General features: G+C 72.3%; 56 protein-coding genes, 1 tRNA gene and 1 pseudogene (1 of these 58 only partly in view). 20 read left to right on the top strand and 38 right to left on the bottom strand.

Annotation, left to right across the window (positions count from 1 at the left end; translation table 11 throughout):
- Positions 1–870: 870 nt before the first annotated feature.
- The 3 genes from BM051_RS09390 to BM051_RS09400 all read right to left on the bottom strand — a co-directional run bounded on the left by BM051_RS09390 (position 871) and on the right by BM051_RS09400 (position 4475).
- Positions 871–944, bottom strand: a tRNA-Pro gene (locus BM051_RS09390).
- A 29-nt stretch (positions 945–973) separates the two neighbouring features.
- Positions 974–1915: a metallophosphoesterase gene (locus BM051_RS09395; protein ID WP_092530327.1), complete on the bottom strand. Its 942-nt coding sequence runs from the start codon at positions 1913–1915 to the stop codon at positions 974–976.
- Between the two features lie 400 nt (positions 1916–2315).
- Positions 2316–4475 (bottom strand): transglycosylase domain-containing protein, encoded by a 2160-nt coding sequence (locus BM051_RS09400; RefSeq protein WP_092529714.1) that lies wholly within the window; start codon positions 4473–4475, stop codon positions 2316–2318.
- Positions 4476–4778: 303 nt separating this feature from the next.
- Between BM051_RS09400 and BM051_RS09405 the strand changes: the two genes are divergently transcribed.
- The gene (locus tag BM051_RS09405; protein WP_092529715.1) at positions 4779–5090 is read left to right on the top strand and encodes a WhiB family transcriptional regulator; all 312 of its coding nucleotides are present in this window, start codon (positions 4779–4781) and stop codon (positions 5088–5090) included.
- 21 nt (positions 5091–5111) lie between these two features.
- On the opposite strand, the gene bagB is transcribed toward BM051_RS09405, so the two are convergent.
- From bagB to BM051_RS09430, 5 genes are all read right to left on the bottom strand, one after another.
- On the bottom strand, positions 5112–6251 hold the full coding sequence (gene bagB / locus BM051_RS09410; protein ID WP_092529716.1) for an ATPase BagB: 1140 nt from the start codon (positions 6249–6251) through the stop codon (positions 5112–5114).
- A 4-nt stretch (positions 6252–6255) separates the two neighbouring features.
- Positions 6256–7260 (bottom strand): ATPase BagA, encoded by a 1005-nt coding sequence (gene bagA, locus BM051_RS09415; RefSeq protein WP_092529717.1) that lies wholly within the window; start codon positions 7258–7260, stop codon positions 6256–6258.
- A 22-nt stretch (positions 7261–7282) separates the two neighbouring features.
- Positions 7283–7531 (bottom strand): hypothetical protein, encoded by a 249-nt coding sequence (locus BM051_RS09420; RefSeq protein ID WP_092529718.1) that lies wholly within the window; start codon positions 7529–7531, stop codon positions 7283–7285.
- A gap of 9 nt (positions 7532–7540) precedes the next feature.
- Positions 7541–8500, bottom strand: coding sequence for an esterase/lipase family protein (locus BM051_RS09425; protein WP_092529719.1), 960 nt, complete (start codon positions 8498–8500; stop codon positions 7541–7543).
- Positions 8501–8563: 63 nt separating this feature from the next.
- Positions 8564–9493 carry an esterase/lipase family protein gene (locus tag BM051_RS09430; RefSeq protein WP_092529720.1) on the bottom strand — a complete coding sequence of 310 codons (930 nt, stop codon included), beginning with the start codon at positions 9491–9493 and terminating at the stop codon, positions 8564–8566.
- A 172-nt stretch (positions 9494–9665) separates the two neighbouring features.
- Between BM051_RS09430 and sp36 the strand changes: the two genes are divergently transcribed.
- From sp36 to BM051_RS09465, 7 genes are all read left to right on the top strand, one after another.
- Positions 9666–9827 (top strand): Sp36 family protein, encoded by a 162-nt coding sequence (gene sp36 / locus BM051_RS09435; RefSeq protein WP_003068074.1) that lies wholly within the window; start codon positions 9666–9668, stop codon positions 9825–9827.
- A 3-nt stretch (positions 9828–9830) separates the two neighbouring features.
- Positions 9831–10286 (top strand): RidA family protein, encoded by a 456-nt coding sequence (locus tag BM051_RS09440; RefSeq protein WP_092529721.1) that lies wholly within the window; start codon positions 9831–9833, stop codon positions 10284–10286.
- Positions 10286–10915 carry a hypothetical protein gene (locus BM051_RS09445; RefSeq protein WP_092530328.1) on the top strand — a complete coding sequence of 210 codons (630 nt, stop codon included), beginning with the start codon at positions 10286–10288 and terminating at the stop codon, positions 10913–10915. The genes BM051_RS09440 and BM051_RS09445 overlap by 1 nt, the downstream gene beginning before the upstream one ends.
- Positions 10916–10955: 40 nt before the next feature.
- Complete coding sequence (locus BM051_RS09450; protein ID WP_092529722.1) at positions 10956–12197, top strand: hypothetical protein; 1242 nt, start codon at positions 10956–10958, stop codon at positions 12195–12197.
- Positions 12198–12291: 94 nt separating this feature from the next.
- Positions 12292–13065, top strand: coding sequence for an NUDIX hydrolase (locus tag BM051_RS09455; protein WP_092529723.1), 774 nt, complete (start codon positions 12292–12294; stop codon positions 13063–13065).
- Positions 13062–13859 (top strand): MBL fold metallo-hydrolase, encoded by a 798-nt coding sequence (locus tag BM051_RS09460; protein WP_092529724.1) that lies wholly within the window; start codon positions 13062–13064, stop codon positions 13857–13859. Before BM051_RS09455 ends, BM051_RS09460 begins: the two co-directional genes overlap by 4 nt.
- A 99-nt stretch (positions 13860–13958) precedes the next feature.
- On the top strand, positions 13959–14234 hold the full coding sequence (locus BM051_RS09465) for a glutaredoxin domain-containing protein (RefSeq protein ID WP_092529725.1): 276 nt from the start codon (positions 13959–13961) through the stop codon (positions 14232–14234).
- Between the two features lie 6 nt (positions 14235–14240).
- On the opposite strand, the gene BM051_RS09470 is transcribed toward BM051_RS09465, so the two are convergent.
- The 3 genes from BM051_RS09470 to BM051_RS09480 all read right to left on the bottom strand — a co-directional run bounded on the left by BM051_RS09470 (position 14241) and on the right by BM051_RS09480 (position 17069).
- The gene (locus BM051_RS09470; protein WP_092529726.1) at positions 14241–15506 is read right to left on the bottom strand and encodes an MFS transporter; all 1266 of its coding nucleotides are present in this window, start codon (positions 15504–15506) and stop codon (positions 14241–14243) included.
- 419 nt (positions 15507–15925) lie between these two features.
- Positions 15926–16600: a Crp/Fnr family transcriptional regulator gene (locus BM051_RS09475; RefSeq protein ID WP_092529727.1), complete on the bottom strand. Its 675-nt coding sequence runs from the start codon at positions 16598–16600 to the stop codon at positions 15926–15928.
- 223 nt (positions 16601–16823) lie between these two features.
- Positions 16824–17069: a hypothetical protein gene (locus tag BM051_RS09480; RefSeq protein WP_092529728.1), complete on the bottom strand. Its 246-nt coding sequence runs from the start codon at positions 17067–17069 to the stop codon at positions 16824–16826.
- 385 nt (positions 17070–17454) lie between these two features.
- On the opposite strand from BM051_RS09480, the gene nth reads away from it, so the two are divergent.
- Genes nth through BM051_RS09500 form a run of 4 tightly spaced genes read left to right on the top strand, consistent with a single transcriptional unit; the run spans position 17455 to position 20625 of the window.
- Positions 17455–18135, top strand: coding sequence for an endonuclease III (gene nth / locus BM051_RS09485; RefSeq protein ID WP_092529729.1), 681 nt, complete (start codon positions 17455–17457; stop codon positions 18133–18135).
- Complete coding sequence (locus BM051_RS09490; RefSeq protein ID WP_092529730.1) at positions 18132–18746, top strand: TlpA family protein disulfide reductase; 615 nt, start codon at positions 18132–18134, stop codon at positions 18744–18746. The genes nth and BM051_RS09490 overlap by 4 nt, the downstream gene beginning before the upstream one ends.
- A complete protein-coding gene (locus BM051_RS09495) occupies positions 18743–19444 on the top strand; it encodes an NUDIX hydrolase (RefSeq protein ID WP_092529731.1) in 702 nt (233 codons plus the stop codon). Before BM051_RS09490 ends, BM051_RS09495 begins: the two co-directional genes overlap by 4 nt.
- Positions 19441–20625 (top strand): MarP family serine protease, encoded by a 1185-nt coding sequence (locus BM051_RS09500; RefSeq protein ID WP_092529732.1) that lies wholly within the window; start codon positions 19441–19443, stop codon positions 20623–20625. The genes BM051_RS09495 and BM051_RS09500 overlap by 4 nt, the downstream gene beginning before the upstream one ends.
- A 660-nt stretch (positions 20626–21285) precedes the next feature.
- Here the strand turns inward: BM051_RS09500 and BM051_RS09505 are convergent.
- From BM051_RS09505 to BM051_RS09520, 4 genes are all read right to left on the bottom strand, one after another.
- Complete coding sequence (locus BM051_RS09505) at positions 21286–21714, bottom strand: acyl-CoA thioesterase (RefSeq protein WP_166677882.1); 429 nt, start codon at positions 21712–21714, stop codon at positions 21286–21288.
- Positions 21707–22033 carry a hypothetical protein gene (locus BM051_RS09510; protein ID WP_134046419.1) on the bottom strand — a complete coding sequence of 109 codons (327 nt, stop codon included), beginning with the start codon at positions 22031–22033 and terminating at the stop codon, positions 21707–21709. Before BM051_RS09510 ends, BM051_RS09505 begins: the two co-directional genes overlap by 8 nt.
- Positions 22034–22088: 55 nt before the next feature.
- Entirely contained in the window at positions 22089–22613 is a 525-nt protein-coding gene (locus BM051_RS09515; RefSeq protein ID WP_092529734.1) for a hypothetical protein, read from the bottom strand.
- A gap of 111 nt (positions 22614–22724) precedes the next feature.
- Positions 22725–23450 (bottom strand): class I SAM-dependent methyltransferase, encoded by a 726-nt coding sequence (locus BM051_RS09520; RefSeq protein WP_243859907.1) that lies wholly within the window; start codon positions 23448–23450, stop codon positions 22725–22727.
- A 34-nt stretch (positions 23451–23484) separates the two neighbouring features.
- Here BM051_RS09520 and BM051_RS09525 point away from each other — a divergent pair, with 34 nt between their 5' ends.
- On the top strand, positions 23485–25347 hold the full coding sequence (locus tag BM051_RS09525; RefSeq protein WP_092529735.1) for a prolyl oligopeptidase family serine peptidase: 1863 nt from the start codon (positions 23485–23487) through the stop codon (positions 25345–25347).
- A gap of 200 nt (positions 25348–25547) precedes the next feature.
- On the opposite strand, the gene BM051_RS09530 is transcribed toward BM051_RS09525, so the two are convergent.
- The 3 genes from BM051_RS09530 to BM051_RS09540 form a co-directional block, all read right to left on the bottom strand.
- The gene (locus tag BM051_RS09530; RefSeq protein ID WP_092529736.1) at positions 25548–26021 is read right to left on the bottom strand and encodes a Dps family protein; all 474 of its coding nucleotides are present in this window, start codon (positions 26019–26021) and stop codon (positions 25548–25550) included.
- A 24-nt stretch (positions 26022–26045) separates the two neighbouring features.
- Entirely contained in the window at positions 26046–26471 is a 426-nt protein-coding gene (locus tag BM051_RS09535) for an organic hydroperoxide resistance protein (RefSeq protein ID WP_092529737.1), read from the bottom strand.
- Positions 26472–26551: 80 nt separating this feature from the next.
- On the bottom strand, positions 26552–27124 hold the full coding sequence (locus BM051_RS09540) for an NADPH-dependent FMN reductase (RefSeq protein ID WP_092529738.1): 573 nt from the start codon (positions 27122–27124) through the stop codon (positions 26552–26554).
- A gap of 124 nt (positions 27125–27248) precedes the next feature.
- Here BM051_RS09540 and BM051_RS09545 point away from each other — a divergent pair, with 124 nt between their 5' ends.
- Complete coding sequence (locus BM051_RS09545) at positions 27249–28301, top strand: alpha/beta hydrolase (RefSeq protein ID WP_092529739.1); 1053 nt, start codon at positions 27249–27251, stop codon at positions 28299–28301.
- Positions 28302–28416: 115 nt separating this feature from the next.
- On the opposite strand, the gene BM051_RS09550 is transcribed toward BM051_RS09545, so the two are convergent.
- On the bottom strand, positions 28417–29019 hold the full coding sequence (locus tag BM051_RS09550; protein WP_092529740.1) for an acyl-CoA-like ligand-binding transcription factor: 603 nt from the start codon (positions 29017–29019) through the stop codon (positions 28417–28419).
- Positions 29000–30520, bottom strand: coding sequence for a DHA2 family efflux MFS transporter permease subunit (locus BM051_RS09555; RefSeq protein ID WP_092529741.1), 1521 nt, complete (start codon positions 30518–30520; stop codon positions 29000–29002). Before BM051_RS09555 ends, BM051_RS09550 begins: the two co-directional genes overlap by 20 nt.
- Positions 30521–30641: 121 nt before the next feature.
- Here BM051_RS09555 and BM051_RS09560 point away from each other — a divergent pair, with 121 nt between their 5' ends.
- Positions 30642–31850, top strand: coding sequence for an MFS transporter (locus BM051_RS09560; RefSeq protein ID WP_092529742.1), 1209 nt, complete (start codon positions 30642–30644; stop codon positions 31848–31850).
- On the opposite strand, the gene BM051_RS09565 is transcribed toward BM051_RS09560, so the two are convergent.
- The 4 genes from BM051_RS09565 to BM051_RS09580 all read right to left on the bottom strand — a co-directional run bounded on the left by BM051_RS09565 (position 31847) and on the right by BM051_RS09580 (position 35994).
- Positions 31847–32245 (bottom strand): hypothetical protein, encoded by a 399-nt coding sequence (locus BM051_RS09565; RefSeq protein WP_092529743.1) that lies wholly within the window; start codon positions 32243–32245, stop codon positions 31847–31849. The genes BM051_RS09560 and BM051_RS09565 overlap by 4 nt on opposite strands.
- A gap of 130 nt (positions 32246–32375) precedes the next feature.
- A complete protein-coding gene (locus BM051_RS09570) occupies positions 32376–33566 on the bottom strand; it encodes an RtcB family protein (RefSeq protein ID WP_092529744.1) in 1191 nt (396 codons plus the stop codon).
- 86 nt (positions 33567–33652) lie between these two features.
- Positions 33653–34729, bottom strand: coding sequence for an aspartate-semialdehyde dehydrogenase (locus tag BM051_RS09575; protein WP_092529745.1), 1077 nt, complete (start codon positions 34727–34729; stop codon positions 33653–33655).
- Positions 34729–35994, bottom strand: coding sequence for an aspartate kinase (locus BM051_RS09580; RefSeq protein ID WP_092529746.1), 1266 nt, complete (start codon positions 35992–35994; stop codon positions 34729–34731). The genes BM051_RS09575 and BM051_RS09580 overlap by 1 nt, the downstream gene beginning before the upstream one ends.
- A gap of 161 nt (positions 35995–36155) precedes the next feature.
- On the opposite strand from BM051_RS09580, the gene BM051_RS09585 reads away from it, so the two are divergent.
- Entirely contained in the window at positions 36156–36749 is a 594-nt protein-coding gene (locus BM051_RS09585; protein ID WP_092529747.1) for a nitroreductase family protein, read from the top strand.
- Between the two features lie 75 nt (positions 36750–36824).
- Here BM051_RS09585 and BM051_RS09590 read toward each other — a convergent pair whose 3' ends face one another.
- Positions 36825–37139: a hypothetical protein gene (locus BM051_RS09590; protein WP_092530331.1), complete on the bottom strand. Its 315-nt coding sequence runs from the start codon at positions 37137–37139 to the stop codon at positions 36825–36827.
- 415 nt (positions 37140–37554) lie between these two features.
- On the opposite strand from BM051_RS09590, the gene leuA reads away from it, so the two are divergent.
- Positions 37555–39339, top strand: coding sequence for a 2-isopropylmalate synthase (gene leuA / locus BM051_RS09595; protein WP_092529748.1), 1785 nt, complete (start codon positions 37555–37557; stop codon positions 39337–39339).
- A 75-nt stretch (positions 39340–39414) separates the two neighbouring features.
- Positions 39415–40401: a helix-turn-helix transcriptional regulator gene (locus BM051_RS09600; RefSeq protein WP_092529749.1), complete on the top strand. Its 987-nt coding sequence runs from the start codon at positions 39415–39417 to the stop codon at positions 40399–40401.
- 568 nt (positions 40402–40969) lie between these two features.
- Here the strand turns inward: BM051_RS09600 and BM051_RS09605 are convergent.
- Complete coding sequence (locus BM051_RS09605; RefSeq protein ID WP_092529750.1) at positions 40970–41887, bottom strand: SDR family oxidoreductase; 918 nt, start codon at positions 41885–41887, stop codon at positions 40970–40972.
- Positions 41888–41985: 98 nt separating this feature from the next.
- On the opposite strand from BM051_RS09605, the gene BM051_RS09610 reads away from it, so the two are divergent.
- Positions 41986–43455, top strand: a complete 1470-nt coding sequence (locus BM051_RS09610; RefSeq protein WP_092529751.1) for a hypothetical protein — start codon at positions 41986–41988, stop codon at positions 43453–43455.
- 32 nt (positions 43456–43487) lie between these two features.
- Here the strand turns inward: BM051_RS09610 and BM051_RS09615 are convergent, their stop codons facing one another.
- From BM051_RS09615 to BM051_RS09625, 3 genes are all read right to left on the bottom strand, one after another.
- Entirely contained in the window at positions 43488–44762 is a 1275-nt protein-coding gene (locus BM051_RS09615; protein ID WP_243859908.1) for a GGDEF domain-containing protein, read from the bottom strand.
- A 295-nt stretch (positions 44763–45057) separates the two neighbouring features.
- Entirely contained in the window at positions 45058–45279 is a 222-nt protein-coding gene (locus tag BM051_RS09620) for a hypothetical protein (protein WP_092529753.1), read from the bottom strand.
- 823 nt (positions 45280–46102) lie between these two features.
- Positions 46103–47008: a LysR family transcriptional regulator gene (locus BM051_RS09625; protein WP_092529754.1), complete on the bottom strand. Its 906-nt coding sequence runs from the start codon at positions 47006–47008 to the stop codon at positions 46103–46105.
- A gap of 111 nt (positions 47009–47119) precedes the next feature.
- Between BM051_RS09625 and BM051_RS09630 the strand changes: the two genes are divergently transcribed.
- Entirely contained in the window at positions 47120–48151 is a 1032-nt protein-coding gene (locus tag BM051_RS09630) for an EamA family transporter (protein WP_092530332.1), read from the top strand.
- An 11-nt stretch (positions 48152–48162) separates the two neighbouring features.
- Here BM051_RS09630 and BM051_RS29745 read toward each other — a convergent pair.
- From BM051_RS29745 to BM051_RS09670, 9 genes and pseudogenes are all read right to left on the bottom strand, one after another.
- Positions 48163–48582: pseudogene (locus BM051_RS29745) on the bottom strand (DedA family protein); the annotation flags it as partial.
- On the bottom strand, positions 48480–49040 hold the full coding sequence (locus BM051_RS30800; protein WP_481725521.1) for a VapC50 family PIN domain-containing toxin: 561 nt from the start codon (positions 49038–49040) through the stop codon (positions 48480–48482). The pseudogene BM051_RS29745 and the gene BM051_RS30800, both read right to left, overlap by 103 nt.
- Before the next feature lie 38 nt (positions 49041–49078).
- The gene (locus tag BM051_RS09640) at positions 49079–49720 is read right to left on the bottom strand and encodes an NAD(P)H-binding protein (RefSeq protein WP_092529756.1); all 642 of its coding nucleotides are present in this window, start codon (positions 49718–49720) and stop codon (positions 49079–49081) included.
- 60 nt (positions 49721–49780) lie between these two features.
- On the bottom strand, positions 49781–50947 hold the full coding sequence (locus BM051_RS09645) for an ABC transporter ATP-binding protein (protein ID WP_092529757.1): 1167 nt from the start codon (positions 50945–50947) through the stop codon (positions 49781–49783).
- On the bottom strand, positions 50944–51939 hold the full coding sequence (locus BM051_RS09650; RefSeq protein ID WP_092529758.1) for an ABC transporter ATP-binding protein: 996 nt from the start codon (positions 51937–51939) through the stop codon (positions 50944–50946). Before BM051_RS09650 ends, BM051_RS09645 begins: the two co-directional genes overlap by 4 nt.
- Before the next feature lie 6 nt (positions 51940–51945).
- The gene (locus BM051_RS09655) at positions 51946–52875 is read right to left on the bottom strand and encodes an ABC transporter permease (RefSeq protein WP_424923320.1); all 930 of its coding nucleotides are present in this window, start codon (positions 52873–52875) and stop codon (positions 51946–51948) included.
- Complete coding sequence (locus BM051_RS09660; RefSeq protein WP_092529759.1) at positions 52872–53876, bottom strand: ABC transporter permease; 1005 nt, start codon at positions 53874–53876, stop codon at positions 52872–52874. The genes BM051_RS09655 and BM051_RS09660 overlap by 4 nt, the downstream gene beginning before the upstream one ends.
- Before the next feature lie 81 nt (positions 53877–53957).
- Positions 53958–55637, bottom strand: a complete 1680-nt coding sequence (locus BM051_RS09665) for an ABC transporter substrate-binding protein (RefSeq protein WP_092529760.1) — start codon at positions 55635–55637, stop codon at positions 53958–53960.
- Positions 55638–55834: 197 nt separating this feature from the next.
- Positions 55835–55989, bottom strand: the end of a protein-coding gene (locus tag BM051_RS09670; protein WP_243859909.1) for a uridine kinase family protein. Its footprint extends 421 nt past the window's final position; the window shows 155 of its 576 coding nt (coding positions 422–576); the start codon falls outside the window, past its right edge; its stop codon occupies positions 55835–55837.

Consider the following 55989-nt stretch of genomic DNA (forward strand, 5'->3'; position numbering starts at 1 on the left):
CCGGGAAGTTGGGACGGTGCGCGCGAAATCTGTGGATCCCTTTCGGGGGATGGGAACAACTCGACGGGTGCACGGCGCCGGGTGTCGCGCCGCGGGCACATCTCGCATCCCCGCTGCGGGTGCATCCCGTGCCGGGGTTACCGCGTCATCGGGTGTTGCGGTCCGCACCTCGTCCCAGGTGTGGTCCCCACCCCGAAGCCTGATTGTGTTGACGGTCGTCGGCACCGTGTCAAGGCGGGAAAGCGTGCCTTGACACGGCACCGCCGACCGCACAGCGGCTTCGGATCGGGGTGGGGAGGGGGAATGGCTGCAGCCTGCAACCCGTGGGGTGGGGGCGTGCCCCGCGCTGGGTGAGGCGTGCCTCGACCCGGGGTGGGAACGACGGGTGCTCCTGCCTGTAATGAGGCGTACCCGCTCGGGGGTGTGTTGCCTGGGGCGGCCTCGCGTCTGGCGGGGCTCTCGGCAGGACGCGAGCCGAAGGTGGCGAGCACACATGCGGTACCCAAGGCCGCCCTGAGCTCACAGGCAGCCAGCGCCCGAAACCAGAACTCGGCATCCCACCGTGAAACTCGCGCGCCAAATCAAACTCGCGCTCCAAACGAAATCCCGCGCTCCCGAACGAAGATCTCACCGTCCCGAACGTGAGAACTCGCACCCACGCGCGCCCACCAACCCCACGCGTGGCACCAGCGAGCGAGCCCAGCGAGCGAAGCGCCCAAGCACATTGCTAGTTCACGACCAACGCCACCAGCGCTCGCCCAGGGTGAGGAGCTCGCACCGTGGGGGGTGTGGGGGGCTCGGCCCCCCACTGCGAACAAAGGAAGATCCCCGTCTGCGCACTGTGCAGACAGGGATCTCCCAGATCTTCCGTCGGGGTGGCGGGATTTGAACCCACGACCTCCTCGACCCGAACGAGGCACGCTACCAAGCTGCGCCACACCCCGAGGACCTTGTTTTCGGGTCGGGGAAGAGTCTAGCGGACGTCGCTGGGGGCTTTGAACGGGGTTTGTTTGCGGAGGGGGAGCCCCGCGGTCGGCCGGGCGACCAGGGTCAACAGGCTGGCCTCGGGTGGGCAGGCGAAGCGGACGGGTGCGTAGGGCGAGGTGCCCAGGCCGGCGGACACGTGGAGCCACATGTGCGCGCCCCAGCGGGAGACGCCGCGGGCACGGGATCGGTCGAGCTCGCAGTTGGTGACCAGTGCGCCGACGCCGGGTACGCGGAGCTGGCCGCCGTGGGTGTGGCCGGCGAGGACGAGGTCGTAGCCGTCGGCGGCGAAGGCGTCCAGGATGCGTGGCTCCGGGGAGTGGGTGAGCCCGAGCCGCAGGGCGGCGGCGCGGTCGGGCGTGCCGGAGATGTCGGTGTACCGGTCGCGGTGCAGGTGCGGGTCGTCGACGCCGGCGACGAACACCCGCTGCCCGTCGAGCGTGACGGTGCGGCGCACGTGGGTGAGGTCCTGCCAGCCGTGCTCGATGAGGGCGGCGCGCAGGTCCCGCCAGGGCAGCCGGCGGCCATGGATGCGCTTGCGACGGCCGCGCGGCATGAGGTACCGGGCCGGGTTCTTCGGTTTCGGGGCGTAGTAGTCGTTGCTCCCGAACACGAACACGCCGGGCCGGTCGAGCAGGGGCCCGAGGGCGCGCAGCACCGCGGGGACCGCCTGGGGGTGGGCGAGGTTGTCGCCGGTGTTGACCACGAGGTCGGGCTCGAACCGGTCGAGCGCGGCCACCCACCGCTGCTTCGACGTCTGGCCGGGAAGCATGTGGAGGTCGGAGATGTGCAGGATCGTGAGCGGGCGGGCGCCGCGGGCGAGGACGGGCAGCTCGGACGTGCGCAGCGTCCAGTGTCGGCGCTCGATGCCGGATGCGTAGCCGAGCGTCGCCGCGCCGAGTGCAAGGGTACCCACGGCCAGGTGTTTCAACGGCACCCCTGCCCTGCCTGTGTTACTGAGCGTGCCCACATCATCCAGGATACGTGCACAAGGAGCCACTCCGGCGAGGGAAGATCACGACGACATAACAAGCAGTATGCACTTCGCTGACGATTCACCCAAAAGGAGCAAGGGTAACAAACCAACTGGTCCGAGAATCGGCAACCCGGGCGCCCGTCCGGCGAGGTGAGCCTACCCTGACCGGCGCAGTCCGACCGGTGCTCACCCCGCTCCGGTAGCCAGTTCCTCGGGCCCGGCCACCGGCGCGACCGTCAGCCGGAGTGTCGCGCGGAGCCGTGGCTCGTGGCCCCCACGGGCCGCCGCGGCCACCTCCGCCGAACCCTTCACCTTCACGCCGCGTGGCCGGCCCGGAGCGCGAATCCGTCGGGGGTCAGCGGCGACCCCGCATGCGTTCGTACTTCGGATCGCTGGGTGGGAGCTGCCGGACCTCCTGGCCCTCCATGATCTTGGTCATGGCGCCGAACCAGGTCTGGGCCGGAGTGACGCCACCCCACATGCTGCCCTCGCGGCCACAGGCGGTCACGTTGCCCACGCCGTTGTAACACAGACCACCGGCGCCACCCTGCGGCCGGAACACCATCGCGACCCCGGCGAGCTGCGGGGTGGCACCGACGAAGGTCGCCGACCCGTTCGCCTGCGTCGTCCCGGTCTTGCCGATCATCGGCCGGTCCCAGCCGACCGCCTGCGCGGCACGGGTGGCGGTGCCGCCCTCGTGGTCCTTGCTCATCCCCACGGCGAGCGAGTTGGCCAGCCCCTCTTCCACCACTTGCTCGCAGGGCTGTTCCTTGATCGGGATCACCTTGCCGTTGCGGTCCCGGATCTCCGCGATCGGCGTCGGGGGGCACCACACGCCGCCACTCATGATCGTCGCCGCGACGTTGGCCATCTCCAGGCCGCTGACCGGCCAGGGACCGAGGGTGAACGACCCCTCTCCCGGCGAGTTCTCCTTCGGGCCGAAGTACTCCTTCTGGCTCATCCGCAGCTCGGGCTTCTGCGCGTTCGGGTCGGGCTCCCGCCCCACACCATTGGCCGCCATGGTCTTCCGCAGCCCGAGCTTGCTGGCCATCTCCACCACGGGCCCCATCCCGGCCTGCTCCTCCATGATCACAAAGGGGGTGTTGGGCGAGGTCTCCAGCGCCCGCTGCAAGGTCATGGACGTCGGGTAGTCGGAACCCTCGTTGTTGATGACGCAGTAGGCCCGGGTGCCCTGCGCGACCACCGGGCACCGCGACCCGCCGCCGACGAAGACCTTCGAGACGTGGAAGCCCGGGCTCGGGACGTTGTCGTAGATGCCGGCGACGCCCTGCTCCATGGCCGCCGCGGCGGTGAAGATCTTGAAGCTCGACCCGGCGCCGCCGGTGTTGTAGACCCCGGCGGGCAGCGTGTAGAGCGTCTGCCCCTCGTCGGGGGACGTTCCGTAGTCCCGGTTGGCCGCCAGCGCCACCACCTCGTGCCGGTCCTTGCCCGGCCGCACCAGCGACAACGTGTTGGCGACGTTCTTCTGCGTCTTCCTGACCTGCGTCTCCGCGGAGACCTTGGCCTCGTGGTTGGCCCGCTGGTCCATGGTGGTCCGGATGGTCCACCCGCCGATGTTGATCCGCTCCTCGGTGAAGCCGTGCTCCTTGAGGTAGTCCACCACGTACTGGCAGAAGAACCCGTTCTCCGGCCCGGCGCCGACGCAGTTCGACGCCGGCTTGTTCGGCCCCTCCGGCGGCACCCCGAGCGGCTCCTCCTTGAGCCGCTCGGCGTCCTCGGGGGCGAGCTTGAGGTTCTCGACCATCTTGTCGAGCACCCAGTTCCGCCGCTCGGTCGCGCGGTCCGGATGATTCCACGGGTCGAAGTACGTCGGGTTGTTCACGATCCCGGCGAGCAGTGCGCTCTGTGTCACGTTCAGCTTGTCGGGTGTGGTGCCGAAGTATGCGCGGGCGGCCGCGCCGACCCCGTACACGCGCTGGGAGAACTCGATGACGTTGAGGTACCCGGTGAGGATCTGGTCCTTCGACATCTTCGTCTCGAGCTGGATGGCGATCCGCGCCTCCTTCAGCTTGCGCGCGATCGACACCTCCTGCGCCTTCCGCTGGCCGGCCTCGTTGCCGCGGTGCACGACGTTGATCAGGTAGTTCTTCACGTACTGCTGGGTGAGGGTCGACGCGCCCTGCGTGTTGCCCGTGCTGGTGCTGATCGCGGCGCGCAGCGTGCCCTTCCAGTCGACCCCGTGGTGGTCGTAGAACCGCCGGTCCTCCACCGAGATCATGGCCCATTTCATGGCCTCGGAGATCTCGTTGCTCGCGGCCGGGATGCGGTACTGGTCGTACAGCGAGGCGATGGGGTTGCCGTCCTTGTCGGTCACGGTGGTGACCAGCGGCGGCGGCACGTCGGCCAGCTCCGCGGACATCTCGTCCACGGTCTGGCTGGCCTGGTTCGACACCAGTCCCGCGGCGCCGACGACCGGGAACAACACCCCCGCGACCAGCACCCCCGCGAGGACGCAGAGGCCGAGCAGCTTCAGCACACCATCCCTCTTCCGCACGGTGAACAGCGTACGCGCCCCGGCCGGTCGGGCACCGCGCCAGGAAGCCGGACGGCGAGCGCCAGGTAACAAATGCAACGGGAGGCTTGGCGGGTGGAACCGTTGACCCTTACAGTCCGTCAACGTCTCACGAAAAATGCCGACGGATGGACGAGTGCGAGGGGGCTCGCGTTCGAGTACGGAGGCGCCGGCGCCAGGGGAGGCACCGGTGAACGGCGTGAGCACAGGAAGACCTGCTCGCGGGGGCGAGGCGTGCGGCCATGACCCTGCCTGCCGGTCGTTACAGGTTAGGGAGCTGGGGGTATGACAACCACCAACGAGTCGGACTGGCGGATCAGCGCGTCCTGCCGGGACACCGATCCCGACGGGCTGTTCGTGCGGGGGGCCGAGCAGAACCGGGCCAAGCTGGTGTGCATGGGCTGCCCGGTGCGCACGGAGTGCCTCGCCGAAGCACTCGACAACCGCATCGACTTCGGGGTGTGGGGCGGGATGACCGAGCGCGAGCGGCGGGCCCTGCTGCGTCGGCGGCCGGACGTCACCAACTGGCGGGAGCTGCTCGAGTCGGCCAAGCGCCGGTTCGCCGACGCCGACCAGCCGGCCGCGCGGGTCTCCTGACCCCGGGGAGTGTGTCCGAAATCACATCTGTTCGCGGTCGTCGGCCAGCCGGTCCCCGATGTCCCGCAGACCCTCGAGGTCGTGCACGTCGGTCGGCAACGCCGGCACCCGCACCACCGGCACCGCGGGATGCGCCCGGGTGAACCGGGCCAGCAGGCGGTCCTCCCTCCTGGCGAGGGCGACCCGGTCCGCGTGCAGTCGCAACACCGCGGTGGCCAGCGGAGCCTGCTGACCACCGCGGTCCAGCGCGTCGGCCGCGGCCAGTGCCTCGGTGTCGGACAGCTCGGCCAGCACGGGGTGCGTGCGATTGGCGATCAGCCCGGCCAGCGGCATCGACTCCGTGGCCAGCCGCTCGACGAAGTAGCTGGCCTCGCGCAGCGCGTCCGGTTCCGGCGCGGCCACGACGAGGAACGCCGTGCCCTGCGAGCGCAGCAGCTCGGCGGTCCGGCGGGCCCGTTCCCGGAACCCGCCGAACATGGTGTCGAACGCCTGCATGAACGCCGACGCGTCGGCGAGCAGCTGACCACCGAGGATGGTCGACACCGCCTTCGCGAACATCGAGAACCCGGCGCTGACCACCTTGCGCAGCCCCCACCCTCCGGCCTTCGCCGGCGCGGTGAGCAGCCGGATCATCCGCCCGTCCAGCGCGCTGGACAGCCGCGACGGCGCGTCCAGGAAGTCCAGCGCCGACCGGCTCGGCGGGGTGTCGACCACGATCAGGTCCCAGTCCCCGGTCGCGGCGAGCTGGCCGAGCTTCTCCATCGCCATGTACTCCTGCGTCCCGGAGAACGACGTGGAGATCGTCTGGTAGAAGGGGTTGGCCAGCAGCTGCTCGGCCCGCTCGGGGCCGGCGTGCGTGCGCACCATGTCGTCGAAGGTGCGGCGCATGTCCAGCATCATCGCCCACAGCTCGCCCTTGGGCTCGAACCCGTCGACCGTCACCCGCTTCGGGTAGTTGCCCAGCTCGCGCAACCCGAGCGCCTGCGCGAGCCGCCGGGCCGGGTCGATGGTGAGCACCACCGTCTGTCGGCCGCGCTCGGCCGCCCGCAGGGCCAGCGCCGCGGCGGTGGTGGTCTTGCCGACGCCGCCGGAACCGCAGCACACCACGACGCGCGTGCCCGGGTCGTCGAGCAGGGCGTCCATGTCCAGCCTCTCGGTCATCCGGTCAGCGCACCCCCTGCTCGACCAGCGCGTCGGCCAGCTCGTACAGCGCGGCGACGTCCACGCCGTCGGTGAGGTCGGGCAGCTCCAGCGTCGGCAGGTCGGCCTCCGCGAGCTGCTCCTTCGCCCGCTGCTCGGCCGCCACCCCGACGGCGTGCTCCACGGTCTCCTCGACCAGCGCGTCCAGCGTGGTCTCCGGCAGGTCCAGCCCGGCGGCGGCCAGCCCGGCCCGCACCCTCGCGGCGTCGACCCTGCCGTCGGCCGCCGCGGGCACCGAGCGGGCCGGCAGCCGGGGTGGGCGGACCCGGTTGACCAGTACGCAGCCCGGCCGCAGGTCGGCGCCGTCGAGCTCGGCGACCGCCTCGAGGGTCTCCCGGATCGGCATCTCCTCGAGCAGGGTCACCAGGTGCACGGCCGTCTCCCCGGAGTGCAGCAGCCGCACCACGCCCTCCGCCTGGCCGCGAATCGGCCCGGTCTTGGCGAGGTCGGTCAGCGCCTTGGTCACGTCGAGGAACCTCACCACGCGGCCGGTGGGTGGGGAGTCGACGACCACCGCGTCGTAGACGTACCGGCCGTCGGAGTCGGTGCGGGTGACGCACTCCTTGATCTTGCCGGTGAGCAGTACGTCGCGCAGGCCGGGCGCGAGGGTCGTGGCGAATTCGATGGCGCCCATCCTGCGCAGCGTCCGCCCGGCGAAGCCCAGGTTGTAGAACATGTCGAAGTACTCCAGCAGCGCCGCCTCGACGTCGACGTGCAGCGCGCGCACCTCGCCGCCGCCCGGCGCGGCCGCGACGCGCTGCTCGGCGTAGGGCAGCGGCTCGGTGTCGAACAGCTGCGCGAAGCCCTGCCGGCCCTCGACCTCGATCAGCAGGACCCGCCGGCCGCCCCTGGCCAGCGCCAGCCCCAGTGCCGCGGTGAGGGTCGTCTTGCCGGTGCCGCCCTTGCCGGTGACGAAGTGCAGCCGGGCGCGGGCGAGCTCGTCGGTCCAGCCAGCCAACGGAGTGGTCACCAGCGCAGCCTAGGTCAGAACCTCATCCGGCGAGCAGGACAACGGTCACGGTCACCCCGGTCAGCGCGGTGACCGCCCACGCCCACCCGGGCGGCAGGGTGGTGAGCACGAGCAGGCAGAGCACGGCGAGCGCGGTCACCGTCACCGCGGCGGACGTCGCGACCGCGCCACCCCGGCCGGTGCGCTCGCGCACCCTGGCCAGCACCAGTGGGACGGCGACGAGGCCGGCGCCGGCGAGCAGCGCCGCCGCGACGATCCGCCAGGTCTCCACGCCGCAACGTTAGCCGGCCGCGCCGATCGGGGTCACCAACACGCAGGGCACCGGCCGCGGGTGGGCGGGGTCGAGCGCGTTGAGGACGTGCCCGGCGGTCACCGGGTCGGCGGCCACCGCGGCGTGCTCGGCGAAGTCGAGGCCGCAGCGGTCCTGCAGGACGATGTTGGTCACGTTGGGCGCGGTCGCGATCCCGCTGGTGTACGGCACCACGGCCTGGTCGTAGCGGGTGACGATGTTGGTGTAGGTGACCTCGGGGGCGAAGATCCCGACGGAGTGCAGGTTCTTCAGGAACTCAGAGCCCTGCAGGAACTGCGGGCAGGAACCGCAGATCGGGTTCAGCACCCCGTCCACCACCGGATCGAGTCCCAGAACCTGCCCGTGCTGGTACAGCGTGGACAGTCCGAGCAGGGTGGTGCCCTCCCACAGCGGCGTGAGGCTCACGTACTTGTCCACCTTCGACTCGCCGCCGAGGAAGCGGACGTAGTAGCTGGGCATCAGGGTGCCCTGGGAGTGCCCAAGAATGTGCACCTCGGCCGCGCCGGTGCTGGCCAGCACCCGGTCGACGAAGGTGGCCAGCTCCTCGGCGCTGCGCTCCATCGGCACCAGCCCACCCGGCTGATAGCCGGGAAGCGGGTCGCCGGGGACGCCGTAGGTCAGCGAGAACACGCAGTAACCCTCGTTGGCCAGCAGCGGCGCGAAGGTCTGCCAGTTCACCGTCTGGTTGGCGCCGAGGCCGTGCACGAGCACCACCGGGTTCGGGTGGGCCGCGCTCGGCCGGCACGACCAGTCGTTCGCGCCGGGGGGCGGGCTGTTCGGCGCGGCCAGCTGGGCCGGCACCGCGGCGGCCAGCGTCCACGGCACGGGCAGATCCTCCCGGGCCTGTCCGGCCCCCGCGCCGGCGAGCAGTGTGGTCAGTGCTGTCAGGACGGTGGCGGCGATCGCGACCAGGAGCCTCGTTGCCCGCATGCGCTCTCCCTACTTGCGAGTAGGGAGGGAGTGAACCACGTCACGGCGTCAGAAGCCAGGAGATCACCGGGATGGCCGAACCGGCCCGAAGGCCACGCACGGCACCGGGGTCCGGTTGGCCGGGTCGAGCGCGCGCAGCACGTGGGCGATCGCGTTCGGATCCACCACGATGCCGACGTGGTTGACCCGGTCCTCCGGGCAGGTGTCCTGCAGCACGATGTTGGTGACGTTCGGCCCGTGCCCGATCCCACTGGTGTAGGGGACGACGATCTCGTCGTACCGGGTGATGATGTTGGTGTAGGTGATCTCGGGCAGGAAGATGCCGCCCTCGTGGAGCTTGCGCAGGGTGGCCGAGCCGGTGAGCAGTTCCGGACAGGCCCGGCACTCGGAGAACAGCTCGGCGGCCACCGGCCCGAGCCCGAGCAGTCCCAGCAGGGCGTACAGGTCGGCCAGCCCGTACACGTTCGTGCCGTTCCAGCCGGGGGCCAGGCTGACGTAGCGGTCGATGGTGCCGCGGCCACCGAGCAGCTTGGCGTAGTACGTCGGCACGATGGTGCCCTGCGAGTAGCCGACGATGTCCACCTTGCTGGTTCCGGTGGCGGCGAGCACCCGGCCGATGAACGCCTTCAGCTCGCGGGCGCTGTAGTCGAGGGGCATCAGCCCGCCGACCACCTCGCCGACCACGGGCGCGTCCGGCACCACGCCGTAGGTGAGCGCGAACGCGCAGTACCCCTCGCGGACCAGCCGCGGCCCGAGGACCCGCCACGTGCGGTCCTGGTTGTCCCCGGTGCCGTGCACCAGCACCACCGGGTTCGGGTGGGCCGCGCTCGGCCGGCACGACCAGTCGTTGAAGCCGCCCGGTCCCGACGCGGCGGTCGCGGTGCCTGGCGCGGCGGTCGCGGTGCCTGGCGCGAGCACGCCGCCGGCGCTGACCACGAGTGCCAGTGCCACCAGCGCGTACCGGCAGCGTCGGATCCGTCGCAACGGTCGCATGTGGAGCCCCCTCCGGCGAATGGTCCTGCCCCTCCTTGAGCTTGACGCCAACGCCGCCGCGGGACCAGAACACGACCTGGTGGACTATCCGTAGCGACTCGTGACCGCACGTGTTCGTCTGAAGGCGCGGCTGGGCCGTACGGGGCTTGCCGTCACCCGATACGCTCGCGCCATGAGTGCCACCAAGTGGGAGTACGCCACGGTTCCGCTGCTGATCCACGCCACCAAGCAGATCCTCGACCAGTGGGGCGAGGACGGCTGGGAGCTGGTGACCGTCCTGCCGAACCCCAGCGGCGAGCAGCACGTCGCGTACCTGAAGCGTCCGAAGGGCTGACCCATGAGCTGGACCGCCAGACTCGCCGAGCTCGGCATCGAGCTGCCCGAGGTGGCCGCGCCCGTCGCCGCCTACGTGCCGGCGGTGCGCAGCGGCTCCCAGGTGTTCACCTCCGGCCAGCTGCCGTTCGTCGCCGGCGCGCTCGCCGCGACCGGCAAGGTCGGCGCGGAGGTGAGCCCCGAGGAGGCCAAGCAGCACGCCCGCACGTGCGCGCTCAACGCGCTCGCCGCGGTGCACGCGCTGGTGGGCGTGGACTCGATCGTCCGCGTGGTGAAGGTGGTCGGCTTCGTGGCCTCGGCCGAGGGGTTCACCGGCCAGGCCGCGGTGGTCAACGGCGCCTCGGAGCTGCTCGGTGAGGTCTTCGGCGACGCCGGCGTGCACGCCCGTTCCGCGGTCGGGGTGGCCGAGCTGCCGCTCGGCGCCCCGGTCGAGGTCGAACTACTCGTGGAGGTCGCGTGATGGACCCGGACATCGAGGCCTCGTGCCACGAGCTGCTGCTGCGGCTGGCCGGCCGGCTGCCCGACCAGGTGCTGTGGCGGTTCCGCGACTGGCTGAGCGAGGGCGCGATGGGCACCCTCGCGCGGACCCTTCCCCGCTCTTTGCTTACGCACAGAATTGACCTGGACCAGACGGAGTATCGGCTGCTCGTCGCTGGGCTAATACCGCACGGGGCGGACTGGCATCAAGTGAGTTCCGCCCTTGGGGTGGACGACGTCACTGATACGCGGTACACATTCCAGTCGAGTCCGCCCGATTGGGTGAACTCCGTCGACTCGGTATCCGTGCTCGTGCACGCAACGTTGCGCGGCCGGCCGGACGTCGGTGAGGTTCGGGAGACCTGGCGGCACGGGGGTGTCACCGGCGAGCGCGAGGCCAAGCGGGTTCTGCTGATCTCGGTGCTGTCGGGAGCGCCTCGGTTGACCGGCGAGCTGCAGCGGGTGCTGCGTGTGCTGGGTGAGGAGGAGCCCAGCGTGGAGGTACTGCCACCGCGGCTCGAGCTGCCGGAGTACCACCGGGCCGCGCTGGCGGACTCCCGGCTGGTGTGCGTGGGTGCCGTGGACACCGGACACCGACTCGTCCCGGCGTAACGCTCGCTGCCTCCGGCGGGCTGGAGGGAGTTACCGCGACATGGCGGAGATGTACGACGGCCCCACGGGTGACGGGCTGGCGGTGCCGCTGCGCCTGCACAACCTGTTGCTCGCGCTCGCCGGCAGGATCGACGACAGCGCGCTGTCCGAGGCCAGGGAGCTGGTGGCCACGGCGCACCTGGACCAGGCCGCCGAGCTGGTGGCCGGCACGCTGATCGCCGGTCGGATCCCGGTGAGCGCCGCGGAGCAGCGCGAGGTGGCCCTCGTGCTCGAGATGAGCCGGTCCGACGCGACACTGGCCGACCATCTGGTCGTCGACGACGGCGTCCTTGCTGACAAAGGCCCCGAGCACCGCTTCAGCGCCGACGACGAGCCCGAGCGGGGGTTGATCGAGGCGCTCGACCGCACCCTGCACGTGCTGCCCGACGTGCGCTCGGTGCACGCCGTCTGGCGCAACACCCCGGCCGGCAGCGTGCCGGGGCCGCTGCCGCAGCGGGTCGTCCTGGTGGACATCGGTCCCGAGGCGCACCCGCCCGCGGTCGCCTACCGCGTCGGCAAGGCGTTGCGCAAGGCGGGGCTGCCCTCGGTGGTCGAGGTGAGCGGGCCGTGGGCGGAGCGCTCCGGCTACTACGACAGCGCCTACGCCACCGCGAACCCGGTGTGGTTCGCGCCGGACGCCGCGGGCGCGTCGATCGACACCTCCGACGAGCGACGCGGCCGGTCGACCAAGGGCAAGAACCGGCACGCCGCCAGGGTGTCCCCCGAGCCCGAGGCGACCCAGCCGCGAATCACCCAGCCCCAGCCGGTCGAGCCCGTCGAGTCACGGTCGGTGGAACCCCAGCCGGAGGCCCGGCCCACCGCCGCCCCGCCGGCCGACCCCGCACCGGCCGAGCCCGTGGAGCCACCGACCGCCGGCAGTCCCGTCGAGACCGTCGACGAGCACGAGGAACGGCGGAGCACGGCCAGCACCACCGAGATGAGCTCGGCCGAGGTGGCCCAACTGCGCGCCGCGCTCGCCGAGGACGACGAGAAGGGCAGGGCCATCGCCTCGGCGAAGCTCCGCCCTGGCCAGGTGGTCGAGATCCCCGAACTGGACCTGGACGACCCGGCGCTCAGCGAGCGGGACCGGCAGCTGCTCCGGGAGCTGCACGCCGAGCTGGCCGAGCGGGAGAAGGCCGAGGCGGCGGGGGGAAGGGTCAACGGCGTCAACGGCGTCAACGGCGCTGCCCGCGGCATGGAGCCACCGAAGCGCGGCTGGACCGACGGCTTCAGCGGTGCCTGAGCCGGCGTGACGAGGGTCTCCCTCGTCGTCCGGTCACCGGGCGTATGTTGCGGACGTGGCTGAACGACGTCCCGAGCTGAGCTTCCCGGCCTCCATGCTCGCCGACCCGATCGCCGAGCCGGTGCCGCCCAAGGACGCCGCGACCGTGGTGCTGCTGCGCGACCGGGCAGTCGGCCTGGAGGTGTTCCTGCAACGGCGGGTGGCTGGCATGGCCTTCGCCGGCGGGATGACGGTGTTCCCCGGCGGCGGGGTGGACGAGCGCGACGCCGACGCGTCCGTTCGATGGGCGGGCCCCGAGCCGGCCCGGTGGGCCGAGTGGTTCCGCTGCCCCGAGCGGCTCGCGCGGGCGCTGGTGTGCGCGGCGGTGCGGGAGACGTTCGAGGAGTCCGGGGTGCTGCTGGCCGGTAGGGATGCCACGGACTCCGGCGTGGTGACCGACACCGCGCCGTACGCGCCCGCCCGCGCGGCGCTGGTCTCCCGGGAACTGTCGCTGGCGGGATTCCTCGCCGACGCCGGCCTGACCCTGCGGGCCGACCTGCTGCGCCCCTGGTCCAACTGGGTCACTCCGAAGGGCGAGCCGCGCCGCTACGACGCCCGGTTCTTCGTCGCGGCGCTGCCTCCGGGGCAGGACGCCGACGGCGCGACCACGGAGGCGGAGAGTTCCGGCTGGCGACGACCGGAGGAGGCGCTCGCCGACGCGCGGGCCGGCCGCAGCATGCTCATGCCGCCCACCTGGGTCACGCTCACCGAGATCGCCGGGTTCGCCACCGCCGCGGAGGCGTTGGCCACCCGGCGGGAGATCGAGAAGGTGATCCCCACCCTCGTCCGGGACGGTACCGAGGTGCGGGTCGTGCTGGAGGAGGCATGAACGGCGGGCCCGCGCATCCGGCGTACGGGGTGCCCCGCGCGGTGTCCCCGATCGCGACGGTGCTGCTCGAGGAGAACCCGTCCGAGATGACCCTCGAGGGCACCAACACCTGGCTGCTGCGCGCCCGGGGGGCGGGCGAGCACGTCGTCGTCGACCCCGGCCACGACGACCCGCCGCACCTGGACCGGCTGGTCGCCGCCGGCCCGGTCGCGCTGGTCCTGCTCACCCACCGCCACCCCGACCACGCCGAGGGCGCCCGGTCGTTCGCCGCGCGGGTCGGCGCCCCGGTGCGGGCGTTCGACCCGGCGCTGTGCCTCGAAGGGCCGCCGTTGGCCGACGGCGAGGTGGTCACCGCCGCCGGCCTGGACATCGAGGCGCTGCACACCCCGGGGCACACCGCGGACTCGGTGTCGCTGCGGGTGCCGTACGGCGACGCGACGCACGTGCTCACCGGGGACACCGTGCTCGGCCGCGGCACCACGGTGCTCGACGACCTCGGCGCCTACCTGCGGTCGCTGCGCCGGTTGGTCGGGCTGCCGGCGGGTACCCTCGGGCTGCCCGGGCACGGCCCCGAGCTGCCCGACCTGGCGGCTACCGCGCGGGCCTACACCGAGCACCGGGAGCAGCGGCTGGACCAGGTGCGCGCGGCACTGCGCCGGCTCGGCGCGGGGGCGAGCGCCCGGCAGATCGTCGAGCTGGTCTACGCCGACGTCGACCGGGTGCTGTGGGGCCCGGCCGAGGCCAGTGTGCTGGCTCAACTGGACTACCTGCGCGCGGAGGGTGAGATCCCGTGATCGAGCTGGTGAGGAGGGGACGCGAGCGAGCTCGCGAGCGGACCATGGGACCCGGGCGCCCGACGAACGCCGCCGACGTGCGCCGGTGAAGGAGGGGACGTGACCGCGACCGAGATCGAGTTCTACTGGCGCCCGGGTTGCCCGTTCTGCGCCATGCTGGTCGAGCCGCTGCGCCGGAGTGGGCTGCCGGTCCGGGAGATCAACATCTGGGACGACCCAGGCGCCGCGGCCAGGGTGCGCGAGGTCGCCGGCGGCAACGAGACCGTGCCGACCGTGATCGTCGGCGACGCGGCACTGGTCAACCCGAGCTTCCCGGAGATCGAGGCCGCCGTCCGGGAGCACGCCCCCGAGCTGCTCGGGGGACGCGCGGACTGACCGGCGTCAGCGGGCCACGGCCGGCTCCGGCACCGGCTGGGCCGCCGGCTGCTCGGCCGGGCGGACGGTGCCGCGCAGCAGCCACACCACGCCGGCGATCACGAGCGCGCCCGCGGTCGCGGTGAGGAACGCGGGGGGCGGCCCGGCGCGCTCCACCAGATAGCCGCTCACCGACTGACCCATGGCCAGGCCCAGGGTGATCGCGGTGAGCACCCAGCCGAACGCCTCGGCCGCGGTGCCCTTCGGGGCGACGACCTCGATCGCGGTGGAGTGGGTGGTGGACTGCGGCGTGATCAGCGCGCCCGCGGCGAGCATCGCCAGCGCCAGTCCCCACAACGTCGACGGCAGCGCGAGCAGGGCCACCAGCAGGCCGAAGCCGGCGAGCAGTACGGGCAGCCGCAGCCCCATCGGGCGTGGCCACGGCCGCGTGCTGTAGGCGACACCGAAGGCCACCGAGCTGACCGACCACACCGACAGCAGCAACCCGCCGACCGTCGGGTGCCCGGCCCCGGTGGCGGTGGCCGGCACCGCCACCTCCACGAAGCCGATGACCATGCCGAAGCCGAGCGCGGCGAGCGCCAGCGTGCGCATACCGGGGCTGGCCAGCGCGCCGAGCAGCCGACCGCCGCGGCGCGCCGAGGGGCCCCACGCGCGCACCGCGGGGCTGAGCGCGAACAGCACCGAGCCGGTCACCATGCACAGCCCGCCCACGACCATGCCGGTGCCCGCCCACGGCGCGGCGATCATCAGCCCGGCGGCGCCGGGGCCGAGGATGAAGAACACCTCCATGCTGATGGCCTCGTAGGAGAACGCGGCGTTGCGGACCGGTCCCTCCGGCAGCAGGCGGCCCCACAGCGCACGGGACGCCGAGCCCACCATCGGCTCGGTGAGCCCGATCCCCACCGACAGCGTGACCAGCAGCGGGGTGGCGGCGTGCGCCTCGATCGCGGTGATCAGCACGGTCATCGCCAGCGCGAACAGGGTGGCGATCACCAGCAGCGGGCGAGTCGGCCCGAACCGGTCGATCAGCCTGCCCTGCGCCACCGAGCCGAGCGCGACGCCGACCAGCGCGCCGGCGGACACCAGCCCGGCCACCGCGAACGAGCCGGTCTCCCGTTGCACGAACAGCAGCGCCGAGATGCCGATCATCGCGATGGGCAGCCGGGCGAGCAGGGACGCGACGGCGGGACCGCGCGCGCCGGGCGTGGTCAGCGCGGCGCGGTAGTCGGCGAGGGTCGCGCCGCCCTCGGCGGCGGAGGCAGACTGGGACACGCGTACCAGTGTGCCCGTTTATGGTACGGGGGTACCAGTCTTTTTTTCGTGATGACCGCCGCACACCATGCATGCCAGCGGCGTCGACGGGGTAGCCATGTCTCGGTTGGGTAACGGAACGCGGTTTTCGCCGGATTTCGGGCAACAAATGAACCCCGCGAGCGTCCTTGAGAGTGAACGACCTTGAGTTGGTGGGTGGGGGTCGTGCGATGGTGAACCAAGACCCACCGAAGCTCGAAGCTCCCTCCGGCGATCGGGTCGGGGCCTAGTCCGGAGGGCGGGGAGCGCGGACTGTCGGGGGATGGTCCGCGCACGGCAAAGGGCCGGTGCGCCACGTCGGGGGTGGCGCCCGGCCCTTTGTCATGCGTGTGTCGCGCGCTGCTCGGTCCGCGCGCCGGACGGCCGTCCGGGTCGGGTGGTCAGCGGGCCCGGCGGGCCAGCCGCTCCGGGTCGAGGATCAGCACGCTCTTGCCCTCCAACCGCAGCCAGCCGCGGTGCGCGAAGTCGGCCAGTGCCTTGTTGACCGTCTCCCGGGACGCGCCGACGTACTGCGCGATCTCCTCCTGGGTCAGGTCGTGCGTCACCCGCAGCAGCCCGGCCTCCTGGCTGCCGAAGCGCTGGGCGAGCTGCAGCAGCGCCCGCGCGACCCGGCCGGGAACGTCGGTGAAGATCAGCTCCGCGACCATGTTGTTGGTGCGGCGCAGCCGGCGGGCGACCACCCGCAGCAGCTGCTCGGCGATCTCCGGCCGGGTGGAGATCCACTGCCGCAGCGCCGGCCGGTCCATCGTCACGGCGCTCACCTCGGTGACCGTCGTCGCGGTGGAGGTGCGCGGCCCCGGGTCGAAGATCGACAGCTCGCCGAACATGTCGGACGGTCCCATGATCTGGAACAGGTTCTCCCGACCGTCGGCCGACTTGCGCCCGATCTTCACCTTGCCCGACTTGATGATGTAGAGCTTGTCCCCCGGCTCGCCCTCGGTGAAGATCACGTGGCCCCGGGGAAACTCCACCGTCTCCAAGGTCTGCGCGAGCGCCTCGGCAGCCGCCGGTTCCACACCCTGGAAGATGCCCGCCCGGGCCAGGGTTTCGTCCACCTCGTGCCTCCTCATCGTGTGGCGAGCCACCGGTCCTCGGCGTGAGGAGCGTGTCGCCAGTCACTACCTGCAAGTTTACGGCGTGCCCGGCGCACCGCTGTGGTGGCCCGCCGCGCGGCCGGCAATCCACCCCCGTCAGGGTGAGACGGCCGAATGCCGAACGCGATCACCCGGATACCGCCTGTTCAGCGGCTGACCCCGGGTTCTCGCCCGACGGGCGAGCCTAACCCCGCGCGCGACGCGGGCGCAGCTTGGCCCGGCCCAACCGGCGCAGCCGGAACAACTCCAACGCGCGGCCGATGCCGTGCCCGTAGAGGGCCCGCACCTCGTTCGGTTGCGCCTGCTCGAGGAACTCCTCGACTTCCTCGGCGCGGACGGTGACGTTGCGCAGCCGGTCCTCCACCCGCTCCATGGCGAGCGCGAAGAGCATGATCACGAGTGGCACCGCGATGACGACCCAGACAGTCATTGCTCTCCTACCCCCGCCGGTCACCGGCGGCGCGTCGCCGGCGGACGTTCGGAACCCGGCGGCCCGTGGCCGCGGGACGTGCCGGACAGCCGGGACGTCCCGGCCCCGCGTTCGGCTCCAGCCTCATCGACTCCAGATCCTCGCTGCCGGCGGCTCGGTCATCGCACCACCGTGGTCGTACGGCGTGTCGGCCCGGGTGCCGCACCACGCCGGGGTGGTGCCGGCGCCTCGGCGGTAGGGAGTGCCACACCGCTGGGCCGGATGACGCCCGTAGGCTAGCGGGGTGCCACCTGCCGCCAGAAACGCCCCCCGAAAGGGTGACGTCGGCCCTTCCGTGTCGCGCTCGGAGGAGAGCCGGCTGTCGCTCGTGCGACGCGCGCGGCGGATGAAACGTCGCCTCGACGAGGCCTACCCCGGCGCGCACTGCGAGCTGGACTTCGGCTCCCCGCTGGAGCTCGTCGTGGCCGTGGTGCTGTCCGCCCAGACCACCGACGTCCGGGTCAACGAGGTCACCCCGGCGCTGTTCGCCCGCTACCGCACGGCCGCCGACTACGCCGGCGCCGACCGCACCGAGCTCGAAGAGCTGATCCGGCCGACCGGGTTCTACCGCAACAAGGCCAGCGCGCTGATGAAGCTCGGCGCGGCGTTGGTGGAGCGGTTCGACGGGGAGGTGCCACGCGCCCTCGACGAGCTGGTGACGCTGCCCGGCGTGGGCCGCAAGACCGCGAACGTCGTGCTCGGCAACGCCTTCGGCATCCCCGGCATCACCGTCGACACCCACTTCGGGCGGCTGGTCCGCCGGTGGCGGTGGACCGAGCACGAGGACCCGGTGAAGGTCGAGCACGCGGTGGGCGAGCTGTTCCCGGCCAAGGACTGGACGATGCTCTCGCACCGGGTGATCTTCCACGGCCGGCGGGTCTGCCACGCCCGCAAGCCCGCCTGCGGAGCGTGCCCGCTGGCCAGGGACTGCCCGTCCTTCGGGACGGGGCCCACCGAGTTCGCCGAAGCCGCCAAGCTGGTCAAGGGCCCGGAACGGGAGCACCTGCTGGCGATGGTGGGCCGGTGACGCGGGCGACCAGGTGGGCGGTGGCGGCGGGCGTGCTGGTGCTCGCCGCGCTGGCCGTGTTCCTGCCGAGGGAGGACCCGGCGCCGCCGGCGCCCGGCGCGGGGGAGCTGGACCTGGCCAGGGCGCGGGAGGTGGTCGCCGCGTGTCCGGCGCCGACCGGCGGCGAGGTCGAGCGACTCGCCGGTGCCGTCGGCACCTGCCTCGCCGACGGCACCCCGGTGGACCTCGGCGCCGCGCTCGCCGGCCGGACCACCCTGGTCAACGTCTGGGCCACCTGGTGCGCGCCGTGCCGGGAGGAGCTGCCGGTGTTGGCCGCCTACGCCACCGAGCCGGGCGCGGCCGACGTGCTCACCGTCCAGGTGGCCAGCCCGCCGGCCGACGGCGTCGACCTGCTCGCCGACCTGGGCGTACGCCTTCCGGTGGTGCACGACGGAGAGGGTCGGCGCGGCCCGGTCCGCGACGCGCTGCGGGTGCCCGTGGCGCTGCCCGCCTCCTACCTGGTCACCGCCGACGGCGCGGTGCGGTTCGTCGAGAACCCCCGGGTCTTCCACGACGTGGCCGCGGTGCGGCGGGCGGTGACCGAGACGTCCGACCGGGGAGCCGGCTCGTGACCGGCCGCCTCGTCGAGCTCGACACCGTGCCGGAGTGGTTGCGCGGGCTGGTCGAGCGCAGCGACCACCTCGACGCGGCCATGTTCACCCGGTTCGGCCCGCCGGCAGGGGCCCGCACCCGCCCCGCCGCGGTGCTGGTGCTCTTCGGTGAGCAGCGGCACGGGCCGGACGTGCTGCTGCTGCGCAGGGCCGACACCCTGGGCTCGCACGCGGGGCAGGTCGCGTTCCCCGGGGGTGGCATCGACGCCGGCGACAACGGCCCGGTCGGCGCCGCGCTGCGCGAGGCCGAGGAGGAGACCGGGGTCGACCCGGCCGGTGTGCGGCCGGTGGCGCTGCTGCCCGAGCTGCACGTGCCGGTGTCCGCGTTCGTGGTCACCCCGGTGCTCGCGCACTGGGGCACCCCGTCGCCGGTGCACGCGGTGGACCCGGGGGAGACGGCCGCGGTCGCCAGGGTGCCGATCGCCGCGCTGGTCGACCCGGCCAACCGGTTCCAGGTGCGCAGGGCCGGCTTCGACTGGACGGGGCCGGCCTTCGCGGTCGACGGCCTGTTCATCTGGGGCTTCACCGCCGGCCTGCTGTCCGTGCTGCTCGGTCTCGGCGGCTGGGAGCGCGAGTGGGACACCGGCGACGTGCGGGATCTCGACGCGGTGCTGGCCGAGTACACGGCCCCCGCCGGTGAGCCGAGGAGCGATGCGTGAACTGGGTCGACGTGCTGGTGGTGCTGCTCGCCGTGCTGGCGGCGCTGTCCGGTGCGCGGCAGGGTGTGGTGATCGCGCTGCCCGCGTTCCTCGGCGTGATCCTCGGCGCGGTCGCCGGGATCAAGGTCGCGCCGATGGTGGTGGAGCTGTTCGAGAACCCCGCGGCGCGGGTGGCCTTCGCGGTGGCGACCATGGTGTTCCTGGTGGCGCTGGGCGAGACGCTCGGCGTCTGGGTCGGCACCAAGGTCAAGCGCGGGATCAGCTCGGCGAAGCTGTCCGGCGCGGACAGCGCGCTGGGCGCGATCGTGCAGGGCGCCGTGGTGTTCGTCGTCGCGTGGATCATCGCGCTGCCGCTGACCAGCGTCGCCGCGCTGCCCGGGCTGGCCTCGGCGATCAACAACTCCACGGTGCTCGGCGGGGTGAACTCGGTGATGCCGCGGTTCGCCCACGGCCTGCCGAACGACCTGCGCCGGCTGCTCGACGAGTCCGGGCTGCCGTCGGTGCTCGCGCCGTTCCAGCAGGCCCCGATCACCGAGATCGAGCCGCCGGACGAGAGCCTGCAGAGCAGCCCGGTGGTCCGGCAGTTGCGGGACAGCGTGGTGAAGATCCGTGGCTCCGCGCCGTCCTGCTCGCGCTCACTGGAGGGCAGCGGCTTCGTGGTCGCGCCGCAGCGGGTGATGACCAACGCGCACGTGGTGGCCGGCACCGACGAGGTGGCCGTGGAGACCACCGCCGGCCGGTTCCCCGCGCGGGTCGTCTACTACGACCCGGAGACCGACGTGGCGATCCTCGCGGTGCCCGGCTTCACCGCGCCGCCGCTGCGGCTGTCCCCCGAGGACGCCGCCGCCGGCGACGACGCGATCGTGCTGGGTTTCCCGCTGGACGGCCCCTACACCGCGCGCCCGGCCAGGGTGCGGCAGCGGGTGAACCTGCGCGGGCCGGACATCTACGACGAGAAGACCGTGCAGCGCGACGTCTACACCGTGCGCGGCCAGGTGCGCAGTGGCAACTCCGGCGGCCCGATGGTGGACGAGCGGGGCCGCGTGGTCGGGGTGGTGTTCGGCGCGTCGGTGGAGGACAGGGACACCGGGTTCGTGCTCACCGCCGACGAGGTGCGGCCGGAGATCGAGGCGGCGCCCGGGTTCGGGGCCAGGGTGAGCACCGGCCGCTGCACGTCCTGAGGGTGCTGTCGAGGTACGCCTCACCAGGCAAGGGAGACAAGGGGCAACAACCGTTGTCCCCACCCGCGCCTCACCCAGCGCGGGGGCACGAGGGCGTTCTCACGCCCGCTCGGGGCACGCCCCACTAGGCGCGGGGCACCCGCTGTTCCTACCCGGCTCGAGGCGCGCCCCACTAGGCGCGGGGCATCATCCATTCCCCCTCCCCACCCCGATCCGAAGCCGCCTTGCGGGCGGGGGTGCCTTGTCAAGGCACTCTTTCCCGCCTTGACACGGTGCCCCCGACCGTCAGCACAATCGAGCTTCGGGGTGGGGACCACACCACCCGCGACGCCGCAACCCCGACACGGGCTGCACCGCAGCGGGCGGCGCGACGGCGACCCCGCGGCGGACCATCGGCTGGGTCCGCGTGCCGGCCTCGGCACTGCTGCGGCCGACTCGAGCGAGTCGCCCGCCGCGTGCTGGCTTCGAGCGCGACAGGCTTGGCGCACCGAGTCCGGGGAGTTGTCCACATCCACCGATAGTGATCCACAGATTTCGCGCGGCCCGTCCCAACACCCCCAGCGGCGATACGCTGGACCAGCCGCCGAGCCCCAGGGTGGGCGGGCCCGCGGGACGGGGCCGGTGCCGGGTGGCTGGGTGGTGCTGGTGGTGTCGCGATCGCTAGCGATCGAGGTTCAGCTGCTCGGGGTGGGTGGCGCGGGCGCGCCAGTGCGTGGCGGGGTCGGGGACCAGGTGTCGGGTGCGCAGGTCGAGCAGGCCGCTGACCGAGCTCACCTCCGCGGCCAGTACGCCGTCGGCGCGGGTGAAGCTCTGCTCCACCCGGTACGTCCTTCCGCTTCCCCAGTGGAACGCGCACGTCACGTCCACCTCGTCGCCGCCGCGCAACTCGTGGCGAAAACGCAGCACCGTCTCCAGGTTGACCGGCCCCATGCCGTCGTCGAGCAGCTCGTCCACCGACACCCCGGCCGCGCGGACGCACTCGTAGCGCGTGTGGTCGGCGTACTGGACGTAGACCGGGCCGGTGAGGTGGCGCTGCGGGTCGAGCTCGTAGGCACGCACGGTGAACCGCATCGAGAACGCCTCACCCACGGTCGTCAACCTCCCGTAACCACGCGCGCGACCGCTCGGTGAGGTAGCGCAGCCCGTCCGCCCGCGTCTCGAGCCACTCACCGCGCACCCAGCCGCCCGCGGACTGGGGCGAGAACCCGTGCCGACGGAACAGCGCGCTCGCCTCGGCCCGGGTGAGCCCGCGGTCGCCCCACTCGGCCAGCACCGCACGGTACCGCTCCTCCTGCGTCGTCTCCTCGGACGCGGGGGACACGGCGTCGGCCAGCGCGGCGAACCCCCGGCTGATCTGCCGCAACGCGGCGGCCACCAGGGCCAGGTCGGGACTCGTCCGTCCACTCATGCCAACAGCATAGCGATTGCTGGCGATAGCTCGAGCGATTTCTCGCGGGCGCCCTTCAGCCGCAGGCGCCCATGTCCCTGGCTTCCAGGGCGAAGTCGGCCACGCGGTCCCGCTCGTCGACGGCGAAGCGGTACGCGGCGGCCGGGTTGCCGGGCACCGGTGCCTCGTACACCCACTCCATCGGCGGCACCTGCCGCAGCGACGGGTACGCCGCGCGCACCCGCTCCAGTCGCGAGCCGAGCGTGACGCCTTCCGGCGTGTGCGACCGCACGGTGCCACCGATCATCACCACCCCCTTGACCGGGTCCACGAACACCCCGCTGTCGACGTTCCGCTGCCCCTCGCCCGCGGCGAGGTTGTACACGTGGCAGGGGTCGCCGGTCTGCCTGTCCCTGACCAGCCCGGTCGCCTCGGCCTCCCGTTCGGACTGCCCCAGCCGCAACGTCTTGTAGCCCTCCGGACCGAGTGTGGCGCCCTCGGTGGCGGCCGTGCCCGCCGAACCCGCCGCCGAACCCACCGTGCCCAACGTCAACGCGACCACGCCCGCGATCGTCGCCGCGATCCGCCTGCCCATCGTCATCAGCTCCCAGACATCGCCGGCACCGGCGGTTCCGGCGCCGTCACCCAGGAGGACGTGACCGGTCGAGACCGGGTTGCGTTGGCCACCGTGGGAAACCCGGAGGTCACGTCGTCACCGGGTGGCGAGCAGCTCCGTCCAGCACTGGCTCACCTCGCCGCGACCGCCACGCGCCCACAGCCACGCCGACCTGGCCGCGCTGGCCAGCTGCCCGTGGTCCCCGCCCGAGGTGCCCAGCGCCGCGGCCAGCGCGGCCTCGACCTCCTCGGCCAGCTCCCGGTAGTCCGGCCCCGGCTTGTACCGGGTCCGCACCCGCACGTCGCGGAACCCCACCGCCTCAACCCGCTCCGCCGCCGCTCGCCCGGCGAACGGGTCCTGCCCGGATCGCCGGCACAGCAGGAAGTAGCCGCGCAGCGCCGCGTCCACGTTCGCCGTCCGCGGCCGCAGCCGCACCCGACCCCAGTCCGAAGTAGACAAAGCAAGGGTGCCGCCGGGGCGGAGCACCCGAGCGAGCTCGGCGAGCACCGGGGCGGGCTCCGGCGACCGGTCCAGCAGTGCGTGGCCGAACACCAGGTCCACCGCGGCGTCCGGCAGCGGCAGCCGGCCCGGCTCGCCCACCACGTAGGCCACAGTGGACACCCGATGCCGGCGCGCGGCGGTGGTCGCCTCGACCACCCGCTCCGGCGCCGGATCCACCCCCAGCACCCGCACCGGGTACACGGCCGTGCCGAGCACCCTGGTGAGCGTGCCCGACCCGCACCCCACGTCCAGCACGAGCATTCCTGGTCGCAGCACGGGCAGCACGAAGCCGGCGGCGTCCGGCGGGTAACCAACCTGCACCCGGCCAACCCTACGGACCTGGCAGGATCGAAGGGTGACCACGCAGCCAGCCACCCAGCATCCGCCCGCACTGGTCCCCGACAGCCTCTTCCCCGACCCGGCGGCCGAGGCCCGCTGGCGGGCCCGGTTCCGCGCCCCGCGGATGTCGGTGCCCGACTGGGCCATCGACGCCCCCGACGCCAACCTCTACGTCTCCAACGCCAGCGGGGTCTGGGAGATCTACGCCTGGGACCGGGCCACCGGCGAGCACCACCAGGTCACCGACCGGCCCAACGGCACCCTGCACGCCACGCTCTCCCCCGACGGCACGCACATCTGGTGGTTCGACGACACCGACGGCGACGAGTTCGGTTCCTGGGTCCGCCAGCCCTTCCAGACCGGGCCGAAGACCGGGCCGAGGACCGGCGCTGAGCGGGCCGTGCCCGACGTCCCCGACGGCTACCCCGCCGGCTTGGAGATCGGCCACCGGGTGACCGCCGTGGGCGTGTCCACCGACGACGGCAGCGCGCTGTACGCCTCCGCCGAGGGCCACACCGTCCGGTTCTACACCCACCCGGACGACGCCTCGGTCGCGGCGCTGTCCCGCGACGAGCGCCTGCTGGCGATCGCGCACTCCGAGCACGGCGACTCCCGGCACCCGGCCGTCCGGGTGCTCGCCACCGACGGCTTCACCACGGTCGCCGACAAGTGGGACGGCGAGGGCAAGGGCCTGGCCGCGCTGGAGTTCTCCCCGCGGCACGGCGACTCCCGGCTGCTGGTGCAGCACGAGCGCCGCGGCCGGGAGGAGCTGCTGGTCTGGGACGTCGCCGCGGACACCGAGACCGAGCTCGACCTCGACCTGCCCGGCGAGGTCGTCGCGACGTGGTACCCGGACGCCACCGCCCTGCTGGTGCTGCACTTCCACCACGGCCGCAGCTCGCTGCACCGTTACGAGCTCGGCACCGGCACACTGACCGATCTGGGTACCCCGCCAGGCCGGATCGGCGGCGCCGGCGCGCGGCCCGACGGCACGGTCGAGTACTCCTGGTCCGACGCCGCCACCCCACCCGTCATCCGGGCGCGGGCCACCGACGGCACCGACCGCGTGCTGCTCGAGCCGCCGGGCGAGCGCGCCCCCGGCTCGGTGCCGCTGCGGGACGCGTTCGTCGAAGGGCAGGGCGGGCGGATCCACGCGCTGGTGTCCCGGCCGGCCGACGCGCCGGCGGGACCGCTGCCGACGGTGTTCACCCTGCACGGCGGCCCGCACGCGGCGGACGAGGACCGCTTCTCGGCCTACCGCGCGGTGTGGGTGGACGCGGGCTTCGCGGTGGTGGAGGTGAACTACCGCGGCTCGACCGGCTACGGCTCGGCATGGCGGGACGCCATCGAGGGCCGGCCGGGGCTCACCGAGCTCGAGGACGTCGCCGCGGTGTACGACTGGGCCGTCGACAGCGGCCTGGCCGACCCGGCGCGCTGCGTGGTGAACGGCGCGTCGTGGGGCGGCTACCTCAGCCTGCTCGCGCTGGGCACCCAGCCGCAGCGGTGGGCGGCGGGGGTCGCCGGGGTGCCGGTGGCCGACTACGTCGCGGCGTACGAGGACGAGATGGAGCAGCTGCGCTCGTTCGACCGGGCGCTGTTCGGCGGCTCCCCGGACGACGTGCCGGCGGTGTACCGGGAGTGCTCCCCGGTCACCTACGTCGACGCCGTCCGCTCGCCGGTGCTCGTGCTCGCCGGCGACAACGACCCGAGGTGCCCGATCCGGCAGATCGAGAACTACCTGGACCGGCTGGCCGCGCGCGGCGTGCCGTACGAGTTCTACCGGTACGACGCCGGGCACGGCTCGCTGGTGATCGCGGAGACGATCAAGCAGACGGCGATCGAGGTGCACTTCGCGCTGCGCGCGCTCGGCCTGCGCTGACCCGCCGTGGCCGGGCGCCCGGCACGCGCCCGGCCACGGCGGGCCGCTCGGGCGACCTCGACGTGGTCCACGCGTCCCGGCGGTGGCCAGCAGCAGCCCGCCGACCACGTCGTCGCACGATCCCCCCTTGTTTCGCCGGCGAGCGCACGGCGAAGGCCACCCCGGGGTGGTGGGGTGGCCTTCTCACCGTTGACGTGCTGTCACGCCTGCTGCGCCTGCCACATCCAGTGCGCCTCCTCGAGCTTGCTCGTCAGCTCGATCAGCAGGTCCTGGGTGACCAGGTCGCTCTTGTCGGTCTCGTCGATCCGCTTGCGCAGCCGCTGGATCAGCTCGGCGAGCAGGTCGACGATCGTGGCGATGGTCGCCTCGTCCGACCGCCAACCGCTCGGGTACTCCGGAAGCCCGGAGCCCTCCGCCACGGTCCGCACCTTGCCGTCCGCGGGCAGCCCGATGGCGCTGGCCCGTTCGGCGACCTCGTCGGTGTAGGTGCGGGCGACCGAGACCAGCTCGTCGAGCTGCAGGTGCACGCTGCGGAAGTTCTTGCCGACGACGTTCCAGTGCGCCTGCTTGGCGATCAGCGACAGGTCGACCAGCTCGACCAGGGTGGCCTGCAACACGTTGCCGGTGGTCTGCTTGTCGCTCTCGGTGAGCGGGCTGCTGATCGGCTTGGCCATGGGTTCGGTGTCCTCTCTGTCTCGTCAGGTCCTGGCCTTGATCTCCACGGGGATGTTCCCCCTGGTCGCGACGGAGTAGGGGCACACCTGGTGGGCCTGTGCGACCAGCTCGTCGGCCTTGCCGTGCTCGAGGCCGGGCAGCGTGGCCTCCAGCGTCACGCTCAGCCCGAGCTTGCCCGCGTCCGTCTTCCCGATGCCCACCCGCGCCGTGACCTCGGTGTTCCCGAGGTCGACGCCGGACTCGCGGGCGACCAGCCGCAGCGCACCGTGGAAGCAGGCCGCGTAGCCGGCGGCGAAGAGCTGCTCGGGGTTGGTGTGCTCACCGCCGGGGCCGCCCATCTCCTTCGGGACGGCCAGCCGCTCGTCGATGACCCCGTCGGACGAGGTCACCTCCCCGTTGCGGCCGTCGCCCCGCGCGGTCGCCTCGGCGGTGTACTGCACGTCGACCATGGGAAACGAGCTCCTCCCTGCTCCGGTGGACGTCACCGGGTGGGAATACCCGCCTCCCGCGCGATCGAATCGGAAGGTGCTCAGGATCTCCTCGACCGGGCGAACTCCACGACCTGCCCGCCGATCAGCCGCAACGTGTTGACCACCCGCTCCTCCGAGGCGCCGCCCGACTCGTCGAACTTCACCTCGGCGGTGTTCACCGCGCCACCGAGCGGGGTGGGCCAGCCGCGCAGCGCGTGCGTGATGGTGCGCAGCTGGTCGAGCGTGGTGACCGCGGCCTGCCAGCCGAACGCCACGGCGACCAGTCCGACGGCCCGCCCGTGCAGGTAGGGCCGCTCATCCGGGCGGAGGTCCTCCACGTAGTCCAGCGCGTTCTTCACCAGCCCGGACGGCGCGCCGTGGTAGCCGGGCGACACGACGATGAGTCCGTCGGCGGCCCGGATGGCCTCGATCAGCTCGACCGCCTCCGCGCTGCGCTCGGCGACGGTGACGTCGTAGAACGGCAGCACCAGTCGGCCGCCGGTGAACGCGGAGGTCCGCGCCCCCGCCTCCTCGGCTCCGCCGAGCGCGATCCGCAGCGCCCGCTCCGACTGCGAACCGTCCCGCAGCGAGCCGCCGATTCCGAGCACGTTGATCGCGGAGGAGGAAGTCACGTGTCGAGGCTAGTCCTTCGAGTTAGGTCGAGAACCAGTCCGCATTGCGGAGCTTTCGGTCACACTCTGGTGAACGTAGCTACCGGCAAGTAGCATCGGGCCGACTCGCTCGACGGGAGGCTCCATGTCGACACCGCTGAAGATCCGGGTGGAAGCGGCCGCCGCGCAGCTGCTGTACGCGCTGCCGCTGCCGGTGCGCCGGCTCATCGCCGGCCGACCGATCCGGCTGGACGGGCAGGAGCTCGCGCTGGACGCGCAGCTGCTGCTCCGCCTGCAGCAGCTGTCCGGGGCGTCGCTGGTGGCCGGCTCGGTCGCCGCGTCGCGCGCCGAGCTGGACCTGGGGCGCCACCTGGTCAGCGGGAAGCCGATCCAGCCGGTGCACACCGCGGAGGTCACGATCCCGGCCGAGCACGGCGACGTCCCGGCGACCCTGTACACGCCGGAGGGGCTGCCGACCGGCTCCGGGCTGCTCGTGTTCTTCCACGGCGGCGGCTGGGTGGTGGGCACCCGGCAGAGCCACGACAACACCGCGCGCTTCCTCGCCAAGCACGCCGACGTTCGGGTGCTGTCGGTGGAGTACCGGCTGGCGCCCGAGCATCCCTTCCCGGCCGCGACCGAGGACGCGCTGGCCGCGTTCGACCACGCCCACGCGAAGGCCACCGACCTGGGCGCCGACCCCGAGCGGATCGCGGTGGGCGGGGACAGCGCGGGCGGCAACCTGGCGGCCGTCGTCGCGCAGCTGGCCACCCGGCGCGGCGGCCCCGCCCCGGCCTTCCAGCTGCTGATCTACCCGGCCGTGGACGCGACCGTGCGGCGGCGGTCCCGGGAGCTGTTCGGCAACGGCTTCTTCCTCACCGACGAGCACATGACGTGGTTCCTCGACCACTACGCCCCCGAGGGGGTGCGCCGCGCGGACCCCCGGCTGTCGCCGCTGCTGGCGGAGGACCTGGGCGGGCTGCCGCCGGCCTACATCGCCACCGCCGGCTTCGACCCGCTGCGCGACGAGGGCGAGGCCTACGCCCGCCGGCTCGCCGAGGCCGGGGTGCCCGTCGCGCTGAGCCGGCAGAGCGACCTCATCCACGGCTACGTGAACTTCCTCGGCGTCGGCCGGCGGTTCGTCGAGGCGACCGCCGAGGCCGCCGGTGCGCTGCGGGTGGGGCTGAGCGGCATCTCCTGACCCGGCGCGGAACACCCCGGCGAGAAACATCGGAGAACAGCGGAATCCGGTGTGGAAGACCGGTTCCACACCGGGTTCCGGCTTCCGTCCCGTTGGCGAGGCCAGGAGGGCGCGGTCAGAGCGGCAGGCCGGCCTCCAGCTGGGCCAGCGCGGCGTCGAGGTCCCGCATCGGGTCGCCGTCCGGGTCGACCAGCGCGGTCAGGAACGCCGCCACGCACACCCCGACCACCGCGCCCGACCAGGCCCGCACGGCGAGATCGTCGGGTGCCCTCCCGGTGCGCCGGGCCACCCCGTCGACGAGCAGGCCCACCCCGTCGGCGACCTGGTCCATCAACCGGCCGCGCAGCTCCGGCACGCCGAGGACGAGCCGCTGTCGGGCACGTTCCAGCTCGGACTCCTCGGCGTCGAGGCCGGTGAACACCTCGTGGATCGCGGCCCGGACCGCGGCGATCGGGCTCAGCTCCGCCGGCTGCCGGACGAACGCCTCGATCAGCACCGGGTCCAGCCGGTCGTAGAGCACCGTGTCTTCCTTGGTCGGGAAGTAGCGGAAGAAGGTGCTCGGCGACACCTCGGCCGCGGCCGCGATCTGCTCCACGGTGGTCTCGGCGTAGCCCTGCTCGATGAACAACCGCAGCGCGTGGTCCTGGATCGCGGCCCTGGTCCTGGCCTTCTTCCGCTCGCGCAGCCCGACCGGCCGCTCATCCCGTGAGGACGCCATGCTCCGATTGTGCTCGGTCCGCGGCCTGCCGGGGCAGGTAGGCCACGGCGAGCGCGAGCCCGAGCGTGGTGAGCGCCGCGCACACCAGCAGGGCCGTCCCGCTGCCGGCGACGAACGCCGTACGCACCGAGTCGAGCAGCCCCGGCGCGCCGGTGGCCCGCGCGACCTTGACACCGGCCGCCGCGGAGTCCCGCGCCGCGGCGGCCGCGGCCGGCGGCAGGCCGGTGACGTCGACCCCGGCCCGGTAGCCGGCGTTCAGCACGGTGCCCAGCACCGCGACGCCGAACGTGCCACCCACCTGACGCATCGCCTGCAGCAGCCCGGAGCCGACACCGCTGCGGGCCGGCCCGATCGCCCCCATCGCCAGGTCCATCGCCGGGGGCAGCGCGAACCCGAGACCGAGGCCGACCAGCGACACCCAGGCCGCGACGAACCCGTAGCCGTCGGACACCGACGTGGTGGCGCCGGCCACCAGGCCCGCGGTGATCAACCCGAAACCGGTGGCCACCACGACCTTCGCGCCGAGCCGTGGACGCACCCGCTCGGCCACCCGCACCCCGACCAGCAGGCCGCCCACGATCGGCAGCAACCGCAGCCCGGTGCCCAGCGCGTCGGCGCCGAGCACGGCCTGGAAGTACTGCGGCAGCACGAACATCGCGCCCATCAGGGCGAACGAGGCCACCGTCGCGAGCACCGCGCCCCAAGTGAACCCGGGCGCGCGGAACAGCGCGAGGTCGACCAGCGGGTGGGCCGCGCGGCGCAGCCGCAGCCCGAACCCGGCCAGCAGCAACCCGCCGGCGAGCATCGGGACCAGCGCCGCGGGCGCCAGCCAGCCGTCCTCCCCGGCGGTGACCAGGCCGTAGGTCAACGCCAGCAGGCCGGCGCTGGACAGCGCGATGCCGGGCCCGTCGAAGCGGACGCCCCCGCTGCCCCGGGTGCGCGGGAGCAGCCAGGCCAGCGCGGCGATGCCGAGCACCACGAGCGGCACGTTGATCAGGAACACCGAGCCCCACCAGAAGTGGTCCAGCAGCCAGCCACCGAGCACCGGGCCGAGCGGGATGCCGATCGCCATCGCCGTGGTCCACACCGCGATCGCCCTGCCGCGCTCCTCGGCGGGGAACAGCACGGTGAGCATCGACATCGACAGCGGAACCAGGACCGCCGCGCCGACGCCGAGCAGGGCGCGGGCGGCGATGAGCTGGCCGGCGTCGGCCGCGTAGGCACAGGCCAGCGAGGCCAGCCCGAACGTCGTGAGCGCGCCGAGCAGCAGCGGCTTCTGGCCGAACCGGTCGCCGAGGGTGCCGGCTGGCAGCAGGCCCGCGGCGAGCACCAGCGTGTAGGCGTTGGCGAACCACTGGAGCTGGCTGGTCGACGCCTGGAGGTCGGTGGCCAGGGTGGGCAGCGCGACGTTGAGGATCGTCACGTCCAATCCGAAGGCCAGCAGCGCCAGGGCGAGGGCGCCCAGCGCCCACCACCGCCGCGGGTGCCCGGTTCCAGTCATCGTGGTACCCACTTTCTGAAGGAAACTCTCATTTGAGAGTAGTTTCCAGAAGATGGGGGCGCCAGTGTGGCCCCGGAAACGAAGTTGCACAGGCGTACCAGGTCGCGGTTCCCTCGTCGACGTGCCCCTGCAGCCCTACCGCCAGGTCCTGGCCGTCCCGCTGATCCCCACCACGATGCTGCTGATGCTGGTGGCACGGCTGCCGATCACGGCCACGGGCATCACGCTCACCCTGCACATCGTGAGCGAGCTCGGCCATGGCTACGGCGCGGCCGGACTGGTCGGCACCGCGTCCACCGCGGGCATCGCCATCGGCGCGCCACTGCTGGGCCGGATGCTCGACCGGCACGGACTTCGGCCGGTGGTGCTGCTCGGCGGCACGGCGTCGTGCGGGTTCTGGCTGAGCGCGCCACACCTGCCGTACCCGGTGCTGCTCGCCGTCGCGCTACCGGCCGGGATGCTCACCATCCCGGCGTCGGCCATCTCCCGGCAGGTCATCACCGCGCTGGTGCCGCTGGAGCGCCGGCGCGCGGCGTTCTCGATGGACACCATCTCGGTGGAGCTGGCGTTCATGACCGGGCCGGCGGCCGGGATCCTCGCCACCACGCAGATCTCCAGCACGGTGGCGCTGTCCGGCATCGGGGTCGCGTTCGGGCTGGTCGGGCTCGTGCTGTACGCGATCGATCCGCCGCTGCGCGGGGAGGGGGAGAGCCGGGGCTCGGCGCATCCCCGGCCGCCGATGCGGTCCTGGCTGACCGGGCGGCTCGTGGCGGCGATGCTGATCGGCTGCGGTGCGCTGTTCGTGTTGATCGGCACCGAGGTCGCCGCGCTCGCCGCGCTGCGCGCCACCGGCGACGTGAGCTGGACCGGTGCGGTGATCGCGGTGATGTGCCTGGCGTCGCTGGTCGGCGGATTGGTGCACGGATCGGTGCGCCGGTCGCTGCCCCAGCTCACCCTGATGCTGCTGCTCGCCGCGCTGGTGGTGCCGGTGGGGCTGTTCGACCACCCGTGGTGGTTGCTGGCGCTGGCGCTGATCCCGACGAACCTGGTCTGCGCGCCGACGCTGGCCGCGACCACGGAGACGATCAGCACGCTCGCGCCGGTGCAGGTGCGCGGCGAGGTGATGGGGATGCAGGACGCGGCCACCCGGACCGGGCTGGCGCTCGGGCACCCGGTGGTCGGGTTCGTGATCGACCACTCGGCGCCGGCGTGGGGCTTCGCCGCCGCGGGCGTGGGCGGGCTGCTGCTCGCCGGGGTCGCCGTGCTGCTGCGCCGGCGGAGCTCCGGCCCGGTGCCCGAGCCGGTCGGGGCGATGACCGGGTCGAGCTAGAGGCAGACCTGGCGCAGGCGGTCGAGGTTCTCGGTGTTGCGGCGCACCCAGTCGGTGAGGTTGGCCAGGCCCTCGGTTTGGCGGCGCTCCAGCTCGACGTAGCCGTCGGCGACCGCGAGCAGGCTCTGCCGCAGGTCGGCGTCGGCGGCCTGACCGGCCAGCTCCTGCAGCCGGTTGGCCTTCCGCGCGGCCTCCTCCTGGACCCGCTGCGGGTCGAGCGCCTGCGGGTTGAACGACGCGGCGATGCCGAGCGCCTCCGAGCACGCCGACGCCTTGCCCACGGCGCCGTCGGCCTTGTCCACCGCGGAGTTGAGCTCACCGCACGCGGCCAGCGGAAGGCACAGCGCGGCCACCAGCGCCGGCAGGGCCCTGGCGGCCCGGTGTCGAACGGTCATGCCCCCACGGTACCGATTCGCCCGATCCGCGGTGGCGAGCACACGACCGAGGGCGGACCATCGGTAACCGAAACGACACGAACAGCCCAGGAGGCCCGGCAGCACCCGCCGCCGCCTCGGCCCGCGGGCCTCAGCCCTTGACGCAGACGACCTGCTTGAGGTGGGCGACCACCTCCACCAGGTCGGTCTGCGCCTGGATGACCGACTCGATGTCCTTGTACGCCGCCGGGATCTCGTCCACCACGCCGGCGTCCTTGCGGCACTCCACGCCCGCGGTCTGCGCCGCCAGGTCCGCCGCGGTGAACGCCTTCCGCGCCTTGTTCCGCGACATCCGCCGCCCGGCGCCGTGCGCCGCCGAGTGGAACGAGGCGTCGTTGCCGAGGCCCCGGACGATGTACGAGCCGGTGCCCATGCTGCCGGGGATGATGCCGAGGTCCCCCGCGCCGGCCCGGATCGCGCCCTTCCTCGTCACCAGCAGCGGCACGCCGTCGTAGGTCTCCTCGGCGACGTAGTTGTGGTGGCAGCTGATCGGCTCGTCGAAGCGCACGCCGGGCACCACGTCGACCAACGCCCGCCGCACCAGCGCGACCATCGTCGCCCGGTTGCGCGCCGCGTACTCCTGCGCCCAGAACAGGTCCCGCCGGTACGCCCGCATCTCCGGGGTGTCCGCGACGAACACCGCCAGGTCCGGGTCCGGCAGATCGGCGTTGTGCGGCAGCTCCCGCGCCACAACTATGTGCCGCTCGGCGAGCTCCTTGCCGATGTTGCGCGACCCGGAGTGCAGCATCAGCCACACCCGCCCCTCGTCGGCACCACCCTGCTCGAGGCACACCTCGATGAAGTGGTTGCCGCCGCCGAGGCTGCCGACCTGCTTGGCCGCCCGCTCCCGCAGCGGCTGCACACCAGGGTGCAGGTCGCCGAACGACCGCCAGAACCGGTCCCACCCGCCGACATCGGGCACCCGCGCCGGGTCGACCGGCTCCCCGTGCATCCCGAACCCGACCGGCACCAGCGCCTCGATCCGCCGGCGCAGCCGGCCGAGGTCGTCGGGCAGGTCGGCCGCGGTCAGCGAGGTACGCACCGCGCTCATGCCGCACCCGATGTCCACCCCGACCGCCGCCGGCGACACCGCGTCGCGCATCGCGATGACGCTGCCCACGGTGGCGCCCTTGCCGTAGTGCACGTCGGGCATCACCGCGACACCGTGCACCCACGGCAGGTCGGCGACGTTGCGCAACTGCCGCATGGCGCCGTCCTCCACGGTGGCCGGGTCGGCCCACATCCGGATCGGCACCCGGTTGCCCTCGACGACGCTGTGCATGGTCACCCCTTCCTCGCCGCATCTACCGGCGCCGTCACCGAGGGTAGTCGGAGCGGGGAAGCACGTCGCGCCGATTTCCGGCGGGGTCAGGACAGCCGCGGGGCCAGCTGCTCGGCGACCTCGTAGGTGTTCAGCGCGGCGCCCTTGCGCAGGTTGTCCCCGCACACGAAGAAGTCGAGCGTGTTCGGGAAGTCCAGCGCCTGCCGCACCCTGCCCACGTACGTCGGGTCACCGCCGACCACGTCGGCCGGCGTCGGGAACACGCCGCCCTCCGGGTCGTCCATCAGCACGATCGACGCCTGCGCGGTGAACACCTTGTGCGCGGCCTCCACGGTGACCTCCCGGGCGAACGTGGCGTGCACGGCCAGCGAGTGCGTGGTGACCACCGGGACCCGCACGCAGGTGGCCGACACCCTCAGGTCCGGGATGCCGAGGATCTTGCGCGACTCGTTGCGCACCTTCAGCTCCTCGGAGAACCACCCGTCGCCCTTGTGGGACCCGGCGGAGGGAACCACGTTGAGCGCCAGCGGCGTCCCGGCGAACGGGGTGTCCGCAAGGGACAGTCCGGCGGCCTCGACCGCGGCCCGCACGTCACCGGCCCGCGCGCCGAGGCCCTTGCCCGCCACGGCCTCCAGCTCGGCGTACAGCCGGTCGATGCCGCCCTGCCCCGCGCCGGACGCGGCCTGGTAGGAGGCCACCACCAGCTCGGTGAGCTGGAACTCCCGGTGCAGCGCGCCGAGCGCGGCCATCATGGACAGTGTCGTGCAGTTCGGGTTGGCGATGATCCCCTTGGGGAAGTTGGCCCGGTCGGCGAGCTGGTTCGCGTTGACCTCCGGCACCACCAGCGGCACCTGGTCGTCCATCCGGAACGCGCCGGAGTTGTCGACCACGATCGCGCCCCGCTCGGCCGCGATCGGCGCCCACTCCGCGGAGATCTCGTCCGGCACGTCGAACATCGCGATGTCGACGCCGTCGAACGCCTCCGGGGTCAGCTCGACGACCGTGTGCTCGGTGCCCCGCACCGGGATCCGCTTGCCGGCCGAGCGCGCCGAGGCGATCAGCCGAATCTCCCCCCACGGCACGGTGTCCCTGCCGTTGATGATGTCGATCATGACGGTGCCGACCGCGCCGGTCGCACCGACGAGTGCCAGTGTCGGAGCCATCAGCGACCACTCCCCGCGTACACGACCGCCTCCTCGTCGCCGCCCAGCTCGAACGCGTCGTGGATCGCGCGCACGGCGTCGTCCACCCGCTCGTCCCGGATCAGCACCGAGATGCGGATCTCCGACGTGTTGATGATCTCGATGTTCACCCCGGCCTTGGCCAGCGCCTCGCAGAAGGTCGCGGTGACCCCGGGGTGCGAGCGCATGCCCGCGCCGACCAGCGACACCTTGCCGACGTGGTCGTCGTAGAGCACCGAGCTGAAGCCGAGCGCGTCCTTGATCTTCTCCAGCTCCTCCACCGCCTTCGGCCCGTTGGCCTTGGAGAGGGTGAAGGTGATGTCGGTGCGGCCCGAGCTGGTGTTGGAGATGTTCTGCAGCACCATGTCGATGTCGATCTCGGCTTCGGCGACCACCCGGAAGATGCGCGCCGCGGCACCCGCGGTGTCCGGCACCCCCGTCACGGTGATCTTGGCCTCCGACCGGTCGTGCGCCACACCGGTGATCAATGCCTGTTCCACGGGGATCTCCTCAATCGAGCCGGCGACCGTCGTGCCCGGCTTGTCGCTGTAGGAAGAGCGGACCCGGATCGGCACGCCGTAGCGGCGGGCGTACTCGACCGAGCGCAGGTGCAGGATCTTCGACCCCGATGCGGCCAGCTCGAGCATCTCCTCGTACGGGATCGTGTCCATCTTCCTGGCGTTGGACACGATCCGCGGGTCGGCGGTGTACACACCGTCCACATCGGAGTAGATCTCGCACACGTCGGCGTTCAGCGCGGCGGCCAGCGCCACCGCGGTGGTGTCCGAGCCGCCCCGGCCGAGCGTGGTGATGTCCTTGGTGTCCTGCGAGACCCCCTGGAAGCCGGCCACCAGCGCGATGTAGCCCTGCTCCAGTGCCTCGCTGACCCGGCTCGGTGAGACGTCGATGATCCGCGCGTTGCCGTGCACCGAGGTGGTGACCACCCCGGCCTGCGACCCGGTGAACGACCACGCCTCGGCGCCCAGCGCGGAGATGGCCATCGCGACCAGCGCGTTGGAGATGCGCTCGCCGGCGGTGAGCAGCATGTCCATCTCACGCTCGGGCGGGACGGGGTTCACCTCCTGCGCGAGGTCGAGGAGCTCGTCGGTGGTGTCGCCCATCGCCGAGCAGACCACCACCACCTCGTTGCCCGCCTTCTTGGTGGCCACGATGCGTTCGGCCACCCGCTTGATCCGGTCAGCGCTCTCCAGCGACGAACCACCGTACTTCTGGACCACGAGCGCCACGTGCTCGTACCTCCTCGTCGGGCGCCCGCCGCCTCACGTGCCGAGAATGCCGCGCACCCGCATTTCGTCCGACTCTGACCGGTCAGCCTACCGGGGTCGCCACCCGCACCCACCCGTCTCTGTGGTCCCGACCACTTCCGGGGGAGTGCGAGGATCCCGGCATGGACAAGCTCGCGCAGACGGATGTGCCCGTGCACGACCTGATCGCCCACCGGTGGAGCCCGCGCGCCTTCGACCCCGACGCGGTGCTGCCCGACCGCGCGTTGCGCGCCCTGCTGGAGGCGGCCCGGTGGGCGGCGTCGTACGGCAACACCCAGCCGGCGCGGTACCTGGTGGGCCGGCGGCCGGACGCGTCGTTCACCCGGCTGCTCGGCACGCTGTCGGAGAACAACCAGAGCTGGGCGCACCGGGCGTCGGCGCTGCTGGTGGCCGTCGCGGTGACCCGCAACGCCAAGGGCGAGGTGCCCTTCGCCGAGTACGGGGTGGGGCTGGCCACCCAGAACCTGGTGCTGCAGGCGGTGGCCGAGGGCCTCGCCGCGCACCAGATGGCCGGCTTCGACCCCGAGGCGGTGCGCCGCGAGTTCGCGCTGCCCGACGAGGCCCGCCCGGTGGTGGCGATCGCGGTGGGAACGCCGACCGGGGCGGAGGTGCTGGGCGACCCGCGCCGGATCGAGCGGGAGCGCGCCGCCCGGGAGCGGCTGCCGCTGGTCGAGCTGGCCTTCACCGACCGTTGGGGCACCCCGGCCGTGCCATGAAGGCCACCTTCATGGCGTTGAGCGCGACCAAGGTGGCCTTCATGGCGTGGGGCTGATCGCCCGCTGGGGCGGGCGCTAGAGGGAGGTGCCGCCGATCCTGCGGATGATCCGGGCCAGCACCGAGGACACGATCAGCCAGAAGATCGCCGCGATGCCGTAGTTCACCAGCACCCGCAGCTTGGCGTCGTCTGGGGTGAACAGGTCCTTGAAGCCCAGGGCCAGCGAGTCCGACCAGTCGCGCACGAACGAGACGATGCCGTTGTCCGGGTTGGCGTCGCCGACCACGAAGACGACGTGCAGCACGAGGATGGCCGCGAACGCCAGGCCGACCCAGCGGACGATGCCGGCGAGCAGGCCGACGATCCGGTCCTTGACGGCGAGCCAGTCCACCCGACGGCGCGCGGGGGTTTCCTCCGTCTCGTCCGGCGCGGCATGGTTGCCGTAACCCGCGGCGTCGACCGGGGGCAGCGCGCGGGTGGCGTCCGGGTCGCTGCCGTCGCTGGTGTCGGCGGCCCTGCGGTTCCGTTCCGACCTCTCGGCGTGCTCGGCCATGGTGGGCAGTCTGGCACGTGCCCCCGGCGAACGCTACGGGCGAGTAACCCCGTGGCGCGGCCCGCGGTAACGGTTTGGTCGCGCCCCGCCTTCCACAACCGCTGCCGGGTGGTTACAGTGGGCCCGTGGCGCGTGCCCTCCTGCTTCGCTGCCGCGACGGGGCCTGACCAGACCGGCTCCTCGTCGCGGTGCGTCGTGATGCCGCCGGTCGCCCCAGCGCAAGCACCCTTCCGAAGCAGGAGCACCCGAGAGCATGAGCACGCCCGACTTCCCTTCCGCCAGCACCAGCCGCATCCGCACGCCGTCCCGGCCCGCCCCTGACGGGCAGCCGAGCTGGAACCTGCAGCGCGGCAGCTCGATGCCGGTACACCGCTACCGGCCGTGGTACGAGCTGGTGGAGAACATCGACCTGCCCGACCGCACCTGGCCGGCCAAGCGCGCCGAGCGGGCACCGCTGTGGTGCGCGGTGGACCTGCGCGACGGCAACCAGGCGCTGATCGACCCGATGTCGCCGGCCCGCAAGCGCAAGTTCTTCGAGCTGCTGGTGCGGATGGGCTACAAGGAGATCGAGGTCGGCTTCCCCGCGGCCAGCCAGACCGACTTCGACTTCGTCCGGGAGATCATCGAGGACAACGCGATCCCGGACGACGTGCGGATCCAGGTGCTGACCCAGTGCCGGCCGGACCTGATCGAGCGGACCTTCGCCGCGCTGGAGGGCGCGCCGAGGGCCATCGTGCACATCTACAACTCGACCTCGATCCTGCAGCGGCGGGTGGTGTTCCGGGAGGAGCGCGAGGGGATCAAGAAGATCGCCCTGCAGGCCGCCGAGCTGGTGGTGGAGTACGCGAACAAGTACTCCGACACCGACTTCCGGTTCCAGTACTCGCCGGAGTCCTACACCGGCACCGAGCTGTCCTTCGCCGCCGAGGTGTGCAACGCGGTCACCGACGTGTGGCAGCCCACCCCGGAGCGGCCGATCATCCTGAACCTGCCGGCGACGGTCGAGATGGCGACGCCGAACGTCTACGCCGACTCGATCGAGTGGATGAGCCGGAACCTGGACCGGCGCGACGCGGTGATCCTGTCGCTGCACCCGCACAACGACCGCGGCACCGGCGTCGCCGCCGCCGAGCTGGGCCACCTGGCCGGCGGTGACCGGATCGAGGGCTGCCTGTTCGGCAACGGCGAGCGCACCGGCAATGTCGACCTGGTCGCGCTGGGGATGAACCTGTTCAGCCAGGGCATCGACCCGCAGATCGACTTCTCCGACATGGACGAGATCAAGCGGACGGTCGAGTACTGCAACCAGCTGCCGGTGCCCGAGCGCAGCCCCTGGGGCGGCGACCTGGTGTTCACCGCGTTCTCGGGCAGTCACCAGGACGCGATCAACAAGGGCTTCGACGCGCTGCGCCGGGACGCCGAGCGCGCCGGCGTGCCGATGGACTCCCACCCGTGGGAGGTGCCGTACCTGCCGATCGACCCGAAGGACGTCGGCCGGACCTACGAGGCCGTGATCCGGGTGAACTCGCAGTCCGGCAAGGGCGGCATCGCCTACATCATGAAGTCCGAGCACCAGCTGGACCTGCCGCGCCGGCTGCAGATCGAGTTCGCCCAGGTGATCCAGCGGCGCACGGACACCCAGGGCGGCGAGGTCGACCCGCGGACCATGTGGGAGGTGTTCTCCGCGGAGTACCTGGACGCGCGGGCCCCGGTGGAGCTGGTCCGGCAGCACGTCACCGCGAACGGCGAGTACGAGCTCACCGCCACGGTGCGGGTCGAGGGCGAGGAGCACGAGATCACCGGCAGGGGCAACGGGCCGATCGCCGCGTTCTTCGACGCGCTGTCCACCGTGGGCTACGACCTGCGGCTGATGGACTACAGCGAGCACACCCTCAGCCCCGGTGACGACGCCAAGGCCGCCTCGTACATCGAGTGCGCCGTCGGCGACAGGGTGTACTGGGGCGTCGGGATCGACCCTTCGATCGTCACCGCGTCGCTGCGCGCGGTGGTGTCCGCGGTCAACCGCGCCCAGCGGTGAGCACCGGCCCGCCGCGCCGGGTCCGTTCCGGCGCGGCGGGCGACGCGCGGTGCCCGGCTGGGGGATGATCGAGCGATGCGAGCGGAACGCCTGGTGGCGCTGCTGTTCACGCTGCAGAGCCGGCGCAACGCGACGGTGCCGGAGCTGGCCGCGGCGCTCGGCGTGTCCGAGCGGACGATGCAGCGCGACCTGGCCACGCTGCGCGACACGGGCGTTCCGATCTGGACGGAGCCGGGTCGGCACGGCGGAGTGCGGCTGGTCGCCGGGTGGCGCAGCCGGCTGGACGGGTTGACCTCCCGGGAGGCGGTGGCGCTCTTCGCGATGGGGGTGCCCAGGGCACTGACCGAGCTCGGCCTCGGCACCGCCGTCGCCGGCGCGCACGCGAAGGTCAGCGCGTCCCTGCCCACCGAGCTGCGGGAGCAGGCGCAGGAGGTGGCGCAGCGGTTCCACCTCGACGCGCCCGGCTGGTTCCGCGGTGAGGACCAGGCCGCGGAGTTGGGGACGGTGGCCAGGGCGGTGTGGACGCGGCAACGGCTGCGGATCCGCTACCGGCGGGGCGACCAGGAGGTCGAGCGGGTGCTGGAGCCGCTCGGGCTGGTGCTCAAGGCCGGTGTCTGGTACCTGGTGGCCAGGGTGCCGGACGCCAGTTCCGAACGCTCCGCGGTCCGTACGTACCGGGTGGCCCGGATCGTCGCCGCGGAGGAGCTGCCCGAGCGGTTCGACCGGCCGCCGGGCTTCGACCTGGCCCAGTGGTGGCGACGGTCCTCCGACAGCTTTGAGCGGGCGCTGCTGCGCGAACGGGCGCGACTGCGGCTGAGCCCGGCCGGCCGGCGGGCGCTGCCCGGGGTGCTGGGCGCGGACCACGTCGCGGAGGTGCTGGACGCGGCCGGGCCGCCCGACGCGGACGGCTGGATCGAGGCCGACGTTCCGCTGGAGAGCTTCGACATCGCCGTCCGGCAGCTGCTCGCCCTGGGTCCCGAGGTGGAGATCGTGGCACCGGCGGAGCTGCGAAACGCCTTCGCCGACCTGGCTCGATGCATGCTGGCCCGCAACAGCCCGTGACGGCCCCGCGCTCGGGCCGCTGGGCGCGAAGCCGGCTCGGGGGTGCGGGCCCGCCCACCCCGGGGGCGCCGGGCGGTCCAGCGTATCGCCGTCGGGGTGCCGGTGCGGTGTCGCGTGAGATCTGTGGATGGTTGGGAGCGATGTGGACAACTCGACGTCTCGTCGCTGCCTGGCTGGGATTGCGGGTGGAGCTGGGGTTACTGCCGAGCTGGGTTGCCATGTCCCTCGGGTCCCCACCCCGAAGCCGGATTGTGTTGACGATCGTCGGCACCGTGTCAAGCCGGGAAAGAGTGGCTTGACACGGCACCGCCGACCGCAAAGCGGCTTCGGATCGGGGTGGGGAGGGGGAATGGCTGATGCTCCGCGCCTAGTGAGGTGTGCCTCGAGCTGGCGGTGATCCTCGGACAACACCCTCACGCCCGCTGACCCCGAGGCGTGGCGTGGCCTTGGTTTGCCCCCGTCCCCTTCGTCCTTGCCGGTCCTGTGGACACTGCCGGCTTCCCAGAAGGGGACGCGGGACGACGCACCCGACGAGGCGGTGCAGCTCGAGGGATTTCGCCCCGAAGCGCTACCGGTACCCCGTCGGATCCGCCGGCTTGCCGGCGTCCTGAACCTCCACGAGGTAGCGCCAGCCGTCCGGCCGGCTGCCGTCCACGTCGTCGACGTCGTAGATCTTCGCCAGCTGCCCGCTGGACAGGGTCTGCCCGGTGAACCGCGCGGCGTCCGGATCCGCGGCGAGCGCGGCCACCGTCCTGCCGACGAAGGTGGGCGACTCGGAGATGCCGAAGTGCGGCTCCTTCACCAGCGCGTCGCGCCAGTTCTCCTCGGTGACCCCGTAGATCTCCAGCATGGCCTCGGACCGCAGCCAGCCCGGGGTCATCGCCACGGCCACGCCGCCGTGCGGCCGCAGCTCCTCGGCCTGCGCGATGGCGAGGTGGTGCGCGGCCGTCTTGGCGACGTAGAACGACAGCGAGGTGCCCTTGCGGAACCGGGCGTTGTACTCGGCGGTGCCGTCGGTCATCTCCACCACCAGCCCGCCGGGGCGGCGGATCAGCAGCGGCAGCAGGTGGTGGCTGGTGATGACGTGCGCGTCGATGCCCAGCCGGATCTGCCGGAGCGCGCCCTCCAGCGAGTGCTCCCACACGGGCTTGCCCCACTCGATGTAGTGGTCGCCGCCCCACACTCCGTCGACCAGGACGTCGAGCCGGCCGTGGTCGGCGTCGATCCGCTCGGCGAGCGCCTTCACCCGCGCGGGGTCGAGGTGGTCGACGCGGATCGGGACGGCCTCGCCGCCGGCCGCGGCGACCAGCTCGGCGGTGTCCTCGATGGACTCCGGCCGGTCGACCTCCGAGCGCTCGGTGCGGGTGGTCCGCCCGGTGACGTACACCGTGGCGCCCGCCCGACCCAGCTCCACCGCGATCGCCCGGCTCGCCCCCCGGGTGCCGCCCGCGACCAGTGCCACCTTGCCGCGCAACGCTCCGCTCATCGTGCTCCTTCTCGTCGTGGCTCGCCTGTGCCGACCACCATCGCGGGCAACCCCGTCAACCGCCGTCGTGGTTGCCCGGCCGGCGCTAACCTTCCGGCGTGAACCGCCTCACTCCTCCGGAGCCAACCGAGACCGAGAACGGGTTCCTGCACGCCGTGGCGGCCGGCGAGCGGCTCGACCTCACCGACGGTCCGGCGCCCGAGCTGCGGGCCGAGCTGATCCGGCAGGTGGTGCTGGACCAGCACGAGTCGCCGGCGGACCCGCGGGGTATCTGGGTGCGCGGGGCGCGGATCGTGGGCGCCCTCGACCTGGCCGAGGTCGACAGCCCGCTGCCGCTGCGGCTGCTCGACTGCCGTGCCGACGAGCCGATCCGGCTGATGGGAGGGCGGTTCCCGGCGCTGGATCTCTCGGGGCTGGTGGGTGTGGGGATCGCGGCGCAGGAGGCGGAGATCGCCCGCACCCTCACCCTGCGCGACGCGAGGCTGCACAACGCCGGTCCGTATCCCGTGGTGCACCTCGGCGGTTGCCGGATCGGCGGGTTGCTCAACCTGAGCGGCACCCGGCTGAGCACCCCGGAGGGCGTGGCGCTGCAGGCGAGCAACCTGCGGACCGGCGGCGGGGTGTTTCTCAACCAGGGCTTCTCGGCGGAGGGCGGCGCCGAGCTCGGGGCGGTTCGGCTGCCCGGCGCGGAGCTCGGTGGGCAGCTCAACATGGGCGGTGCGCGGGTGGTGAACCCGAACGGGCCGGCGCTGGTCGCCGACTACCTGCGGACCGGCAGCAACGTGATGCTGAACCACGGTTTCGCCGCCGAGGGGAGGCGGGACAGCGGGACCGTGCGGCTGGTCGGGGCGCGGATCGGTGGGCGGCTGATGTGTGAGGGCGGTCGGGCGAGCGCGCTGGCGCCGGGTGACCTCGCGGTGAACCTCTCCCGGGTCGAGGTGGGTGGGGACGTGCTGCTGCCGGCGTCGTTCGCCGAGGGCGCGCTCGACGTCAACGGGCTGACCTACACCGGCACGATCAGCGAGGCCACCCTGGCGGAGTGGCTGGAGCTGCTGGCGACCAGAACGACGTACTACGCGAGCCAGCCGTACTTCCAGCTCGCGGCCGCGCACCGGGCGGCGGGGCACGAGCGGGACGTGCGGCGCATCCACATCGCCCGGCAGCGGGACCTGCTGCGCCGGGGCGACCTGGGGTTCTGGGGGCGGCTGTGGCACCGGGTGACCGGGCTGACCGTGGGTTACGGCTACCGGCCGGGGTTGGCGCTGCTGTGGTTGCTGGGCGCGGTGCTCGGATCGGTGCTGCTCACCGTGGGGGTGGCCGGGTCGGCGGGGCTGGTCGACCGGGCGGGCGCGCCCGGTCGGTGCTCGGTGGTGGAGCAGGTGGGGCTCGCGGTGGGCGCCGCCACGCCGTTGATCCGCACGGACGGCACGCAGCGCTGCGTGATCGACGCGAGCGGCGGTCTGGGGCAGGCGGTGATCGCCGGGAACTGGGTGCTGCAGGCGCTCACGTGGGCGTTCCTGACCCTGTTCGTCGCCGGCTTCACCGGCCTCATGCGCCGTTCGGTGTAGCGCGCCGGTGAGCGGCGCCCCGAGCAGGTGAGTCAGCGAGCGGTGCGCGGCCCTGGAAATCGCCCGGTTCGACACTGCCCCAGGTGAACCCGGTCGCGGCCAGCCTTCTTCGCCCGGTACAGGGCGGTGTCAGCGGCGCGGACGAGCTCATCCAGGCTGCCCGGCGCCGGGCCGTGGTAACACGCCGCGCCGATCGACACCGTCACGGCGGCGTCTCTTCCCCGAGCGGGGTCGTCCGCGGGAAGGTGGTCGTCGATGCGGATGGCCGCGATCCGCCGACGGATGCGGTCGGCGATCGCCACCAGGTCGCGGTCGGTGACCGCGGGGACGGCGACGGCGAACTCGTCGCCCCCATAGCGTCCGGCGAGGTCCTCGTTGCGGATCTCGCCGCGGATCGCGTCGGCGACCGCGCGCAGCACCCGGTCCCCGACCGGATGGCCGAAAGTGTCGTTGACCGTCTTGAAGTGGTCCACGTCGACGACGAGCACGCCGACCGCCTGCGCCTTGGTGCGCGCGGCGGCCAGCAGCTTCTCGGTGGCCTGCGTCCACCAACGAGGTGATGCCAGTGCCGTCTTGCCGTCCAGCCGCGACTGCAGTTGGAACTGCCACACGAGCAGCCCGCGGTGCAGCGCGATCAACACCACGACGATCGCGGCCAGCAGCACCGGAAAACTCACCAACACGGCCGCGGTGAGCACCCCGAGGGCGAGCGCCCCGGCTTCCAGGACGTACTCACCGGCGTTCGCGAACCGGGTGCGCACCGTGACGCCGGGGGTGGACAGCGCCAACGCCACGTACACCAGTCCGGTGTTGATCGCCCAGCGCACCAGTCCCGCCGCGGTCAGGACGGCGAGATCCCGTGCTCCGCCGGCCAGGCTCGGCTCCAGCGGCCCCGGGTGGTGCCACATCCCCGCGGCGAGCACCGCGACCGCGACCTGGGTGGCCAGAAGCACGGTCGCCGCGGAGAACACCCAGCGATACAAAGGCTCTGGCCGAGTCCCCGGCCAGAACCGCCACCACGCCACCAGGTAAGTCCACACCACCATGGCCAGCGCCAGCGCGGGTGGCAACACGATCAGCGCCGCGAAGCTCCACGCGCTCTTCGTGTCGATGAACGGCGTGCCCTCGACACGGACGTACTCTCGCTGCCGCTCGACCTGCCGCCTCAACCCGATGTGCACGGCCGCGATGTGCACGACCGCCGCCGCGGCCAGCACCCCGAACCGCACCAAGTCGACCCGGTCCACGGGCACGGTCCGCGCGACCACGGCGGTCCCCGCGACCGCGATCCCGACGACGGTGAACACGTAGGCACGTACCGGAGCGGACTCATCCCACAGAGCCCATCCCGCACGCCACCACCGTCGAACACTCAGCATGACCCTCACCAGGGTGAACCGACCGCGACCGGGCGATTACGGTAACCAATTCGCCCCGCTCTGCCCAGGGCTTTCGCACGTCAGCAGGAAGGCAACGGAAACACCACCTGAACGGCCCATAACAACAGCAAGGTCCCCTATCGCAACGCGAGCCGGGGTCGGGTGGCCAACGGCAAGCGTGGCAAGTTCTCGAAACCCGATCGGAGGCGGGTGGAACCCAGTCTCATCGCCGCGGGCACGCGATCACCACTTCAGCGTCGATCGCGTTCGCGCAGTCATAGCGCTCTTTCACAGCAGCTCGGATCTGCGGGGACGCGGCGTCGATCCGGAACCACGATGGTTGCACGATCAGGTAGCGGGAATCGTCGTCCAGGCAGGCGAGATTCTCCCGGTAACTGGTCAGCTGGTCGACTCCCGACAGGTAGGTGGTTCGCTGGAGGAACACCGGTGACTGGGTAACGGCAGGTCGTCGGGTTGCCCAGCACATAGTCGACATCGCCGAAAGCGAGGTAGGTCACCCGAGTGCCGGCGCCGATGTGATCACGGAGCACGTCCAACCGCGCGTCCATCGAGCGGACGGAGGCAACACGGTCGGCGTTGGTGTAGGCGGCGTGAATGTTGTCGAAGGAGTAAGGGCTCGAGTGCCCCTGCGGAACGGCCAGCGCGAGAACCCCCACGAGCGTCACCACGCCCCACGCAGCTCGGCCGAGCTTGACGGACAGCCGTCCGGAAAGTGCAGCGACCACTGCCACGAGGACGACGAGGAACAGTGCCGTGTAGACGATCCAGCCGTGCCCCCGCCGCCACTCGACCGGGGCCGCGGCGACGATCGGCGCGATGACAGCGAGAAGTGCGTCGTCCACCGATAGGCGAGTGGCCGGTGGACGAAGACCTCGGACGCGGACAGCCCCGAAGCACCCGCCACACGGAGGCAACCCAGTACGTATCGAACGTCGTGGTTCAAACCGATCCAGGCGACGGTGAACACTACCGGCACCGCGATCACGACGGCGATTGCCGTAACCGCCAACCACGGCCGTGACCGGGTGGCCCGGTCGTGTCGAACACGGGGAGTTGGCACCGGACGATGGTGCCACGCAGCCAGTCAGGCTGTCGGCTCGATGTGTCACATCCTCCGGCGCGTTCGGCGAGCGACGAGCACGCCGATCGCGAGCCTGCCACAGCCACCAGCGTGAACCAGGACAACCGGGACAGCCATCTCGATCATGGCAGCTCGCACCATCGGACGCCGGTCCCGTGTTTCCGGTTCACCCGGTCACGGCGGCGGCCTCGGCGCGGAGGGCGGCGAGCACGGCCGCCACGGCCGGGCGGTCGAAGGCACCGGTGCGCGCCACCGCCTCCACCAGCCGGGCGGCGCGAATGCCGGCCAGCGGGCGGCACGCCAACCGGCGCTCGTCGGCGCCGGCCAGGGTGTACCTGGGCAGCAGCGCGGTCCCGTGCCCGGCGGCCACCAGCGCCTCGATCACCTGGAAGTCGTTGATCCGGTACACCACCCGCGGCCGCACCCCGGTGCGCACCGCGAGCGAGCGCAGCACGTCGTCCACCGGGAAGCCGACGTCCGCGCAGATCCACCGCTCCTCGGCCAGCTCCGACAGATCCACCCGCTTCCGCGCGGCCAGCGGGTGCCCCGGCGGCAGCACGACGTCGAGCGGCTCGCGCAGCAGCGGCACCACCTCCATCCGGCCAGAGTCGAACGGCGCCGAGTACTCGTCGCGATGGGCCACCACGACGTCGTAGTCGGCCACCAGGCCCGGCACCTCGGCCGGCGGCATGTCGACGTCGCGCACGTCCAGCTCCAGCCGGTCGTGCCCGGCGAGCCGGTGCAGCAGCCCCGGCAACAGCAGCAGCCCGGCCGACGGGAAGAGCGCCAGCCGGACCCTCCCTCGCGGGGACCGGCGGTAGGTGTCCAGCTCGGACTCCGCGCGGGCGACCGCCGCCAGCACCTCGTCGGCCCTGGCCACCAGCGCCCTGCCGGCGTCGGTGAGCCGCAGCCCGCGGCCGGCGGGCTCGGTGAGCGGCAGGCCCACCTCCGCCTGCAGCGCGCGCAGCTGCTGCGAGACCGCGGACGGCGTGCAGTGCAGCGCCCGCGCCGCCGCCGTCACGCTGCCGCGGTCGGCGAATTCACGCAGGGTCCGGAGCCGGCCGATGTCCACCAGAGCGACTGTACAGCGTTGCTTCAAGGTTGCTGAAAATAATATCGCTGGATCTTCAATGTTCCCGGTCGCAGGCTGGTGCTGTCGCCGAAGCACCTGGAGAAGGATCCGATGTCACCGAGAGACCGCCTGCTCGCCGGACTGGTCGCCCTGATCTGGGGCGTCAACTTCCTCGCCATCCACGCCGCGGTCGAGCACTTCCCACCGCTGTTCGCCGGCGCGCTGCGGTTCCTGGTGATCGCGATCCCCACCCTCCTGCTCGTGCCCCGACCACCGGTGCGGCTGCGCTGGCTGCTCGGGTACGGCCTCGGGTTCGGCACGTTCCAGTTCGCCTTCCTGTTCGTCGGCATGGACCTCGGCATGCCCGCCGGCCTGGCCTCGCTGGTGCTGCAGGCGTGCGCCCCGTTCACCGTGCTGCTCGGTGCGCTGCTGCTGCGGGAGCCGGTCACCGCCCGTCAGCTCGCCGGCGTCGGGCTCGCGGTGGCCGGCATGGTCGCGATCGGCTGGCAGCGTGCAGAGCACGCCGCGCTGCCGCCGGTCGTGCTGACCGTGCTGGCCGCGCTGAGCTGGGCGGTGGGCAACCTCTGCTCACGACAGGCGCTGAGCCCGGCGCAGGCGCCGCGGCCGGGCGACAGGGCCAACCCGCTGCACCTCACCCTGTGGATGTCGGTGGTGCCGCCGGTGCCGCTGTTCACGCTGTCACTGCTGTTCGAGGGCCCGGCCGCGCAGTGGGCGTCGCTGGCCACGCTCGACACCGCCACCGGATGGTGGGGCCTGGCCGGGCTGGGTTACGTCGTGCTGATCGGCACCATCGCCGGCTCGGGGATCTGGACCACCCTGCTGCGCCGCAATCCCGCGGGTGTCGTCGCGCCGTTCGCGCTGCTGGTGCCGGTGGTCGGGATGTCGCTGGCGTTCGTGCTGCTCGGCGAGCGGCCGACCGTGGTCGAGCTGGCCGCCGCCATGGCCGTGGTGACCGGGGTGCTGGTGGGAACGTGGTCGCCGGCTCAGGCGTCGCCCGGCGGTTCCCGGCGGTTCCGGCGCGTTCGGCGCGCGACGAGCACGGCGACCGCGACGCCGGCCACCGCCGCCAGCGCGAACCAGGACAACCGGGACAACCAGGCCTCCACCACCACGCCGAGGTAGTAGACGAGGGCGGTGGTACCGGCCGCCCAGACCAGCCCGCCGAGCACGTTGGCGGCCAGGAACGTGGGGTAGGGCATGCGCAGCGCGCCGGCCAGCGGTCCGGCGAGCATCCGCAGCAGGGCGACGAACCGGCCGCCGAACACGGCCAGCGCGCCGCGGGTGGCGACCAGCCGCTCGGTCCGGCGCAGGCGGTGCGCGCCGAGGTGGCCGGGGAACCGCCGGGCGAGCCGGTCGAGGACTCGGCGACCGCCCGTGCGTCCGATCGCGTAGCCGAGGCTGTCTCCGACGATCGCGCCGGTGCCGGCGCCGGCCGCGACCCACACCGGACTCAGGCCGTGGTAGCGCGCGGCCAGCAGGGCCGCGCTGACCAGCACGAGCTCGCCGGGCAGCGGGATGCCCAGGCTCTCCAACCCGACCACACCGGCCACCACCGCGTACGCCGACAGCGGCGGAACGCCCGCCAACCAGTGCTCGACGACCATCGCCCACCGCCAACCCTTCCTCCTCCGGAGGGTACGTGGCAGGCGCTCGTCGACGCACCGGAGAGTGATGAACACCGGCTCGGTGGCGGAGGCGGGACCGTGTTCCGCACCGCGGTCGCGAACGTCGGCACCAGTTCGGCCAGCCGATCGAGGGAGGTGTGGGTCGGCTCTGGTGGACTCCGCCGGTCACGTACCGCTCGGACCACGGCCACGCGGGTCGCTGCCGGACACAGGTCGAGCTGGTCGAGCAGGAACTCGTCGGGATGTAGCGCCTTGATGTCGTAGGGGTCGAGCGCCGACGCGAGGAAGTCCCGGAGGTCGAACGCCACAATGGTCTCGGCGATCTCGGCGATCGGCGATCTCGGCGTTTCCCACCACGGCGGCCGCGAGGACGGCGGAGTCGACACATTCGAAAGGCGGCTGGTCAGCGGATCACACGAGCGGATCAGCCCAGGGCGGCGAGGGCGGCGGGGATGGGGACGTCGCCGCCGTGGACGTCGAAGCCGCGGTACTCCGTCAGCGGCTCGTCCAGGGCGGCCACCAGCACGGCGGCCACGTCGGCGCGCGGCACGCTCCCCGATTCCAGGTGCCCGCCGATCTTCACCCTGCCGGTGGGTGCCTCGTCGGTGAGCGTGCCCGGCCGCACCACCGTCCACACCAGGCTCGACCGGCCGAGCACCGTGTCCGACACCTGCTTCGCCATCAGGAACGACCGCACCAGCCGGTCACCCTGGTCCGGCGCGTCGGCGAACTGCGCCGACAGCTGCACGAACCGCTGGACGCCGGCGCGCTCGGCGGCCCGGATCGCGGCGATCGAGCCGTCCCGGTCCACCAGGTTCACCGCCGCCGGGTCGGGGTCACCGGCACCCGCGGTGTTGATCACCACCGTCGACCCGGCGAACGCGTCCACCATGTGCTCCGGGTCGGCGGCCAGGTCGACCACCACCGGTCGGGCGCCGAGCTCGGCGAGCTCGTCCCCGCGCCGCCGGGCACGCACCCCGGCCACCACCTCGTGCCCCTGCCGGCACAGCAGCCGCACCACGTGCGACCCAGTCCGACCACTCGCCCCCACCACCGTGATCCGCATGGACCGATCCTGCCGGGTTTCCCCGCGCGACGCAGCCGCTGACCGGACGCCGGCAACGCGTCAGGGGCCGGCGACGCCGCTCCCGCCCCCACTCCGGAACGTGGTGGCCACCGAGTCCGGCACCTCCACCACTCCACCGCCGGCGCTCACCAGCTCCGCCTCCACCTCGTGCGGCCTGATCCGCCCCGCCTCGATGTCCTCGGCCCAGTGGCAGGCCACCCGGTGTCCGCCGCCGAGCTCGCGCAGCACCGGCCGCTCCGTGTCGCACCGCTCCGGCTGCCGCCACGGGCATCGGGTGTGGAACCGGCACCCGGCCGGCGGGTTCGCCGGCGACGGCAGGTCCCCGGTGAGCAGGATCTGCTCCCGCTCGTCCTCCACCCTCGGGTCCGGCACCGGGATCGCCGACAGCAGCGCCCGCGTGTAGGGGTGCCGCGGCTCCCGGTACAGCGTGTCGGAGTCGGCCTCCTCCACGATCGACCCGAGGTACATCACCCCGATCCGGTCGGAGATGTGCCGGACCACCGCGAGGTCGTGCGCGATCACCAGGTACGTCAGGCCGAGCTGCTCCTGCAACTCCTCCAGCAGGTTGATCACCTGCGCCTGCACCGACACGTCCAGCGCGGACACCGGCTCGTCGGCGACGATCAGGTCCGGCTCGACGGCCAGCGCGCGGGCGATCCCGATCCGCTGCCGCTGCCCGCCGGAGAACTCGTGCGGGTACTTCCGCAGCGACGTCCGCGGCAGGCCCACCGAGTCCAACAGCTCGAGCAGCCGCTGCCGGGTCGACTCCCGACCCCTGTCCAGCCCGTGCGCCCGCATCCCCTCGACGAGGATCGACTCCACCGACTGCCTCGGGTCCAAACTAGACAGCGGGTCCTGGAAGATCATCTGCATCCGGCGGCGCATCCGGCGCAGCTCCTCACCGCGCAACGATGCGACGTCCACCCCGTCGAACAGCACGCTCCCGTCGGTCGGCTCCACCAGGCGCAGCACGCCCCTGCCGAGCGTCGTCTTGCCGCACCCGGACTCGCCGACAAGGCCGTAGGTCTCGCCGCGGCGCACCGCGAGGTCCACCCCGTCCACGGCGTAGACGTGGCCGACCGTCCGGTCGAACACGATGCCCTGCTTGATCGGGAAGTGGATCTTCAGGTCCTCGACGCTGAGCAACGGCTCGGCGCTCGCCGGCACCGCGCCCGTCGACGCGGCACCCACGGACTCGACACTCATCGCACTCCCTCCCCCGCGACCACGGTGGACGACACCGGGTTGTGGCAACGCAGCAGCCGCCCCTCGGCCGGTTCCAGTGCCGGCGTGACCTCCCGGCAGGTGGCGATCTCATTGGGACATCGGGGCGCGAACGCGCACCCGCTGTCCCACGGGATGTTGTCCGACACCGATCCCCTGATCGGGGAGAGCTTCTCCCCGCGCGGGGCGTCCAGCCGCGGGATCGAGCGCAGCAGGCCGTGGGTGTACGGGTGCCGCGGCCGGGCGAACAGCTCGTGCCGTTCCGCCCGCTCCACGATCCGGCCGCCGTAGAGGACGTTCACCTCGTCGCACAGCCCGGCCACCACGCCGAGGTCGTGCGTGATCATGATGAGCGCGGTGCCGGTGTCCCGGACCAACTCGCCCAGCACGGCCAGGATCTGCGCCTGGATGGTCACGTCGAGCGCGGTGGTCGGCTCGTCGGCGATCAGCAGCCGTGGCCGGCAGGCCAGCGCGATCGCGATCAGCGCGCGCTGCCGCATCCCGCCGGAGAGCTGGTGCGGGTACTCGTCCAGCCGCCGGGCGGGATCGGGGATCCCGACCTTGTCCAGCAGCTCGGCCGCCTCCACCCTCGCCTGCCGCCGGGACATGTCCCGATGCCGCTCCAGCACCTCGGTGACCTGCAGGCCGATCGGGATGACCGGGTTGAGCGAGGACAGCGGGTCCTGGAACACCATGCCGAGATCGCGGCCGCGGCGGTCCCGCATCTCCCGGTCGGACAGCCGCAGCAGGTCGGTGCCCTCGAACAGCACCGAGCCGGTCACCGTGTTGCCCCGCTTCGCCAGCAGCCGCATGATCGCCAGCGAGGTCACCGACTTGCCGCAGCCGGACTCGCCGACCAGCCCCACCGTCTGCCCGGGCTCGACGGAGAAGCTCACCTTGTCCACCGCGGTGAAGGGGTTCGCGCCCTTGCGGTGGAAGACGACGCTGAGGTCACGGACGTCGAGTAGCGCCATTGCCGCTCACCGCCTGTTCTTCGGATCGAGGGACTCGCGCATCGACTCGCCGAGCAGGGTGAAGCCCAGCGCGACGATGATGATCGCGACGGCCGGGTAGAACGCCAGCTCCGGCTTGACGCTCAGGTACCGCTGCGCGTTGCCGAGCATCAGGCCCCACTCCGCACGCCGGGGGTCCGGGTCGCCGAGGCCGAGGAACGACAGCGCGGCCGCGTCGATGATCGCCGTGGCCAGGGTCAGCGTGGCCTGGACGATCACCGGCCCGACCGAGTTGGGCAGCATGTGTCGGAACACGATGGTCCGCCGCTTCACACCGAGCGCGGTCGCGGCGAGCACGTGGTCACTGGAACGCTGGGCGAGCATCGCACCGCGCAGCAGCCTGGCGAAGATCGGCACCCCGACCATCGCGACGGCGAAGATCACCGTCCACTGGCTGCCCTGGGAGAACAGCGCCGCGATGGAGATCGCCAGCAGCAGCGACGGCACCGACAGCATGATGTCGGTGAGCCGCATCAGCAGGGTGTCGACCCAGCCGCCGAGCGCGCCGGCGAGCCCACCGATGACCATGCCGATGCTGACGCCGATCAGGGTGGCGAACACCCCGACGATCAGGGTCTGCTGCGCCCCGACCAGCAGTCGGGAGAAGAAGTCGAACCCGTTCTGGTCACTGCCCAGGATGAACCCGGGCATCGGCCCCGGAATGGTCGACGGGGTGAGGTTCTCCCGCAGCTCCGGGTACGGAATCGAAGGGTCCTTCGGGGCCAGCCACGGCGCCAGGATGGCCAGCAGCACGAACAGCGCGACGATCGCCGCGCCCAGGATGGCCACCGGGTTGCGGGCCATCCTGCGGACGGCGTCGGCGGCGAGGCTGGTGCCGCGCTCGGCGAGCTCGTCGATGCGCTCGGCCTTGCGTCGGCTCAACGTCGGCAGGCTCATCGCACCCTCACCCTCGGATCGATGATGGCGTACGAGATGTCGACCAGCAGGTTGACCAGCACGTACACCACCGCGGCGAGCAGGATCAGCGCCTGCAGCCGCGGGTAGTCGCGGCGCTCGATGCCCTCGGCGAGCAGGAAGCCGAGCCCGCGCAGCACGAACACCTTCTCGGTCAGCACCGCGCCGGCCAGCAGCAGGCCGGTCTGCAGCCCGATCGTGGTGGCCACCGGCAGCAGCGCGTTGCGCAACACGTGCCGGCGGCGGATCACCGGGGTGGTCAGGCCCTTGGAGTTGGCCGTGCGGACGAAGTCCTCCTGCACCACGTCGAGCACCGAGGCCCGGGTGATCCGCACGATCACCGCGAACGGGATGCTGGCCAACGCGATCGCCGGCAGGATCAGGTGCTCGAGCGCGTCCACCGAGGCGTCGAACTCCGCGGTCAGCAACCCGTCCAGGATCGCGAACCCGGTCACGCTGGTGGCGTCGATCAGCACGTCCTGCCGCCCCGACGGGGGCAGGACGGCCAGCTTCTCGGCGAAGAAGTACTTCAACACGAACCCGGTCACGAACACCGGGACGGCCACGCCGACCAGGGTGCTCACCACGGTCGCGTTGTCCAGGAACCGGCCATGGTGGCGGGCGGCGAGGTAGCCCATCGGGATGCCGATGGCCACCGCGAGGAACAGCGCCAAGAGGCCGAGCTCGATGGTCACCGGGAGCGCGTCACCGATCTCCTGGAGCACCGGATAGCCGGTGACCAGCGAGTTGCCGAAGTCACCGGTGAGCACCCGGCCGAGGAACTTGAAGTACTGGACGAAGATGGGCTGGTCGAGCCCGAGCACGGCGTTGAGCTCGGCGATCTTCTCCGGGGTCGCCTTGTCACCGAGCATCGCCCCGGCCGGGCCGCCGGGCAGCGAGCGCAGCCAGGCGAAGACCAGGATGGACAGTACGAACAGCGTCGGTATCGCTTGTAGCAACCGACGGACGATGAATCGCAGCATGAAGGTTTCTCCACCCGGTCGCACGGCGGTGGCAGCACGCGGGTCGTCCCGCGTGCTGCCACCCGTGCTCGGCCGAGCCGGTCAGCCCTTGCTGACCGTGTTGAATCGCTCGTCGGTCAGCGGGCTCGGCACCAGTCCGTGGACGTTGGCCTTGACCGCGATCGCCGGCGGCGACGAGGTCAGCGGCACGGCCGGGACGTACTGCGAGATCAGCACGGCCGCCCGCTCGTAGGCCGCGGTCTTGGCCGCCTGGTCGGTGACCTTGGCGTCGGCCGCGTTCAGCGCGTTGAAGATCTCCGGGTTGTCGAACCCGAACTCCGCCTTCTCCCGGCCGAAGAACGTGCCGATGAAGTTCCCGGGGTCACCGTAGTCACCGGTCCAGCCGAGCAGGTGGATGTCGTGCTTGCCGAGCTTCTGCACGTCGTCCTTGTAGCCGCCGTTCCACGGCCGCTGCACCATCTGCACGTTGATCCCGACCGCCTTGAGGTCGTCGGACACCGCGCCGGCGATCTCCGGCGGGTTGGGCATGTACGGCCGGGTGACCTCGGTGGGCACGTAGAAGTTCAGCGTCAGGTTCTCCGCGCCGGCCTCGGCCAGCAGCTGCCGCGCCTTGTCCGGGTCGTACTCGTGCTTCTCCACGGCGTTGGTGTAGCCGTTCATCTCCTCGGGCACGAACTGGTCGCGCGCCTTGGCGCCCTCCGGCATCTTGTTCTGCGCCAGCAGCTCCTTGTTGATCGCGTGATCGAGGGCCTTGCGCACCCGCACGTCCTGAAGCTTCGGGTTGTTCGCCTGGTTGATCCCGAGGTACAGGATGTTGTTGATCGGCCGGACCAGCACCTGGGCGCCGGCGTCGCGCAACGTCTGGTAGTCCGCCGGGTTCGGGTAGTCGTAGCCGTCGATGGTGCCGCTGATCAGCTCCTGCTTGCGGGCGTTCTCGTCCTTGATCACCCGGAAGATCAGCTTGTCCAGCTTGGCCTTCTGGCCCCAGTACTCGTCGTTACGAACGAGCGTGATGGTGCCGGCGGCGCGGTCGAAGCTCTCGAACTTGAAGGCGCCGGTGCCGGTCGGGTGCTCGTTGGCGTAGGCCGGGTAGCTGAACGAGTCTCCGCTCTGGGTGACCTCGTCGGCGTTGTACTTCTGCAGCGCCGTCGGGCTGGACATCGACAGCGAGGTCAGCCCGAACGCGTCGGGAAAGGCGCCCTTCGGCCGGGTCAGGTTCAGCACGGCGGTGTGCTCGTCCTTGGCCTCACAGGAGGCGTACAGCGGGTCGCCGCTGATGTCACCCTCGTTGCTGGCGAAGCCCTCGAAGATGTCGCCGTAGTAGATCATCTGGCTCTGCGCGGCGGCGCCCTTCATGTTGTGCCAGCGGTCGAAGTTGAAGCAGACGGCCTCGGCGTCGAACGGGGTGCCGTCGTGGAACTTCACACCCTGCCGCAGGGTGAACGTCCAGGTCCTGCCCTCGTTGCTCGCCTCCCACTTCTCGGCGAGGCCGGGCTCCAGCTCGGCGGTGCCGGGCTTGTAGGTGATGAGGGTGTCGTAGATCTGCCGGACGACCCGGAACGTCTCGCCGTCGTCGTTGAAGATCGGGTCGAAGTTCTTCGGGTCGCCGGCCGCACCGAAGACCAACGTCCCGCCGGTCTGGCCCTCGCCGGCCGGGTCCTGCCCGCGCTCGGAGGCGCAGGCGGTCATCGAGACCGCGAGCGCGCCGGCAAGCCCGGTCAGGGCGATGCGGCGCGCTCGGGCCACCCGCTTGTGGAGCATGTTGGCACCCCTTGAGATGTGATCAGTTCGGTTCGCGGGTCGTCTCCCCGCGTGCGGACGTTGCCGCGTGTGAGCGCCGACACTAGCGGCTGACGGCGTGTCACTTAAGCACGCCAGGTTACGATCGCGCTACGTGCACGCCCTCGTCACCGCAAAGAGTCGGCAAACGGTGACGGAACGTAGAAGATTTTCCGCCGTCACTCCGCGGTGGACGCGAAGGGTGCGCCGTTCGGAGTAATGGCAGCCGGCTCCGGGTCGTCGACCGCGAACCAGCCCCGCTCGAACCGCTGCCACGCCACCAGGTGCGCCCGCGCCGCCTCCCCCTCCCTGGCGACCGCCCTGGCCAGCCGGG

The sequence above is a fragment of the Amycolatopsis arida genome, assembly GCF_900115565.1.
Taxonomy (GTDB): Bacteria; Actinomycetota; Actinomycetes; order Mycobacteriales; family Pseudonocardiaceae; genus Yuhushiella; species Yuhushiella arida.

Coding starts and splice junctions, on each gene's coding strand:
- BM051_RS09445 (WP_092530328.1), top strand. CDS start 10,286: ATGGACCCGGACATCGAGGCCTCGTGCCACGAGCTGCTGCTGCGGCTG.
- BM051_RS09645 (WP_092529757.1), bottom strand. CDS start 50,947: ATGAGTGTCGAGTCCGTGGGTGCCGCGTCGACGGGCGCGGTGCCGGCG.
- BM051_RS09455 (WP_092529723.1), top strand. CDS start 12,292: ATGCTCGCCGACCCGATCGCCGAGCCGGTGCCGCCCAAGGACGCCGCG.
- BM051_RS09450 (WP_092529722.1), top strand. CDS start 10,956: ATGGCGGAGATGTACGACGGCCCCACGGGTGACGGGCTGGCGGTGCCG.
- BM051_RS09480 (WP_092529728.1), bottom strand. CDS start 17,069: ATGACTGTCTGGGTCGTCATCGCGGTGCCACTCGTGATCATGCTCTTC.
- leuA (WP_092529748.1), top strand. CDS start 37,555: ATGAGCACGCCCGACTTCCCTTCCGCCAGCACCAGCCGCATCCGCACG.
- BM051_RS09510 (WP_134046419.1), bottom strand. CDS start 22,033: ATGAGTGGACGGACGAGTCCCGACCTGGCCCTGGTGGCCGCCGCGTTG.
- BM051_RS09665 (WP_092529760.1), bottom strand. CDS start 55,637: ATGCTCCACAAGCGGGTGGCCCGAGCGCGCCGCATCGCCCTGACCGGG.
- BM051_RS09550 (WP_092529740.1), bottom strand. CDS start 29,019: ATGGCGTCCTCACGGGATGAGCGGCCGGTCGGGCTGCGCGAGCGGAAG.
- BM051_RS09515 (WP_092529734.1), bottom strand. CDS start 22,613: ATGACGATGGGCAGGCGGATCGCGGCGACGATCGCGGGCGTGGTCGCG.
- nth (WP_092529729.1), top strand. CDS start 17,455: ATGAAACGTCGCCTCGACGAGGCCTACCCCGGCGCGCACTGCGAGCTG.
- sp36 (WP_003068074.1), top strand. CDS start 9,666: ATGAGTGCCACCAAGTGGGAGTACGCCACGGTTCCGCTGCTGATCCAC.
- BM051_RS09650 (WP_092529758.1), bottom strand. CDS start 51,939: ATGGCGCTACTCGACGTCCGTGACCTCAGCGTCGTCTTCCACCGCAAG.
- bagB (WP_092529716.1), bottom strand. CDS start 6,251: ATGACCGAGAGGCTGGACATGGACGCCCTGCTCGACGACCCGGGCACG.
- BM051_RS09460 (WP_092529724.1), top strand. CDS start 13,062: ATGAACGGCGGGCCCGCGCATCCGGCGTACGGGGTGCCCCGCGCGGTG.
- BM051_RS09405 (WP_092529715.1), top strand. CDS start 4,779: ATGACAACCACCAACGAGTCGGACTGGCGGATCAGCGCGTCCTGCCGG.
- BM051_RS09430 (WP_092529720.1), bottom strand. CDS start 9,493: ATGCGACCGTTGCGACGGATCCGACGCTGCCGGTACGCGCTGGTGGCA.
- BM051_RS09640 (WP_092529756.1), bottom strand. CDS start 49,720: ATGCGGATCACGGTGGTGGGGGCGAGTGGTCGGACTGGGTCGCACGTG.
- BM051_RS09565 (WP_092529743.1), bottom strand. CDS start 32,245: ATGACCGTTCGACACCGGGCCGCCAGGGCCCTGCCGGCGCTGGTGGCC.
- BM051_RS09425 (WP_092529719.1), bottom strand. CDS start 8,500: ATGCGGGCAACGAGGCTCCTGGTCGCGATCGCCGCCACCGTCCTGACA.
- BM051_RS09570 (WP_092529744.1), bottom strand. CDS start 33,566: ATGCACAGCGTCGTCGAGGGCAACCGGGTGCCGATCCGGATGTGGGCC.
- BM051_RS09630 (WP_092530332.1), top strand. CDS start 47,120: ATGTCACCGAGAGACCGCCTGCTCGCCGGACTGGTCGCCCTGATCTGG.
- BM051_RS09585 (WP_092529747.1), top strand. CDS start 36,156: ATGGACAAGCTCGCGCAGACGGATGTGCCCGTGCACGACCTGATCGCC.
- BM051_RS09605 (WP_092529750.1), bottom strand. CDS start 41,887: ATGAGCGGAGCGTTGCGCGGCAAGGTGGCACTGGTCGCGGGCGGCACC.
- BM051_RS09530 (WP_092529736.1), bottom strand. CDS start 26,021: ATGGCCAAGCCGATCAGCAGCCCGCTCACCGAGAGCGACAAGCAGACC.
- BM051_RS09600 (WP_092529749.1), top strand. CDS start 39,415: ATGCGAGCGGAACGCCTGGTGGCGCTGCTGTTCACGCTGCAGAGCCGG.
- BM051_RS09660 (WP_092529759.1), bottom strand. CDS start 53,876: ATGCTGCGATTCATCGTCCGTCGGTTGCTACAAGCGATACCGACGCTG.
- BM051_RS09555 (WP_092529741.1), bottom strand. CDS start 30,520: ATGACTGGAACCGGGCACCCGCGGCGGTGGTGGGCGCTGGGCGCCCTC.
- BM051_RS09575 (WP_092529745.1), bottom strand. CDS start 34,729: ATGGCTCCGACACTGGCACTCGTCGGTGCGACCGGCGCGGTCGGCACC.
- BM051_RS09535 (WP_092529737.1), bottom strand. CDS start 26,471: ATGGTCGACGTGCAGTACACCGCCGAGGCGACCGCGCGGGGCGACGGC.
- BM051_RS09655 (WP_424923320.1), bottom strand. CDS start 52,875: ATGAGCCTGCCGACGTTGAGCCGACGCAAGGCCGAGCGCATCGACGAG.
- BM051_RS09545 (WP_092529739.1), top strand. CDS start 27,249: ATGTCGACACCGCTGAAGATCCGGGTGGAAGCGGCCGCCGCGCAGCTG.
- BM051_RS09440 (WP_092529721.1), top strand. CDS start 9,831: ATGAGCTGGACCGCCAGACTCGCCGAGCTCGGCATCGAGCTGCCCGAG.